43 protein-coding genes and 1 pseudogene (1 of these 44 running past the window's edge) are annotated in these 48,097 nt (G+C 36.5%); 33 read left to right on the forward strand and 11 right to left on the reverse strand.

Annotated features, from left to right (window positions below; translation table 11 throughout):
- Nucleotides 1-405, reverse strand: the 5' portion of a protein-coding gene (locus tag BAMA_RS17500; protein WP_034641761.1) for a cardiolipin synthase. It extends 1,125 nt beyond the left edge of the window; only the first 405 of its 1,530 coding nucleotides appear in the window; its start codon is at nucleotides 403-405; its stop codon lies beyond the left edge, outside the window.
- Nucleotides 406-573: 168 nt separating this feature from the next.
- Here BAMA_RS17500 and BAMA_RS24135 point away from each other — a divergent pair, with 168 nt between their 5' ends.
- The 14 genes from BAMA_RS24135 (at nucleotide 574) to fsa (ending at nucleotide 16,772) form a co-directional block, all read left to right on the forward strand.
- On the forward strand, nucleotides 574-990 hold the full coding sequence (locus BAMA_RS24135; RefSeq protein WP_235184474.1) for a hypothetical protein: 417 nt from the start codon (nucleotides 574-576) through the stop codon (nucleotides 988-990).
- Nucleotides 991-1,714: 724 nt separating this feature from the next.
- Complete coding sequence (locus BAMA_RS17510) at nucleotides 1,715-3,424, forward strand: putative bifunctional diguanylate cyclase/phosphodiesterase (protein ID WP_034641763.1); 1,710 nt, start codon at nucleotides 1,715-1,717, stop codon at nucleotides 3,422-3,424.
- A 144-nt stretch (nucleotides 3,425-3,568) separates the two neighbouring features.
- The gene (locus BAMA_RS17515; RefSeq protein ID WP_084158040.1) at nucleotides 3,569-4,315 is read left to right on the forward strand and encodes a C39 family peptidase; all 747 of its coding nucleotides are present in this window, start codon (nucleotides 3,569-3,571) and stop codon (nucleotides 4,313-4,315) included.
- A gap of 279 nt (nucleotides 4,316-4,594) precedes the next feature.
- Nucleotides 4,595-6,058 carry an alanine/glycine:cation symporter family protein gene (locus BAMA_RS17520; protein ID WP_034641764.1) on the forward strand — a complete coding sequence of 488 codons (1,464 nt, stop codon included), beginning with the start codon at nucleotides 4,595-4,597 and terminating at the stop codon, nucleotides 6,056-6,058.
- 357 nt (nucleotides 6,059-6,415) lie between these two features.
- Nucleotides 6,416-7,825, forward strand: a complete 1,410-nt coding sequence (locus tag BAMA_RS17525; RefSeq protein WP_034641765.1) for an amino acid permease — start codon at nucleotides 6,416-6,418, stop codon at nucleotides 7,823-7,825.
- Nucleotides 7,809-8,183: an OsmC family protein gene (locus BAMA_RS17530; RefSeq protein WP_034641767.1), complete on the forward strand. Its 375-nt coding sequence runs from the start codon at nucleotides 7,809-7,811 to the stop codon at nucleotides 8,181-8,183. Before BAMA_RS17525 ends, BAMA_RS17530 begins: the two co-directional genes overlap by 17 nt.
- Before the next feature lie 311 nt (nucleotides 8,184-8,494).
- Nucleotides 8,495-10,090, forward strand: coding sequence for an MDR family MFS transporter (locus BAMA_RS17535; RefSeq protein ID WP_034641769.1), 1,596 nt, complete (start codon nucleotides 8,495-8,497; stop codon nucleotides 10,088-10,090).
- A 334-nt stretch (nucleotides 10,091-10,424) separates the two neighbouring features.
- Nucleotides 10,425-11,396 (forward strand): LacI family DNA-binding transcriptional regulator, encoded by a 972-nt coding sequence (locus BAMA_RS17540; RefSeq protein ID WP_034641771.1) that lies wholly within the window; start codon nucleotides 10,425-10,427, stop codon nucleotides 11,394-11,396.
- 12 nt (nucleotides 11,397-11,408) lie between these two features.
- Complete coding sequence (gene rbsK / locus BAMA_RS17545) at nucleotides 11,409-12,305, forward strand: ribokinase (protein ID WP_034641772.1); 897 nt, start codon at nucleotides 11,409-11,411, stop codon at nucleotides 12,303-12,305.
- Entirely contained in the window at nucleotides 12,302-12,697 is a 396-nt protein-coding gene (rbsD, locus tag BAMA_RS17550) for a D-ribose pyranase (RefSeq protein WP_034641773.1), read from the forward strand. The genes rbsK and rbsD overlap by 4 nt, the downstream gene beginning before the upstream one ends.
- Nucleotides 12,698-12,715: 18 nt before the next feature.
- On the forward strand, nucleotides 12,716-14,200 hold the full coding sequence (locus BAMA_RS17555; RefSeq protein ID WP_034641855.1) for a sugar ABC transporter ATP-binding protein: 1,485 nt from the start codon (nucleotides 12,716-12,718) through the stop codon (nucleotides 14,198-14,200).
- A 3-nt stretch (nucleotides 14,201-14,203) separates the two neighbouring features.
- Nucleotides 14,204-15,139 carry an ABC transporter permease subunit gene (locus tag BAMA_RS17560; RefSeq protein WP_034641775.1) on the forward strand — a complete coding sequence of 312 codons (936 nt, stop codon included), beginning with the start codon at nucleotides 14,204-14,206 and terminating at the stop codon, nucleotides 15,137-15,139.
- A gap of 14 nt (nucleotides 15,140-15,153) precedes the next feature.
- Nucleotides 15,154-16,074, forward strand: a complete 921-nt coding sequence (gene rbsB, locus BAMA_RS17565) for a ribose ABC transporter substrate-binding protein RbsB (protein WP_034641777.1) — start codon at nucleotides 15,154-15,156, stop codon at nucleotides 16,072-16,074.
- A 56-nt stretch (nucleotides 16,075-16,130) separates the two neighbouring features.
- Complete coding sequence (gene fsa, locus BAMA_RS17570) at nucleotides 16,131-16,772, forward strand: fructose-6-phosphate aldolase (RefSeq protein ID WP_034641778.1); 642 nt, start codon at nucleotides 16,131-16,133, stop codon at nucleotides 16,770-16,772.
- A 269-nt stretch (nucleotides 16,773-17,041) separates the two neighbouring features.
- On the opposite strand, the gene BAMA_RS17575 is transcribed toward fsa, so the two are convergent.
- Complete coding sequence (locus tag BAMA_RS17575) at nucleotides 17,042-18,196, reverse strand: MFS transporter (protein ID WP_034641780.1); 1,155 nt, start codon at nucleotides 18,194-18,196, stop codon at nucleotides 17,042-17,044.
- A 382-nt stretch (nucleotides 18,197-18,578) separates the two neighbouring features.
- Here BAMA_RS17575 and BAMA_RS17580 point away from each other — a divergent pair, with 382 nt between their 5' ends.
- The 5 genes from BAMA_RS17580 to BAMA_RS17600 all read left to right on the forward strand — a co-directional run bounded on the left by BAMA_RS17580 (nucleotide 18,579) and on the right by BAMA_RS17600 (nucleotide 23,455).
- Nucleotides 18,579-19,439 carry a phospholipase C gene (locus BAMA_RS17580; protein ID WP_034641782.1) on the forward strand — a complete coding sequence of 287 codons (861 nt, stop codon included), beginning with the start codon at nucleotides 18,579-18,581 and terminating at the stop codon, nucleotides 19,437-19,439.
- A gap of 79 nt (nucleotides 19,440-19,518) precedes the next feature.
- The gene (sph, locus tag BAMA_RS17585; protein ID WP_034641858.1) at nucleotides 19,519-20,505 is read left to right on the forward strand and encodes a sphingomyelin phosphodiesterase; all 987 of its coding nucleotides are present in this window, start codon (nucleotides 19,519-19,521) and stop codon (nucleotides 20,503-20,505) included.
- A 174-nt stretch (nucleotides 20,506-20,679) separates the two neighbouring features.
- Nucleotides 20,680-21,852 (forward strand): amino acid deaminase/aldolase, encoded by a 1,173-nt coding sequence (locus tag BAMA_RS17590; RefSeq protein ID WP_034641784.1) that lies wholly within the window; start codon nucleotides 20,680-20,682, stop codon nucleotides 21,850-21,852.
- Complete coding sequence (locus BAMA_RS17595; protein WP_034641785.1) at nucleotides 21,840-23,144, forward strand: D-arabinono-1,4-lactone oxidase; 1,305 nt, start codon at nucleotides 21,840-21,842, stop codon at nucleotides 23,142-23,144. Before BAMA_RS17590 ends, BAMA_RS17595 begins: the two co-directional genes overlap by 13 nt.
- Nucleotides 23,145-23,251: 107 nt before the next feature.
- The gene (locus BAMA_RS17600) at nucleotides 23,252-23,455 is read left to right on the forward strand and encodes a hypothetical protein (protein ID WP_034641787.1); all 204 of its coding nucleotides are present in this window, start codon (nucleotides 23,252-23,254) and stop codon (nucleotides 23,453-23,455) included.
- 49 nt (nucleotides 23,456-23,504) lie between these two features.
- Here BAMA_RS17600 and BAMA_RS17605 read toward each other — a convergent pair whose 3' ends face one another.
- Together BAMA_RS17605 and BAMA_RS25655 are read right to left on the reverse strand one after the other, a co-directional pair.
- Entirely contained in the window at nucleotides 23,505-24,326 is an 822-nt protein-coding gene (locus tag BAMA_RS17605) for an undecaprenyl-diphosphate phosphatase (RefSeq protein ID WP_034641789.1), read from the reverse strand.
- A 160-nt stretch (nucleotides 24,327-24,486) separates the two neighbouring features.
- Nucleotides 24,487-25,020: pseudogene (locus tag BAMA_RS25655) on the reverse strand (methyl-accepting chemotaxis protein); the annotation flags it as partial.
- A 780-nt stretch (nucleotides 25,021-25,800) separates the two neighbouring features.
- Here BAMA_RS25655 and BAMA_RS17615 point away from each other — a divergent pair.
- The 3 genes from BAMA_RS17615 (at nucleotide 25,801) to BAMA_RS17625 (ending at nucleotide 29,182) form a co-directional block, all read left to right on the forward strand.
- Complete coding sequence (locus BAMA_RS17615; protein ID WP_034641792.1) at nucleotides 25,801-26,985, forward strand: 3D domain-containing protein; 1,185 nt, start codon at nucleotides 25,801-25,803, stop codon at nucleotides 26,983-26,985.
- Nucleotides 26,986-27,116: 131 nt separating this feature from the next.
- Nucleotides 27,117-27,752, forward strand: a complete 636-nt coding sequence (locus tag BAMA_RS17620) for a class A sortase (protein WP_034641795.1) — start codon at nucleotides 27,117-27,119, stop codon at nucleotides 27,750-27,752.
- Nucleotides 27,753-27,889: 137 nt separating this feature from the next.
- Entirely contained in the window at nucleotides 27,890-29,182 is a 1,293-nt protein-coding gene (locus BAMA_RS17625; protein WP_034641797.1) for an NCS2 family permease, read from the forward strand.
- Nucleotides 29,183-29,373: 191 nt separating this feature from the next.
- Here BAMA_RS17625 and BAMA_RS17630 read toward each other — a convergent pair whose 3' ends face one another.
- The 7 genes from BAMA_RS17630 to qoxA form a co-directional block, all read right to left on the reverse strand.
- Nucleotides 29,374-29,811 (reverse strand): GNAT family N-acetyltransferase, encoded by a 438-nt coding sequence (locus tag BAMA_RS17630; RefSeq protein ID WP_034641799.1) that lies wholly within the window; start codon nucleotides 29,809-29,811, stop codon nucleotides 29,374-29,376.
- Nucleotides 29,812-29,846: 35 nt separating this feature from the next.
- Nucleotides 29,847-30,065, reverse strand: coding sequence for a DUF4022 family protein (locus BAMA_RS24140; RefSeq protein WP_084158041.1), 219 nt, complete (start codon nucleotides 30,063-30,065; stop codon nucleotides 29,847-29,849).
- 89 nt (nucleotides 30,066-30,154) lie between these two features.
- Nucleotides 30,155-31,984 carry a monovalent cation:proton antiporter family protein gene (locus BAMA_RS17635; protein ID WP_034641800.1) on the reverse strand — a complete coding sequence of 610 codons (1,830 nt, stop codon included), beginning with the start codon at nucleotides 31,982-31,984 and terminating at the stop codon, nucleotides 30,155-30,157.
- A gap of 205 nt (nucleotides 31,985-32,189) precedes the next feature.
- Nucleotides 32,190-32,501 (reverse strand): cytochrome aa3 quinol oxidase subunit IV, encoded by a 312-nt coding sequence (gene qoxD / locus BAMA_RS17640; protein ID WP_034641805.1) that lies wholly within the window; start codon nucleotides 32,499-32,501, stop codon nucleotides 32,190-32,192.
- A 1-nt stretch (nucleotide 32,502) separates the two neighbouring features.
- Nucleotides 32,503-33,105: a cytochrome aa3 quinol oxidase subunit III gene (gene qoxC, locus BAMA_RS17645; protein ID WP_034641808.1), complete on the reverse strand. Its 603-nt coding sequence runs from the start codon at nucleotides 33,103-33,105 to the stop codon at nucleotides 32,503-32,505.
- A gap of 13 nt (nucleotides 33,106-33,118) precedes the next feature.
- Nucleotides 33,119-35,053, reverse strand: a complete 1,935-nt coding sequence (qoxB, locus tag BAMA_RS17650; protein WP_034641811.1) for a cytochrome aa3 quinol oxidase subunit I — start codon at nucleotides 35,051-35,053, stop codon at nucleotides 33,119-33,121.
- A 33-nt stretch (nucleotides 35,054-35,086) separates the two neighbouring features.
- On the reverse strand, nucleotides 35,087-35,959 hold the full coding sequence (gene qoxA, locus BAMA_RS17655; protein WP_034641815.1) for a cytochrome aa3 quinol oxidase subunit II: 873 nt from the start codon (nucleotides 35,957-35,959) through the stop codon (nucleotides 35,087-35,089).
- A gap of 552 nt (nucleotides 35,960-36,511) precedes the next feature.
- Here qoxA and BAMA_RS17660 point away from each other — a divergent pair.
- The 11 genes from BAMA_RS17660 to pstA all read left to right on the forward strand — a co-directional run bounded on the left by BAMA_RS17660 (nucleotide 36,512) and on the right by pstA (nucleotide 47,639).
- A complete protein-coding gene (locus tag BAMA_RS17660; RefSeq protein ID WP_034641817.1) occupies nucleotides 36,512-37,258 on the forward strand; it encodes a C39 family peptidase in 747 nt (248 codons plus the stop codon).
- A 178-nt stretch (nucleotides 37,259-37,436) separates the two neighbouring features.
- Nucleotides 37,437-38,612, forward strand: coding sequence for an amidohydrolase (locus BAMA_RS17665; RefSeq protein WP_034641819.1), 1,176 nt, complete (start codon nucleotides 37,437-37,439; stop codon nucleotides 38,610-38,612).
- A 1-nt stretch (nucleotide 38,613) separates the two neighbouring features.
- Nucleotides 38,614-38,808 carry a DUF3311 domain-containing protein gene (locus BAMA_RS17670; protein WP_034641821.1) on the forward strand — a complete coding sequence of 65 codons (195 nt, stop codon included), beginning with the start codon at nucleotides 38,614-38,616 and terminating at the stop codon, nucleotides 38,806-38,808.
- Nucleotides 38,808-40,280 carry a sodium:solute symporter family protein gene (locus tag BAMA_RS17675; protein ID WP_034641824.1) on the forward strand — a complete coding sequence of 491 codons (1,473 nt, stop codon included), beginning with the start codon at nucleotides 38,808-38,810 and terminating at the stop codon, nucleotides 40,278-40,280. Before BAMA_RS17670 ends, BAMA_RS17675 begins: the two co-directional genes overlap by 1 nt.
- A gap of 130 nt (nucleotides 40,281-40,410) precedes the next feature.
- The gene (locus BAMA_RS17680; protein WP_034641826.1) at nucleotides 40,411-41,880 is read left to right on the forward strand and encodes a spore germination protein; all 1,470 of its coding nucleotides are present in this window, start codon (nucleotides 40,411-40,413) and stop codon (nucleotides 41,878-41,880) included.
- Between the two features lies 1 nt (nucleotide 41,881).
- Nucleotides 41,882-43,006, forward strand: a complete 1,125-nt coding sequence (locus tag BAMA_RS17685) for an endospore germination permease (protein ID WP_034641829.1) — start codon at nucleotides 41,882-41,884, stop codon at nucleotides 43,004-43,006.
- Nucleotides 42,990-44,150 carry a Ger(x)C family spore germination protein gene (locus BAMA_RS17690; protein WP_034641832.1) on the forward strand — a complete coding sequence of 387 codons (1,161 nt, stop codon included), beginning with the start codon at nucleotides 42,990-42,992 and terminating at the stop codon, nucleotides 44,148-44,150. Before BAMA_RS17685 ends, BAMA_RS17690 begins: the two co-directional genes overlap by 17 nt.
- Nucleotides 44,151-44,161: 11 nt before the next feature.
- Nucleotides 44,162-44,302 (forward strand): hypothetical protein, encoded by a 141-nt coding sequence (locus BAMA_RS24975; protein ID WP_200874696.1) that lies wholly within the window; start codon nucleotides 44,162-44,164, stop codon nucleotides 44,300-44,302.
- A gap of 552 nt (nucleotides 44,303-44,854) precedes the next feature.
- Nucleotides 44,855-45,757, forward strand: coding sequence for a phosphate ABC transporter substrate-binding protein PstS family protein (locus BAMA_RS17695; RefSeq protein ID WP_034641834.1), 903 nt, complete (start codon nucleotides 44,855-44,857; stop codon nucleotides 45,755-45,757).
- Between the two features lie 71 nt (nucleotides 45,758-45,828).
- Complete coding sequence (pstC, locus tag BAMA_RS17700) at nucleotides 45,829-46,719, forward strand: phosphate ABC transporter permease subunit PstC (RefSeq protein ID WP_034641836.1); 891 nt, start codon at nucleotides 45,829-45,831, stop codon at nucleotides 46,717-46,719.
- Between the two features lie 2 nt (nucleotides 46,720-46,721).
- On the forward strand, nucleotides 46,722-47,639 hold the full coding sequence (gene pstA / locus BAMA_RS17705; RefSeq protein ID WP_034641839.1) for a phosphate ABC transporter permease PstA: 918 nt from the start codon (nucleotides 46,722-46,724) through the stop codon (nucleotides 47,637-47,639).
- The last annotated feature ends 458 nt before the right edge of the window (nucleotides 47,640-48,097 follow it).

A 48,097-nucleotide genomic window follows, 5' to 3' on the forward strand; every position in this document is an offset into this window, starting at 1 on the left:
AGGGCCACCACCAAATTTTTGGACAGCTTGCGTAAGATCAAGCGAACGTGTTTGAAATGAGGTAGGAAGCTCCGGATTTATACTGTTATTTGCTAAAATCTCACGGAATAACCTTCTTTGTTCTTCAGCGCGGTGTAAATGCTTTTTTCTTCTCCAGCGGCTTCTTCCAAAAAGCGCATATAAAAAGACCCCAATAACAGGAAAGAGAGCTAATATTAAAAGCCATGCTAATGTACTTTGTGGTGAACGATTTTCAATAAAAATAATAAAAGAAATCCCTAAAATGCTAATGGACCATACTATGCCTAAAAATGTGTAAAAAGGAACTGCTGAACGATTTAAAATCATAAGTACAACGGCTACAAGTGCACCAACTAGCAATAGCTGAACAACACGATTTTTCATATGTAAAAACTCCACCTATTCTTTCTATATAAAATACAATTTCTTTTGTATTATAAAACGTTTTATGTTATCTACACAAATCTAGGTAAAATGCCCACGCTCTCCGCATTTATCCTGCATATGGTGATAAAGAATGATAAAGGCATATAAAGAAGGGATGAACTTTTCATGTACGGTATAAGAAATCATCACCACCACAATGGCCATGGACACCACAATGGCCACGGACACCACAACAGTCATGAGCAACACCACGGCCACGGACATCACCATGGCCACGGACATCACCATGGTCACGGACATCACCATGGTCACGGACATCACCACGGCCACGGACATCAACATGGTCATGGACATCATCACGGCCACGGACATCACCATGGTCATGATCACCATCATGGCGGCGGTTACTATCCAGTTGGAAGTTTTGCAGGAGGATTACTTGGCGGATTGACTGCGGGAGCATTAACGAGTGGTGGGGGATACTATCCTACTCCATATCCAGTGTATTATCCGGCTCAATATCCAACTCAGTACCCAACTCAATATCCATACTATCCATATTCAGATGGAACATACCAATGAAGTGAATCTCCCATCTTATTGTTTTCGGATGGGAGATTTAACTTTGCTAAAAGAGGTGTATATACTTAAATTAGTTGTAGTGAATATTTATTGTACCCCGTATTAATAACCCGAATTTAGCTTGTGATTCGAGTGTTTTTTTGGATATAAAAGTCTGAAGAAACCCCACTGAATGAAGTTTCACTTTATCCCGCATTAACGGGCTGTAAGACTCCCACCTCAAAACTTAAGAAAAAACGAAGGAGTTTAGGCAGGAGATTAACAGTCCGTAAAAGCCCGATTGGTTCAATTAACACTCAGTGGGGATGAAGAAAACACCGACTGAGTGAAGTTTCACTTTATGATAAGTCTTTTTATTTGAAAAATATTATATTAAGATTTTTTGTGTAAAATATAGATTTTTTGATTATAAATGTTTAAAATCAAATAGGTAATAATACCCATTTATTAGGGTTGCTATTGTAAGGAAAAGATTTTTGGATTCTAGTGTCTATCCTTATTTAGTAAAAAGGTACTTAAATACTACAAAAAATAAATGTACAGCTCGTTTAATTTTGTATGCAGTAATAAGGTTTTAATATGTCGTATGAATTGATTAAAGAATTACCGTGTTATATTTTTGTTATTCCGCATATGTTCCTTATAGCTAGTATGGTTTTCATCTAGTGTTTGGGATAAACTCTACTGTCTTGTTAGAGAGATAGAAAGACAAGGAGATGTATATATGGTAACGAAAGAGGGATATGCTGTATACGATGCGTCGTTACAAGATATAAAATATGCATTAGATGTTTCATCTATCGTCGCAATTACAGATCGACGAGGACGTATTATTTATGCAAATGATAAATTTTGTGAAGTTTCGAAATATGAAAGAGATGAGTTAATAGGGAAAGACCATCGTATTTTAAATTCTGGATATCATCCAAAGGCATTTTTTAAAGAGCTTTGGAGAAATATTGTAAAAGGGAAAGTGTGGAAAGGAGAAGTCTGTAACCGAGCAAAAGACGGCTCTTACTATTGGGTAGATACAACGATTGTTCCTTTCTTTGATCAACATGGTGAGATATATCAATTTGTTTCTATTCGTAATGAAATAACGATACGTAAAGAAATAGAACAGGAGTTAGAGATTAGTAAGAGACATTATCGGGAACTAGCTTATCATGATGCTCTAACTGGTCTACCAAACCGTTTGCACTTATCTTCAGTTATAGAAAAACTTATAAAAGATCAGAAAGAATTTGGTCTTATTTATTTTGATTTAGATCGTTTTAAATTAGTGAATGATACGTTTGGACATGCAGCTGGTGATAAGTTGCTTGAAGAAGTAGCATCACGTATTGATTCTGTAATTGAAAAAAAAGATGTACTTGCACGTTTAGGTGGAGATGAGTTTGTATTATTAACTTATAAAGTTGAGCAGGAGGAGTTATATCAAATTGCGAACTCAATGTTATCTTGTTTTCAAGCTCCTTTTATACTGCAAGGTAACGAGGTATATATATCGGCTAGTTTAGGATTTTGCTCATTTCCTAAAGATGGAGAAGATATCGATTCTTTATTAAAACATGGTGATTTAGCAATGTATAGAGCGAAAGAACAAGGACGAAATACAGTCTGTTGTTTTACAGATGATTTACGTGCAAAAATGAAACGAAGAATAGAAGTGGAATTCACGTTACAAAAAGCTATTCGTGACGAAGAATTAAAGGTTGCTTTGCAACCAATTATTGATTTGAAAACAAAAAAATGCATAGGAGTGGAAGCTTTACTGCGTTGCAAGACTGAAAATGGGTCGATTTCTCCTGAGGAATTTATACCAATCGCTGAAGAAAGTGGATTGATTTTAAAGTTAGGAGAATGGGTATTAGAAAAGTCGTGTAGATTATTTAAAACATTGCCTGTGTATATAGAGGATGACTTACGTTTATCTGTTAATGTATCGATTCAACAGTTAATGCAAAAAAGCTTTATTCCAGCTCTTCGAAGCATATTAAAAAGAACCGGATTTTCGGAAAATCGTTTAACTTTAGAAGTAACTGAAAGTGTTACAGCTAAGCATTTTGAATGTGTTATTGCGGCTCTTCAAGAATTACGTAGTATGGGGATTTTAATCGCGCTAGATGATTTCGGTAAAGGTTATTCGTCTTTGTATCATTTAAAGCACTTGCCATTAGATATCGTGAAAATTGACCGGAACTTTATTCAAGAGATTCATTATTCTCATTCCCAACCTGAGCGAACAATTGTGAAATCTGTTATTGAAATCGCACATAGTTTAAATATGAAGGTTGTTGCAGAAGGCGTGGAACTGGCAGAGCAGGGACAGCTGTTACGTACAATGGGGTGTGACTATGTACAAGGGTACCATTATGCTAAACCGTTAACTGTGCCAAAATTAAAAGAAGCGTTATTACACGGTACTTTTTAGTAAGTGATTAAAAAGAAATAGATGTTTCACATATATAGTGGATAAATGTGGCGATATGTTTCTAAGAAAGATGAGACATATTATAAACGAGCAATCTGTATTATTGCTTACTTATACTATGGCTTATGAATAAGGATCGTACACATGAAAAAATATATTGGGATATACTGGTTATTAATTATGCTTGTTATGTTATGTGGAAGTTGCGCGGTTTATCCACAAGAACAAGTAAGAAGTGGGCCACAAGATGATGTAAAGAGTTATGTTCAAGTGCAGCAGTTATCTGAGACTAATAAAGAAAAAGTAGTATTATCTAATGTCCCATTTATTAAGCAATTACCGGAATTAAGACGGGGTTGTGAAGTGACAAGTTTGGCAATGGTGTTGCAGACTGCAGGTGTACAAACTGATAAAATGAAATTAGCAAGTGAGATTCAAAAAGTGCCTTTTATGATTGGGAATAAGCATGGGAATCCTCATAAGGGATTTGTTGGAAATATGTATACGTATGCCAAGCCAGGATACGGAGCATACCATAAACCAATTTATGAATTAGCAAAGCGATATTTGGGTGAACGAGCTGTAGATTTAACAGGTACAAATATGGAAACGCTTTATGCTGCATTACAGAATGGATCACCAGTGCTTGTTATTACAAATTCAACATTTAAATTATTACCAGAACATAAATTTCAAATATGGGAAACGGAGCAAGGACCCGTTCGAATTACGTATCATGAACATAGCGTAGTTATGACAGGATTTGATAGCGAGAATGTGTATATTCATAATCCGCTTCGAAGTACGCCCCATATGGCTGTTCCAAAACGGGATTTTGAAATAGCGTGGGAACAAATGGGGAAACAAGCTATTAGTTATAAAGTAAAATAAAAAGAGAAAATCTTCAGTTTTGAAGATTTTCTCTTTTCTATTTTATACATAGTTTATAGATTGTATAAAGTGAAATTTCAATGCTTAGAGTGCCTCGTTATCCTTCACTGATTGTCAGAACGTTAACATGAGCGAAAGTAACAAAATAAAGAAATTATGAGTATTGTTTTTTTATACAAAAATATGTTTACTCTATTACAATAATATTGTCATAATCGATAAAGTTCCTGTATAATTTTTTATATATTCTGAAAATTAAAGATAAAAAGGAGGGAGTATATGTTTGAGAATTTTGTTAACTGGTTTAATAGTATTGTATGGAGTCCTGCACTTGTTTATTTATGTTTAGGAACTGGTTTATACTTTTCAATTCGAACGAGGTTTTTACAAGTTCGCCATGTAGGAGAGATGGTGAAGCTAACTTTCAAAGGCGAAAAGTCAGATGCTGGTGTTTCCTCTTTCCAAGCGTTGGCGCTATCACTTTCGGGGCGTGTTGGGACAGGGAATATTGCCGGGGTGGCAACAGCGATTGCTTTTGGTGGTCCGGGTGCGGTATTTTGGATGTGGCTTGTAGCTTTCTTAGGAGCAGGATCTGCTTATGTAGAATCAACGTTAGCGCAAATATATAAAACAAAACATAAAGGACAGTTCCGAGGTGGGCCAGCTTACTATATTGAACGAGGATTAGGGATTAAATGGTATGCAGTATTATTCGCCTTTGCAACAATTCTTGCAACAGGGATGTTACTTCCTGGTGTACAGGCAAATAGTATCGCGTCTAGCTTAAATACTGCTTTTGGAATTAATACAGCAGTAACGGGTTTTGTATTAGTAATTGTACTAGCACTTATCATCTTTGGCGGTGTAAAACGTATCGTTGGTGTAGCGCAAATTGTTGTACCGTTTATGGCGATTGGATATGTTTTAGTAGCACTTATCATTGTAGGGATGAACATCGATAAGTTACCAGACGCATTTATGTTAATTATAAAAAGTGCATTTGCGTTAGAATCAGCTTTTGGGGGGATTATTGGTCTAGCGATATCTTGGGGGGTAAAACGAGGTATTTATTCAAATGAAGCGGGACAGGGAACAGGACCGCATGCAGCGGCAGCAGCAGAAGTATCACACCCGGTAAAACAAGGGCTTGTTCAATCGTTTTCTGTTTATATCGATACATTATTCGTTTGTTCAGCGACAGCATTTATGATGATTATTACAGGGATGTATAACGTATTTGATGCAACAGGAAAAGGGTTTATTGTAAATAATATGAATGGCGCTGAGCCAGGACCGGGATATACGCAAGCTGCGGTGGAATCTGTATTTCCTGGTTTTGGGAACGTTTTCGTAGCTATTTCTCTTTTATTCTTTGCTTTCACAACGATTATGGCTTACTACTATATTGCAGAAACCAATATCGCATATTTAAATCGTGATAAAGATCGACCATGGATGCTACATGTATTGAAAGTTCTTTTCTTAGGAGTTGTATTTTATGGTTGTGTAAAGACGGCAGCAACAGCGTGGGCACTTGGTGATATTGGTGTTGGTATTATGGCTTGGGTGAATATCATTGCGATTTTACTCCTTCAAAAACCTGCATTAATTGCACTTAAAGATTATGAAAAACAGAAAAAAGAAGGAAAAGACCCAGTATTTCAGCCGAAAGATATTGGTATCGAGAATGCAGACTTTTGGGAGCATGAATATGGTAAGACAAAGAAGGAAGATGTTTCATAAATAGGATGAAAGAACCCCCTGTCAAAGAATATATTCTTTGACAGGGGGTTCTTTCTGTATGGCATGACTAAGTTATAAAGTAACATTTCTCTCAGCGGAGGATTTTAAAGGGGAAACAGGAGAGGGGGAGTGATGGTTATAATCACTCAAAAAGAAATTCAAATGGAAGTAGTACTTAGAAATTGTAGATTGTCGTGTCGAATGTTAGGAGAATAAGTTTGAAGAGGTAGAAAAAACCAACAATTTATTTTTTCAGAAAAATTTAAACTTTATATAGAAAATGTAAGCGTTTTATTGTATATTTTTATTATCAGAAAATTTAAATGTGCTTATAAATGTATTTAGGGGAGGGGCAAGATGAAAGCAGCAGAGGGGCAATTACATCGTACAATGCAGAGTCGACATCTATTTATGATTGCACTAGGGGGAGTTATTGGAACAGGGTTCTTCCTTGGATCAGGATATACGATTAGTCAAGCCGGACCTGGTGGGACTATTCTTTCTTATTTAGTTGGTGGATTTATCATGTACTTAACGATGCTTTGTTTAGGGGAGCTTACAGTGGCGATGCCTGTTTCAGGGTCGTTTCAAGAGTATGCAACAAAGTTTATCGGACCAGGTACAGGATTTATGATTGGTTGGTTATACTGGATTGGTTGGGCTGTTACAGTTGGACTAGAATTAACATCGATTGGTTTAATGATGAAACGTTGGTTTCCAACGGTTGATGTATGGGTTTGGTGCCTTGTATTTGGTGGCATTTTATTTTTATCAAATGCGATTTCGGCAAGAAGTTACGCTGAATTAGAATTTTGGTTTTCAAGTATTAAAGTAGTTACAATTCTTGTATTTATCGTTCTTGGTGGAAGTGCACTACTTGGATTTTTACCTTATGCAGGAAGAGAAGCGGAACCATTGTTCTCTAACTTTGTAAGTGATGGAGGATTGTTCCCAAATGGTTTAGTAGCAGTACTACTTACAATGATTACAGTTAACTTCTCGTTCCAAGGAACAGAATTAATTGGGATCGCAGCTGGAGAAAGTAAAAATCCTGAAAAAACAATTCCACGTGCAATCCGTAATACAGTATGGCGTATTCTTATATTCTTTATTTTAACAATGACGATTTTAGTTGGTTTAATCTCTTGGAGAGAAGCTGGTGTAGTTGAAAGTCCATTCGTTGTTGTATTTGATAATATCGGAATTCCATATGCTGCGGATATTATGAACTTTGTTATTATTACAGCGTTATTATCAGTAGCAAATTCAGGATTATATGCAGCAACACGTATTTTATGGTCATTAGCAAACAAAGAAATGGCGCCAGCTTCATTTAAAAAAGTGAATGAACGTGGTATTCCAATTACAGCACTTGTTGTAACGATGGTTGTAGCGATGCTATCTTTATTAACAAGTGTATTTGCAGAAAGTACAGTGTACATTTACTTATTATCTGTAGCAGGTTTATCTGCTGTATCAAGTTGGGTTATTATTGCAATTTCACAGCTTCGATTTAGACAACAATATATAAAAAATGGTGGGAAATTAGAGGATTTAAAGTATAAAACACCTTTATATCCAATTGTCCCAATTGTAGCGCTTGTGTTAAATAGTATTGTTATCATCAGTTTGGCGTTCATTCCAGAGCAGCGTATGGCGCTATATTGCGGAATTCCATTTGTTATTTTCTGTTATGTATACTATTATGTATTTCAGAAAAAAAAGAAGAATATGGGGATGAATGAAGGGCATGAAATTAACAAGTAAGCAAAATGACATACAAGTTAACCTTTCGAATGGGGTACTACATATCGGGAAGGAAAAAGGATATACACCTTTAGAACTACTTGTTGCTTCAATTGCAGGATGCAGTACAATCGTATTTCAAACGATTCTAGAAAAAAAGCGTGTTTCATATGACTCACTCACAATTGATACTAGTGTGAGAAAAAGTGAAACATCACCAAATCCTGTTGAGGCAGTTCATTTACATTATAAGATTCAAACAGATTGCATAACGAAGGAACAGTTAGAAAAAGTGTTAGTATTAGCGGTGAAAAATTGCACAATTGCACAGTCTGTAAAGGATAGTATTGAAATTACAGAAACAATTGAACTGATTTAAGAACGAAAAAGCTTGCGCGATGGCGCGAGCTTTTTTTGCTGTTTGTTAAATAATCTTTTGCGTAAAAATAGGATATATTTATTTGAGAATTTCATTAATTTTGTCTAGTGAATAGTAGTTGACAATTTTAGTTTTTAATATTAATGTTTAATTTACTTAACTATTAACTTTTTGAAAGAAAGGGATGATTCCTTTTAGGTATTAAAAATATTTACAAAACTAGCTAAGAATGATTACTGCACTTATTTGTAAAACTAAAAATGGTTGTGTAGCAATCATTTGAAAATAAATAGAGAGTTGAGGGAGAGTTTATGGAACAACAAGTAAATCAAAATCGAACGTTGTTGCTAACTGGTTTAATTATCGCGATGTTGTTTGCTGCATTAGAGGGAACCATCGTTGGTACTGCAATGCCTCGCATTGTTGGTGAGTTAGGCGGCTTAAGCTTAATGACTTGGTTAACAACAGCTTACATGTTAACATCAACAACTATTGTCCCAATTGCCGGTAAATTAGCTGATTTAGTGGGACGACGCAACATGTATATGGCTGGATTAATTATATTTATGGTTGGTTCAGTATTATGTGGTATGGCAGATAACATGACAGAATTAATTCTTTACCGTGGTTTTCAAGGTATTGGCGGCGGGATTATGATGCCTATGGCGATGATTATCATCGGGGATATGTTCACTGGAAAAGAGCGTGCAAAGTGGCAAGGGATCTTTGGAGCATTATATGGCCTGGCATCTGTTATTGGACCACAAGTAGGCGGTTGGATTGTTGATTCTATGGACTGGAGATGGGTATTCTACATCAATTTACCAGTTGGTATTTTAGCGACAATCTTTATTGCAATGGGCTTAAAGGGACATAAGCAAACTGGTCCAATTAAAATTGATATTGCTGGTATTTTTACGATGATTGTTGGGGTTGTAAGTTTATTACTTGCCTTAACATTTGGTGGGAAAGACTATGCTTGGGATTCGTGGCAAATTATCGGCTTATTTGTATTAGCAGCTGTTGGTCTGATTAGCTTTGTCATTGTTGAAACAAAAGCCGAAGAGCCGATTTTACCGATGCATTTCTTTAAAAACCGCACATTTACATTATTAAATGCAATTGGGTTCTTCATGAGTATCGGAATGTTTGGTGCAATTATGTTCGTACCTTTCTTTATGCAAGGAATTGTTGGCGTAAGTGCTGCTGAATCAGGAACAATTATGACACCGATGATGATTACAATGATTGTAACAAGTATCATTGGTGGACAGCTCGTATTAAAAATTGGTGTAAAGCCACAAATCATGACGGGTATGTTAATTATTGCAGCCGGTTTTGGTTTATTAACAACAATGAACATGGACACGAGCAAATTAAACGCAACACTGTACATGATGGTAATTGGGCTTGGTATGGGGCTTGTTATGCCAACACTTACGTTAGCACTGCAAGAAAGTTTCCCAAAGAAAGATCTTGGGGTTGTTACATCTTCGAGTCAGTTCTTTAGGCAAATTGGAGGAACATTTGGGATTACTATTTTAGGTTCGGTTATGAATAATACGTCGGGTACTGTTTTAACAGAGAAGTTAGTGCCTGTATTAAATACGTTCCCAGCAGAAGCAGGAGCGATGGTAACAAAGTGGAAAGAAATGATTCATACAGATCCACAAGGGCTATACTCGATGTTATTCAGTCCTGAAGCGCTTCAGCAAATACCAAAAGAAGTGGCAGATAGTATTGTCCCGATTTTAAAGGTTTCACTAATGGATTCTCTTCATAGTGTATTTATTATCGGTCTTGTATTTATTGTAGTTGGGGCAGTCTTCCCGCTCTTCTTGAAGCGTATTAAATTATCAGATCGTAAAAAAGAGGTAGAAATGAAGGAAGAGGTAGCTTCTTCTTAAATGGAAAGCATCGCTAATTGGTGATGCTTTTTTTCTATAGGTTTTTATTTCATTATGTAAGAACGATAAGATTTCTATACTTAGGAAAAAGCTTATGAGTCTATATCTAGCTATGACTCGAGTATTAATAATCATTTTGAGATGTAGAAATCCAAATGATTGGAGCTTCACTTTATCCCGCATTAACAGCCCGTAAAAGTCCGATTGATCGGGCTAACAATCAGTGGGGGATGGAGAAAACCCTCATTAATTGAAGTTGCACTTTATAATTGACGTCTTTTGTTGAATAGGTTATATTATTTATGTAAACGGTTACATGAAACGAGGAGAAATGATGAGTACAATTAAAGATGTTGCAAACTTGGCGGGTGTATCCGTTGCTACTGTTTCGAGAGTACTAAATAAAAATGGATATGTTCATGAAGATACGTTAAAGAAGGTAGAACGTGCAATTGAAAAATTAAATTATAAACCAAGCACAGTTGCAAGGTCATTATATAATAAAAAATCACGTTTAATCGGTTTGGTTGTACCGAATATTGTAAATCCATTCTTTCCTGAGGTGGCACGTGCTGTAGAAGATGTTGCTTATAAGCAAGGATATACAGTTGTACTGTGTAATTCTGACGAATGTTTGGATAAAGAGAAACAATATATTGATGCACTTATGCAAAATAATGTGGACGGATTTATTGTTGCTACAGATCAACAAAATAGTAGTAACTACATGAATCTACAAGTGCCAATTGTAGCAATTGACAGGGTGTTTAATGAACGTATTCCAACCGTTTATGCAGATAATTATAAAGGCAGTAAGCAAGCGACAGAGCTTCTTATAAGGAAAGGCTCTAAGTATATTGCTCACATTCGAGGGCCTCGTAACATTAGCACAGCGAATGAACGCTTCGAAGGATTTATTGAAGTTGTTACAAATGAACAAATTTCTTATATTATTGCAGAGAGTGCATTTGATCCCATTGAAAGTGAACGTGTGACAAAGGAATTATTGGAAGCTCATCCATACATTGATGGGATTGTAGCTGGAAATGATTTGATTGCACTTGGTGTTGTCAAAGCTGCTATGCAAAAGGGGATACATATCCCAAATGATTTACAAGTAATTGGTTTCGATGGTATTTCTTTAACGGAAATGATGTATCCATCTATTACAACTGTAGCTCAGCCAATTTATGAAATAGGGGAAGTGGCGACGCAATTGTTAATTAAAAAGATGGAAGGAAAAACGTTAGAAGAAAAGCACTATCGTTTACCGGTTGAAATTATAGAACGTAATACAACAAAGTAAGGAGAGAGATATATGCCAAATATTGCAGTAGTAGGAAGTATTGCGATGGATTTAGTGGCGGTTTCAAATAAGCGTCCAAGCGCCGGTGAAACAGTGATTGGAGAAGCGTTTCATACAGTACCGGGTGGAAAAGGAGCGAATCAAGCTGTAGCAGCAGCAAGGCTTGGTTCAAAAGTTGCGATGATTGGAGCTGTTGGTGAAGATAGCTATGGTAATCTCGTTCGAAAAAATTTAGAGAACGAAGGGGTTTTTGTTAACCATGTGGAACCGGTTACAGGTTCTACAACAGGTATTGCGCACATTGTATTAGCTGAAGAAGACAATAGTATTATCGTTGTACAAGGGGCGAATCGTCTTGTAGATCAACACATTGTAGATAAGGCTGAAGAGTTATTAATCAAAGCTGATATGGTTGTGATGCAATTAGAAATTCCATTAGAGACAGTGGAATATGTATTGAATATTTGTAATGAGAACAATATTCCAGTTATGTTAAATCCGGCACCGGCGCAAATGTTATCCGAGGAAGTATTAAATAAAGCGACGTACATTACACCAAATGAGCATGAATGCCGCATTGTGTTAAATGATTTTACATCGCCTCTTGAAGAATTGTTAGCGAAATATCCAAATAAACTTCTGATGACAGAAGGAGGAAATGGCGTTCGTTTCCATAACGGAGAAGAGATTGTACATGTACCAAGTATTGCCGTAGAAGTTGTTGATACAACAGGTGCAGGAGATACATTTAATGGTGCATTAGCAGTTGCACTTTCAGAAGGAACACCACTTAAGCAAGCGGTTCGATTTGCAAATATTGCAGCTGGGCTTTCAGTAACGAAACTAGGTGCACAAGGTGGAATGCCAACGCGTGAAAGGGTACGAGAGGTACAGGTGATTGTTGGATGAAAAAGCATGGGGTATTAAATAGTGAGATTGCAGCTGTATTAGCGGCGCTTGGACATACAGATACAATTGTCATCGCAGACTGCGGATTGCCAATTCCCGATGATGTCAAGCGGATTGATTTAGCTATAGAGCTTGGAAAACCAGCATTTCTAGAAGTGTTACAAGTAGTAGCTGCTGATATGCAGGTCGAAAAAGCGGTATTGGCTAAAGAAATTAAGCTTCATAATGAACCGGTTCAGCAAGGAGTACAACATATTGTAACTGAAGCGGATTATGAATATGTTTCACACGAGCAATTTAAGCAGTTAACGAAAGAGGCAAAGGTAGTAATCCGAACAGGAGAGGCAACGCCATATGCCAATATCATTTTGCAGGCAGGGGTTATTTTTTAATAAAGGGATGTGATGGGGATGCGCATTGAAATGAAGGGCATTTCAAAAGCGTTCAACGGTAATCCTGTTTTAAAAAACGCACAGTTTTCAATTGAAACAGGAGAAGTTCATGCATTGATGGGAGAAAACGGTGCAGGGAAATCGACGCTTATGAAAATTTTAACTGGTGTGTATACGAAAGATAGTGGACATATCAAGATTGATGGTCAAGAGCGGACGTTCAAAAGTGCAAAAGAAGCAGAAGAATATGGAATTGCTTTTATTCATCAAGAATTAAACATATTACCGAACTTAACAGTTGCAGAGAATATGTTTCTTGGAAAAGAGCTTACGTATGGAAAAACGGGCATTTTACGAACACGTGAAATGAACAAAATTGCAGAAGAACAGCTAGCAGGTTTAGGACTTCATGTAAAAGGTTCTACCCTTGCAGCAGAGCTATCAGTTGGGCAACAGCAAATTATCGAAATTAGTAAAGCGCTTATGACAAATGCGAGCGTCATTATTATGGATGAGCCTACAGCAGCACTGACAGACCGAGAAATTGAAACCTTATTTACGATCATTAACAAATTGAGAAAAGAAGGAGTATCATTCGTTTATATTTCACATCGTATGGAAGAAATTTTCTCAGTTTGTGACGCTATTACAATTTTACGTGATGGGGAATATGTCGGAACAAGAGCGATTCCTGAAACATCTTTTGATGAAGTTGTAAGCATGATGGTAGGTAGGAGTATTGGGGAGCGTTATCCAGTAAGAAATGCTACTATTGGTGACGTCATTTTTGAAATGCGAAATGGGACGAAAAAAGGAAAGTTTGAAAATGTGTCATTTCAAGTTCGAAAAGGAGAAATACTTGGTGTAGCTGGCTTGATGGGAGCTGGGCGAACTGACATTATGAAAGCCATTTTTGGATATGAGCCGTTAGATTCTGGACAAATTTTTATGAATGGGAAAGAGGTTACGATTACAAGTCCAATTGATGCGATAGACGAGCGCATTGCATTTATTACAGAAGACCGTAAATCAGAAGGGCTTGTATTAGATTTCTCTATCCGTGAAAATTTAGCACTGCCGAATTTCAATCGCCTTTCAAAGGGGACTGTAATTGATAGAAAAATAGAACAGCAGTTTACAGATGATATGATGAAATTATTAAATGTAAAAGCAACAGATGGTGAACAAAAAGTAAAGTCGCTGTCAGGTGGGAACCAACAAAAAGTTGTAATTGCAAAATGGCTAGGGATTCAGCCGCAAATTTTAATATTAGATGAGCCGACAAGAGGTGTTGATGTAGGTGCAAAAAAAGAAATTTATGCGGCAATGAATAAATTGGTGGAGCAAGGTGAAGCAGTTATTATGGTGTCTTCGGAGCTTCCAGAAGTGTTAGGAATGAGTGACCGTGTACTTGTTATTCATGAAGGGAAAGTAGGCGGAGTTTTAGAGAAAAATGAAGCAACACAAGAATCTATTATGGCATTAGCAACAGGGGGAGAATAACAGATGACAAAGAAGGGGAATGTATTTCAACAATTTGGTTCACTTATTGGATTAGTACTCATTATTGTCGTTATGACAGCATTAAATCCAGCATTTATTGAAATACCAAATATATTTAATATTTTACGCCAAGTATCGATTAATGCACTGATTGCGTTCGGAATGACTTTTGTAATTTTAACAGGGGGTATTGACTTATCGGTAGGTTCTATTTTAGCATTATCAAGTGCACTTGTTGCCGGAATGATGGCAAGTGGTGTTGATCCATTCCTAGCAATTGGTGTTGGATTGCTTGCTGGTCTTGTAATGGGAATTGTAAACGGTATCATTATTGCAAAAGGGAAAGTTGCGCCGTTTATTGCAACTTTAGCAACGATGACAATTTTTCGTGGCTTGACGCTTGTTTATATGGACGGACGTCCGATCACAGGTCTTAGTGATGAAATTGGATTTCAAATGATTGGTCGCGGCTATATTTTAGGTATCCCCGCACCAGCTGTAACAATGATGATTGCATTCGCTATTTTGTACTTTATCTTAAAGAAAACAACATTTGGGCGTCGTACATTCGCAATTGGTGGGAATGAAGAGGCAGCGGCATTATCAGGAATTAACGTAACACGCATGAAAATTATGATTTATGGTCTTTCCGGTGTTTTGGCAGCGCTTGCAGGAGTTGTGTTAACATCACGTTTAGATTCTGCACAGCCAACAGCTGGTACTTCGTATGAGTTAGATGCAATTGCTGCAGTTGTATTAGGAGGCACAAGCCTTTCTGGGGGAAGAGGTTGGATTGTCGGGACGTTTATTGGTGTACTAATCATTGGTGTATTAAATAACGGCCTGAACTTATTAGGGGTATCATCTTTCTTCCAACAAGTAGTAAAAGGTGTTGTGATTTTAATTGCAGTATTAATTGATCGCCGAAAAGAAGTGTAATAGGGGGATAAATCATGAAAAAGCTATTAAGTGTTCTCGTTGCATTACTGATGATAGTTGTTTCTGGCTGTTCCATGGAGCCGCCAGAATGGGCAAAGGAGTCTAGCGATAAAGGTCGAAATAGTACTGTGAAAGTGGGAATGTCAATCTCCACGTTAAACAATCCGTTTTTCGTTAATTTGAAAAAGGGTGCGGAAAAGAAAGCGAAAGAAATGGGGATGGAATTAATCGTTGTTGATGCGCAAAATGATGCGGCAAAACAAACAAATGATGTTGAAGATTTAATTCAACAGGGCGTAGATGTTATCGTTATCAATCCAACAGATTCAGACGCAGTTGCTTCAGCAGTAAATGCAGCAAATGTAGCCGATGTTCCTGTTATTACAGTAGACCGCATGGCAAAATCAGGAGAAGTTGTTTCGCATATTGCTTCAGACAATGTAGAAGGCGGTAAAATGGCCGGTGAATATATTCGTGAACTTGTTGGTGAAGGAGCAAATGTTGCGGAACTAGAAGGAATTCCTGGATCATCAGCAGCACGTGAAAGAGGGGAAGGATTCCATAAAGCAGCTGAAGGCACATTGCAAGTAGTGGCGAAGCAAGCTGCGGACTTTGACCGTGCAAAAGGGCTATCTGTTATGGAGAATATTTTGCAAGCAAATAGTGATATACAAGCCGTATTTGCCCATAATGATGAAATGGCACTAGGCGCGATAGAAGCGTTAAAATCAGCTGGGAAAACGGATGTAGTAGTTGTTGGATTCGATGCAACAGAAGATGCAGTAAAGGCTGTTTCTGAAGGTAAATTAGCAGCAACTGTCGCACAAAAGCCAGAACGTATTGGTGAGACAGCGATGGAAACAGCAAAAAAAGTAAGTGAGAATAAAGAAGTGGAAAAGTTTATTCCGATTGAATTAGAGTTGATTAAGAAATAATAAAGTGAAATAAAAAACAATTTAAATATAGCCGTATAAAAGAAAGGAAGAGAAAGATGAAATTTTTTATTGATACAGCAAATGTAAGTGAAATTAAAGAGGCAAATGATCTAGGTGTATTAGCTGGTGTAACAACAAATCCATCCCTTGTTGCGAAAGAAGGCGTAGATTTTCATGAGCGTATTCGTGAAATTTGCAGCGTTGTAGAAGGACCTGTTAGTGCAGAAGTAATCAGCTTAGAAGCAGATAAGATGATCGAAGAAGGAAAAGAATTAGCGAAGATTGCACCAAATGTTGTTGTAAAAGTTCCGATGACAACAGATGGTTTAAAAGCAGTAAAAGCATTTTCTGATTTAGGAATTCGTACGAACGTAACATTAGTATTCTCAGCTGTACAAGCTTTACTTGCAGCACGCGCAGGTGCAACTTACGTTTCTCCTTTCTTAGGTCGTTTAGATGATATTGGTCATAACGGAATGGATTTAATTCGCCAAATTGCTGAAATGTTTGCAATCCATGGCATCGAAACAGAAATTATCGCAGCGTCTGTTCGTCATAGTGTACACGTAACAGAAGCAGCATTAAATGGTTCGCATATCGCAACAATCCCAGCAAGTGTAATCCATCAATTAGTGAAACACCCATTAACAGATCAAGGAATTGAGAAATTCTTAGCAGACTGGGAAAACATGAAGTAATATGTAATAAGAAAGCGAGTGTTACCTTTGTGTAGCACTCGCTTTTTTTGTCGGAAATGAAATAAGGATGTCATTTAGGTAAGAAATATTTCCTAGGGAATTGTCGAAGTTAAGAAGTTTTGAGGGGACACAGACAGAATGATGTCACGGCCAAATTTGTTTTGTGATTGTCAGGTTGGAAGCTTCTATTAAAGAATACATGTGAAAGATGAATGATTTTTAATTTAAAGTTACAACATATATACAAAATAAAAAGAACAATAACGGAATTACCCCGCTATTGTTCCTTTTACTTTTTCTCTTACATAAATGAAAGATGCAAATATAAGTAAGAAAGCTGTTCCAATTACGAAACTGATGCTAGGTGATGCACCGATTGCACCGATTGTAAATGATCCCGCTACAACACCGAGTGAGAAGAAGGCATAAAATAATCCAAATGCTTTTCCGCGATTTTCTTCGGTCGTATTTTCAACAAGTATAGCATTGATAGATGGGAATAAAAGAGCGAATCCAATTCCGTAAATCATCATAACAACGAAAAGCATTTCTTTTGTTGTAAAGATACCAAGTAATGATAGAGCAAGTGCCATGATAGCAATACCACTTAGCATTAACTTCGAACGATTAAAGCGATCATATATACGGTTGGTTGGTAATAAGAAGAACAGAATTGCAGTGATACCAAACATACTTAACATCATCCCAGTTGTAGATGATTTAAGAGATAAAGCTTCCACTTTCATTGGCAGCATATACGTAACAATTCCTTGTGAAAACATAAGTGTGAAAGCACCGATATATGTTTTTAATAGTGGCTCAGACTTAATTAATCCAAGCATATCTTCTTTGCTTAATAATTGTGTACGAGATTTGTCCGTTCTTGTTACATAGTTTGGTAGAAGGAAAAGAGCAATCATAGTACTAATAACCATTAAAATAGAGATGGTTATAAATACCCATTCAATTCCTGCTGTTGCTTTCATAATTCCGCTAAAAGCTGGGCCGACAATAGCCGCTGTTCCAACAGCCGCCCCAGATAAAGCCATTGCTTTTCCTTGTTTTTTAATTTTTGTATGATTTGATAAAAACGTAAATGCGGCTGGTATTAAAAATCCGTCACTAAATCCGTGTAGTAAGCGGACAATAAGAAGTTGTTCACTCGTTTGGATAACGGTATATAATAGTACAATTATACTTGTTGTTCCTAAACTTGTATAAAGAACTTTCTTCGCCCCGTATTTATCAATAGATGCACCAGCGATAATATTACCAATCATATTTGAAAATGAGTACATTCCAACGACAAGACCGATAATAAGTGGAGTTCCACCAAGGCTTTGTGCGTAAGTACTCATAATGGGTAATTGCGCAAATGTATCAAAAAATGCCACAATGACAATAAAATAAATAAAATATTTCAATCTACGTTCACCTCTCCAATTGTTATTATGGCATAATGTGAATTTTGTCTGCAATGAAATTGAATTAACAGATGTGGAAAAAAGTACATTTGTAAAATTAATTGTTCACATTTACGTAACTTTTTCAATTCCTTCTTATTCTATTAACATTTCAAACTTATAATTATTGTTGAGAAATATATTTTTACATACAGAAATATAGATGTAATTAATAGAATACTATATGATGAAGTTAGATTTAACAACAGCCATCAAAATATTTATTTTTATGTTCTTATTTGAAATTATTGTCCATGATGGCGAGTTAAATGTGCTCTGTGACAAGGACTTTGTATATGTTCGAAATTACTAGAGTAAATAGATAAAGTGGGAGGAATTGAATATGAAAAAGAAAGTATTGGCTTTAGCGGCTGTTATCGCATTAACAGCACCAGTGCAAGGAGCAGCATATGCGCATGGAAACCATGATGCAAGCAATGATAGTGGTATTAGTATTAGTCCACGTTGGTCTGCAGAGGAAATGCACGCGGAAGGAAAGAACTCACATTTATGGATTGTAAATCGTGCAATTGATATTATGGCGCGTGATACAACTGTTGTAAAAGAAAATGAAGTAGCGTTATTAAATGAATGGCGTACAGATTTAGAAGATGGTATTTACACTGCTGACTATGAAAATCCTTATTATGATAATAGTACATTTGCTTCTCACTTTTATGATCCGGATACAGATGATACGTATATTCCATTTGCGAAAAATGCAAAAGTAACAGGTGCAAAGTATTTCAAACTTGCTGGTGAAGCATATGAGCAGCAAGATATGCAGCAAGCATTCTTCTATTTAGGTTTATCTCTTCACTATTTTGGTGATATTAATCAACCGATGCATGCAAGTAACTTTACAAATATTTCACATCCATTTGGGTTCCATTCCAAATATGAAAACTTTGTAGATACAATTAAAGCTCCATATGCGGTTACAGATAGTAAAGGATATTGGAATTTTGCTGGGGGAACACCAGAAGAGTGGCTTCATACGGCAGCTGTAGCTGCAAAAAAAGATGCACCTGGTATTGTGAATGAAACAACGAAAAGCTGGTTCTTAAAAGCATCTGTTTCACAAGAGTATGCAAATATGTGGCGTGCAGAAGTAACACCAGAAACAGGAGCACGTTTAATGGAAGCGCAGCGTGCAATGGCAGGCTATATTCACCTTTGGTTTGATACATACGTAAATCGTTAATTGGCAACTGAGAAGGCTAAATTTCTATTAATGAAATTTAGCCTTTTTTAAACTATAAAGGTAGGGGGAATTTCGTATGATCAAACAAAGCTGGTTACGAGCTGTATGCAGTCTCGGGATAAGTGCTACTACTTTATTTGGAGCATCGTCTGCTTTGGCTGAAACAACAAACCATCAAGAAGACGCGTTAAAGGTGATGACGCATAATGTATATATGTTATCAACAAATTTGTATCCGAACTGGGGACAACAAAAAAGAGCTGATTTAATTGGAGAGGCGCAGTATATAAAAAATCAAGATGTTGTAATTTTAAATGAAGTATTTGATAATAGTGCTTCTACTTACTTGTTAAATAATTTGGTAGATGACTATCCACATCAAACACCAGTACTTGGTCGTAGTAATGGCAGTGAGTGGGATCAAACGTTAGGTTCTTATTCTAAGGTTGCTATAGAAGATGGTGGGGTCGCTGTCGTGAGTAAATGGCCAATTGTAGAAAAAATGCAATATGTTTTTCAAACAGGCTGTGGTCCAGATGCACAGTCGAATAAAGGGTTTGTATATACAAAGATTAAAAAAGGAAACGAATTTATACATGTCATTGGCACACATTTACAAGCAGAAGATAATATGTGCTTATCTACGTCACCAGAAGCGGTTCGCGCCTTACAAATGAAAGAAATCCAAACATTTATTCATAATAAACAAATTCCAGCTAATGAATATGTGTTAATTGGCGGAGATATTAATGTGGATAAAGGAAATAGTAGTGAATATGCATCGATGTTAAGCACATTACATGCAGTAGAACCAAATTATACAGGGCATACTGCAACTTGGGATACAGCTACAAATAGTATTGCAAAATATAACTATCCAACAGCACAAGCTGAACATTTAGATTATATTGTAGCAAGCAAAAATCATAAACAACCTATTTACATGAATAACGAAGTATTACCCGTAAAATCACCGCAGTGGTCTGTAACAGCTTACTTTAAAACATATACGTATGATGATTACTCAGATCATTATCCAGTGCAGGCAATAATTATTGAAAATTAAAGTGAAACTTTAATGAGTGGCATTTCATTCTTCATTAATTGATAACAGATTCGCTATAAAATATTTGAAATGAAAAGTTTCTTCTTCAGGAAGAAACTTTTTTTATTTCAAACAGGAAAAGTAAACTTTCTTTCCAATATGTATAAGAAGGTTATGTAGAAAGGAGGATTAGAAATGAACAAGGATATATTTAGGAAAGTTTCATTACCATGTGCATTTTTAAATGAAGATGCGTTAGAGAAAAATATTCAAACTGTTATTCGTCTTCATAAAGGAAAGCGTGTGCGAATTGCAAGTAAGTCTTTACGCTCTGTAGCGGTGATGAAGAAAATTTTGCGATCGCATACATGTTTCCAAGGGATTATGTGTTATTCACCAGCAGAAGTACTATTTTTAATTGAACAAGGGTTTGATGATTTATTGCTGGGATACCCTTCTTGGGATGACGAAGCATTAAAGAAAATGAGTAGTTTAACGAAAGAAGGACACGTCATTACATGCATGGTAGATTGTGAAGAACATCTTGTATATTTAGAAAAAATCGCAAGAGAAGTAGAAGGGAAGTTTCGAGTTTGTTTTGATGTGGATATGAGTACGAATTTTTTCGGTTTTCATTTTGGAGTAAGACGCTCTCCTCTTCGGACAGTGGCGCAAGTAGTTGAGCTAGCCGAGAGAACTTTACAATCCTCATTTCTTATACTAGATGGTGTAATGGGGTATGAGGCGCAAATTGCAGGAGTAGGGGATCATGTACCAAAGCAAAATGTACGGAATATGATGATTTCTTACTTGAAAAGAAAATCCGTAAAAGAAGTTACAAAGAGAAGAAGTGAGGTTGTACGGGCATTACAACAACAGGGGATCTCGTTACGATTTGTGAATGGTGGCGGAACAGGCAGTATCATAACGACGGCTGAAGAAGAGATGGTAACAGAGATTACAGTCGGTTCAGCTTTTTATTCGCCAACACTTTTTGACTATTATAAAGACGTTACATTTGAACCTGCAGTTGGTTTTGTACTACCAATTGTGCGTAAACCGAAACCGAATATTTACACGTGCTTAGGTGGGGGCTATATTGCCTCTGGTATGACTGGACAAGATAAGCAGCCACAACCTTATATGCCAGCTGGAGCAAAGCTACTTTCGTTAGAAGGAGCCGGTGAGGTGCAAACACCTGTTTATTATGATGGAACAGAAGAGCTACAAATTGGGGAAGGAATTTTGTTTCGGCACAGTAAAGCAGGTGAGTTATGTGAGCGGTTTTTGAAGCTACATCGCGTTGTAGATAATAAAATTATAGGTACATATGAAACGTATCGGGGGGATGGAGAATGCTTTCTGTGACAGGTCAAAAGTGGAAAAACTGGACAGGAAATGTGCAAGGTGAACCTCAGTATATTATATATCCTAAAAGTATTGATGATGTTGTCGAAGTTGTACGGTTTGCAACAAGTATTGGAAGACGTATTCGGGTAGTTGGTTCGGGTCATTCTTTTACCGCTCTTGTACAAACAGAAGAAATACTCGTTTCTTTAGATGAGTTACAAGGAATTGTAGGTGTTGATTCGAGTGCACCAGTAGTAGAAGTTTGGGCAGGGACAAAGTTACATCAACTAGGTAAGATATTAGCAGCTAACGGATATGCACAAGAGAATTTAGGTGATATTGATGCGCAGTCTATTGCCGGAGCCATTAGTACAGGTACACATGGAACAGGGGTATTGTTTGGGAATTTAGCAACGCAAGTAGTTGAGATGACAGTAGTGCTTGCATCTGGAGAAGTGATAACATGCTCAGAAACTAAACATACACAATATTGGAAAGCTGTTCAGCTCTCACTTGGTATGCTCGGTATTATTGTGAAGGTAAGATTAAGAGTGATTCCAGCGTATTCTCTCGTTTATGAAAGTAAAAAGGAACACCTTTTTACTGTATTGGAGCGTTTAGAAGAGTATAAGAAAAATCGTCACTTTGAATTCTTCCTGTTCCCATATTCTGATGATGTACAAGTGAAAATTACAAATCAAACAGAAGAGATAGGAAGTACAATGAGATGGCATAAGTTACAAACAGAAGTGATTGAGAATATGGCATTCTCTTTGCTTTCAGAGAGCTGTCGATTGTTTCCTTCCTTAAGTGAGAGAGTAAGTCAATTTTCTGCAAAAGTAGTACCAAATACAAAGATAGTTGGTCCAAGCCATAAAGTATTTGCTACAGCACGTAATGTGCGTTTTTATGAGATGGAATATAGTGTTCCGCAAGAGCACATGCGCGTAGTTGTGGAAGAAATTTATCGTGTAATTCACCAAAAAAATTTTCATGTGCATTTTCCAATTGAATGCCGTTACGTGAAAGGGGATGATTTATGGCTCAGTCCTTCATATGAAAGAGATTCAGCTTACATTGCTGTTCATATGTATAAAGGAATGAAATATGCTGCTTATTTCCAAGAGATAGAACGTATTTTTCAAAAGTATGACGGGCGTCCGCATTGGGGAAAGATGCATACGATGAAATACGAACAGTTAGAACAGGTTTATCCTATGTTATATAGCTTCTTACAGGTAAGAGAAACTTTAGATCCAACAGGATTATTTCTCAATCCTTATTTAGCTACCATATTTTCACTAAAGTAAAGCTGACAATCGAATATGTCAGCTTTACTTTAATGGGGACATACGTTAATTTGATGAGTTATAATCTAATTATAATGATTTTATAATATAAGAAAGGAGCAATCTTCATGAACTATGAGTTGTTTTTAGTAGGAGGAGAATATATTACATCTTTCACAAGTCAATGGCAATTTCAACAGGGCGAGCAAATCTTTTTTAACGAGAAGGCAGAAAAGCGTAACTTAATCATTATTCGTGTTACACATGATGTGACAGAAGAAAGAGGACACAGCATACGGTTATACTGTCAGGAAAAGAAAGTTTATAAATAAAAAGAAAGCTTGCACATAGGCATTTGTGCAAGCTTTCTTTTTATCATTATTATGATAAGAATAAAATCGTTAACGTACCTGCAATAAAACAGTAAATTGAGAAGTATTTCAAGTTACCTTTTGCCATGATGTTCATAAACCATTTTAGTGAGATGTAAGTCATAATAAAGGTTGCGATACAGGCGATGATATATGGCACCATCAGTGTATCTAAATTTGGATCGTTTGCAAGGTCAGTAATGCTTAATAAGAAGCCACCGAAGCTAACTGGAATATATAATAGGAAAGAAAAGCGTAATGCAGTTTCTTGTTTCATGCCAAGTAACATTGCAGCAACAATTGTTGCACCTGAGCGACTAATACCAGGAATTAATGCACATGCTTGAGCAAGTCCAATTATAATTGCATCTTTTAACGTTAATTCACCATCATTTTTACGACCGCGTAAGTTGCGAATGATCCATAGACCAACACCAGTAATCAATAATGAAACACCGATGATTTTTACACCTTTAAAATAGGCCGAGATTTGATCTTCAAATAAAACCCCAATAACCCCAGCAGGAATTGTTGCAATTACAAGATAAACGATAAAGAAGAAATCAGATTTTGCTTCTTTATCCTTTGTAAAGATGTAGGAGATTCCGTTTTTCGTAAGTCTAATTAAGTCTTTTCGGTAAATTACAAGTACAGCAAATAATGAAGCTGTATTAACAAGCAATTCAAAACTGAAACCTTCTATTTCTAAATTTAATATATGTTGTGCAAGTACGATATGACCGCTTGAAGAAATCGGAATCGGTTCTGTGAATCCTTGGAATAGACCGAGGAATAAGTATTTTAAAATGTAATAAAGTTGTTCCTGTTCCATGATGTCCTCCTCTTTATACTGGTTACTTCAAAGTACAACGTTCCTATTATAGCAAAAGAATGAAGTAATAGAATGAAAAAAGGAGAAGAAATAAAATTTCACATTAAAATGTAAGAAATGCCCACCTTATGTGAAAAGGATGGACATTTCTTGTGCGATATTATTTATTGTTTACAAGATTCTCGATATTGTGTGAAAAACGTTCTTTTAAGGAATTAGTGTCTGAAATGTGCTGACTTAAAGTACTATCTACTTTTCGGAACATTTCAGATGTCTTTGAGAACTCTGTTAACACATTTTCATTACAATGTTTTTGTTGTTGGATGGCTTCAATAACACTAGCAGCATCTCCTTGCAGCTCTTGAATCATCGTTAAAATTTTCTCAATACGTGCATTTGTATCTGCACTGCCTTCTATTCCTTCATCAACAAGATGAAGGTTATTTTTCGTATTTTCATATGCTTTTTCAATTTCTTCTTGAATTTTCTTTGTTAAATCCCCAATATTCTTTGTACTTTCAGCAGTACTTTCAGCAAGCTTACGAACCTCATTTGCAACGACAGCAAATCCTTTTCCATGTTCCCCTGCACGGGCAGCTTCAATACTTGCATTTAAAGCAAGTAAATTTGTTTGTGCAGCAATATTTTGAATCACTTCAACAATTTGCTCAATTTCTTTTGAGCGCTCACTTAAATGATTCATACTGCTAGATGTTTTTTGGGATTGCTCACCGAGTCTGCTAATAACAGTTAATAGCTGTTGAACAGAATCTTGACCTTCTTTTGAAAACACAACAATACCTTCAATTGTGTGCATTAGCTCTTGTTCTTTTTGAAGCATTTCGTTGTTTAATTGATTGGAACGATTTGTACTTGTTGTGACTTTGTCGAAGCATTCATGTAATTGTTGTGTTAAATTTTGAAGGGTGTAATGTTGTTTGTTTACATTTTCATATTCATTCACAATTGTAAAAATATCTTCACGTAAACTAAGCATAACTTTTTTTTGTTCAGCATCTTTTTCGGCAAGTTGTTCTTCTAAGTATGCAATCTGACTTTGTAAATCATAGATTTCTTTTTCTAATGTTTTTGTTTTTGTAAACATTGGCGTCTCTCCAACTAATTATATTTTATTATTTATCTATACAGAAATTTTATCATTATAATTAAATATATTCATTATATAAATGTTAAAATTTTTGTAAAAAATACATTTTTAATTAAAAAGAGTAGAAATATAGTGAAACTTCATGAATTCCGTTAATCTGAGCTGAATAGAAATTGAAATTATTTTTGAAAAAATGATTGGAAATAAGTTTGAGATGTATAGAACATCAATCAATTTTTCTTAAAATGAGCATAGTTCCATTTAATTATTACCATTATTTGGAGGTAAAAATAAACTGTATTTAATGATTCTGTAAACGAAATGTAAAATAAATCATGTATAACTGTAAGGGAGAGGAGTCGGATTATGAACTATTTTAAGCGTATCAGCACTATAGTATTAGCAGGAATGATGTTTCTGTCTAGTACAGCAGCTGTAAAAGCTGAGTCAAACGACGAGAAATTAAACAACATGCAGCAGCAGTTGCAGCAGAATGATGAAAACATTCAGCAGCAAGAAGAAGAAAAGCAAGCTGTAATGAAAGAGATTCAAGGTATCGAGAAAGAATTACATAACTTAAATAATACGATTGCAAAGAATAAAGAAGAACAAAGTGTGATTCAAGGGAAAATCGACGAAACGAACAAACAGATTGAGCAAAAGAAACAAGAGATTATCGACTTACAAGATAAAGTACTTATGCGTAAAGATATTATGAAGAAGCGTATGATCTCTGTTCAAAACCACTCAAATGTGAATTTCGTAGTTGATGTTCTTGTAGATTCTACAAGTATTGGAGATTTACTGCAGCGAATGAATGCTGTTTCTACGATTATGGAAGCCGATAAGGAGATTTTAAGTTTACAAGAGCAAGACTTAATGCAAATTGAGACAGATAAAAAAGTAATCGATGAAAAAGAAAAAGCTTTAGAAGTTGAAAAGCAAAAATTAGCTACGGCAGAGGCAGCTTTGCAACAAGATTTAAATAAACGTCAAGAGCATTTAGATACTGTACAAACGAAATATAACGCAATTGCAGCGCAGCTTACAATGGCGGAGCAAGAAAAAGCGAAGATTGAAGCAAATATGAAGAGCGTTCAAGAAACAATTGCACGTGAAAAAGCAGAGGCAGAAGCGAGAGCAAAAGCAGAAGCTGAAGCGAAAGCTGCAAGAGAAGCAAATAATAAAGAACGAACTGAGGCTGTAAATAGTAATACACCTGTAGAAGGTAAGCCGGCAGGTGGACGTGAATTTTATGTAACAGCGACAGCATACTCAAATGATCCGTTAGAGAATGGGAAAAAACCTGGAGAACAAGTATATACAAGATATGGTGGATATAATTTAACAGCAAATCCACATTTAAAAATTATTGCGGTTGACCCATCAGTAATTCCACCACTTTCTCGTGTATGGGTAGAAGGATATGGTGTGGCAATTGCGGCAGATACAGGTGGAGCAATTAAAGGCCATAAGATTGATGTATTCATTGCTGACAAAACCGCTGTTTACAATTGGGGCAGAAGAACTGTAAAAGTTGCTATTTTATAAATGAAAAATTCTACTTTGCATGGAGCAAAGTAGAATTTTTTTATGTGTTCATGTTACGCTTAACATATAACAAGTTGTAGCGAATAGAAGTTTCACTTTATACATATTGAAAATTAGAAAGAGTGAAAGACATGAACAAAAGAAAAATCTATCAAATTTTAGCGCTTATATTGTGCATAGGTGGCTTGTTTTTAATTGCTAAGCCATATTATGATGGTTATCAAGCTAAAAAGAAGCAGCAAGCAAATATAGAAGTAGTGAACAAGATGAAATACTCTAAGCAAGAAACAAAATTTGTTGATGCTTCTGAAATTGTACAGCCTAATTTAGCGGATATATCAAATGCGAAGCTCGACAAAAAAAGTGTGATAGGGCGAATGGTAATTCCGAGTATTTCATTAGAACTTCCCATTTTAAATGCTGCAACAGAGAAGAACCTTTTGTCTGGTGCAGGAGCGATAAAGGAAAAGCAGGAAATGGGAAAAGGAAATTATGCGCTAGCGGGTCATAATATGTCTAAAAAAGGTATTTTATTTAGTGATATTTCAACATTAAATAAGAGCGACAAGATTTATTTGTATGATGGTGAATATGAATACGAATATGCTGTGCAGCAGGTGAAAGAAGTAATACCAAGCGAATGGGAAGTTGTAGAGGATCATGGTAAAGAGGAGATTACACTGATTACATGCATAACTATAAAGAATAATGCAAAGAGATATGTTGTATCAGGAGATTTCGTACAAAAGAAAAAGATGGAGAAATAATAAAAGTCCTGTTAGAGAACAACAGGACTTTTATTTAATAATTCCAACTATTCTCAGATATATTGACGCTACTTTTTACAAATTGGTAAGATTAAGTAATATATTTTTATCTACTATGTGGGAAGGAAAAAAAGACTATGTTTCAATTGCAAAAATACAATACTTCTGTGAAGCAAGAGATTTTAGCTGGTATTACAACATTTTTCACATTTGCGTACATTCTTGTTATTAATCCAAAGATTTTATCTGATGCAGGAGTACCATTTGAGCAAGCGTTTACAGCAACAATTATCGCTACTGTAATTGGTACATTATGTATGGCCTTTTTAGCAAATTATCCTATCGTTATTGCACCGGCAATGGGGATGAATGCGTATTTTGCTTATTCTGTCGTACAAGAGGCAGAAGGGATTACATATGCTATCGCATTTTCTGCTGTATTTGTAACGGGTATTATTTTCCTTTTACTTTCTTTTACTTCATTTCGTCAAAAGCTTATCACTGCAATTCCCGATAGCTTAAAGCATGCAATTGCCGCTGGAATCGGTTTGTTTATTGCTTTTATCGGTTTACGCTTATCCGGCATTATTGTCGATCATCCAACAAATTTAGTGACGATTGGTGATTTTCATTCACCTGCTGTTGTACTAACGATTATCGGTTTAGTGTTAGCAGCTGTGCTGATGGCGTTAAATGTAAGCGGCGCCTTGTTTATTAGCATGATTGTTACTGGAATTATTGCCTTTTTCACAGGTCAACTCAAATTTGAAGATCAACTTATGGCAATGCCCCACTTACCAGAAGGCATTATTGTAGCCAATCCTGTTCAAGCTGTATCAGATGTGATTCAATATGGCTTATCCGGCGTTGTCTTCTCATTCTTACTTGTTTTATTATTTGATACGACAGGTGCTTTGCTTGGGCTCATTAAACAAGCGGGATTAAGTGCGGATAATGCAGAAAAGCGCTTTGGGAAAGCTTTTATTTCAGATGCAATTGGTGGCACGGCTGGAGCAATGTTTGGCACGAGTCCTACAGCGGCAACTATTGAGTCTTCAGCAGGTATTGCTGCAGGCGGGAAAACAGGACTTACAGGAATTGTTGCCATTGTATTAACAATTATTACAGCTTTCTTTAGTCCAGTTATTGCTTCGTTATCTAGCGTAGCTGCAATTACTGCACCATCGTTAATTATTGTTGGTAGCTTAATGGCACAAAGTATTCGTGAAGTAAATTGGGGCAAGTTTGAAGATGCGTTTCCAGCGTTCTTTATTTTCATTGGTATCCCACTTACGTCAAGTATTGCAAATGGTATTGCCCTTGGATTTTTAATCTATCCGATTTTAAAGATTGTGAAAGGACAAGCGAAAGAAGTACACCCACTTCTTTACGTATTTGCCATTTTATTTGGATGTCATTTACTTTTATAAAGTGAAACTTCACTCAGTGGGGGGGTTCATTCCCTACTGAGTGTTAGCCCGACCAATCGGGCTTTTACGGGCTGTTTATCTCCCACCTAAACTTCTCTGAATCCCTTAGTTTTTGAGGTGGGAGTCTTACAGCCCACAAATAGCGGGATAAATAGTAAAAAAGAGTGCTTCTTATGAGAAGCGCTCTTTTTTTAGAGTGTTGTATACATAAGCTTATGCGGACCAATGGGAGGAATATCAAAAACACTGCCATGCACTTTAAACCCGATTCGTTTATAGTAGTTTTCAACGTCAGTCCTTGCATTACACCAAAGAAGCTGTGCGGAGCGTTCTATTAAAATGAGTTTGGCATGATGAATTAATGAGCTTCCAGCCTGTTGTTTACGAAAGTTTGGATGCGTAGCCATCCCGCGTAATCGATACTGATTGTCTCCTAGAAAAGAAGGGTGTTGTTCCATGGATAAAGAAGCGATACCAACAAGATTATTTTGTATAAATGCTCCGAGATGGAAACTGCTTTGTTCCTTATCAGAAGGGTATTTGCAGTCTTCTAAGCTTTGATGTGGCCGTAAAATTTCATGTCTTAATTTGTACGTTTCATCAGCATGAATTTGCTTTACTTCTATCATCTACCAAACCTCTTTTCCATTCGTATATAGTTTCATTATACTTTTTCTATGAGTTGAATAAAGAAATAAGCAGGCGCGACGAAAAGTCCCAGTATACTGCTAATACCAATAATGAGGGAGAAGAAGATGCAAGTGTATTTCACTGCGTTTGATTTTTTCCATCCGTAACTCCAAAGTTCTATACTTAAACCGACACATATAATGGCAATAAGTACTTCCCCTAATAATAAAAGTGCTAATGTAGAGATAGACATTGTATCGTTCCTCGCTTTATCTGTCTTATAAGTAATATTTTACCATGGATAAAGAAAAAAAGTCCCTTCCAAATGCGGAAGGGACTCTTTTATTCAACCATGCTCTTCATCGTATCAATATGTTCTTTAGAACCTGTTACAAGAAGTGTGTCACCGTGTTGTAGCTTTGTGTCACCATGAGGTACTAATGCTTGATTACCACGGTAAATTTGAATAATAAGCGCATCACCTAAGAAAGGTAGGCGACGTAGTGCTAAGCCATTATATTTACTGTTATGAAGCTTTATTTCACGTACTGTTTCATTGGCCGTTGTAATTAAGCGAACGAGACTTGGGCGGTCAACAAGAGCTCGTAGTAAAATACGTGTTGAATTAATTGTTGAGAATACAGCAATATGCTCTTGCGTTGCTTTTTCTTGTAGTAGTGGGTCTTCTACACTTGCAATGACATGTTCAACGCCAAGTTCTTTTGCGTGTTCTGCTAATAATAAGTTTTGTTCGTCGTCACTTGTTGCTACAACAATACGATCAGCAGTAAATGCTTCATGTGCATCTAATGCCTCAATTGAAAGAGTGTCTAATTTTACAATAGGGAAGTCATGGGCTGTAGCTTCCTCTGTGTTTAATTTATTTTGTTTTACCATGTAAAGTGTAACGTCATACTCTTCTCGTTTTAAGTCAAGCGATAGTGGTAATGTAATACGACTTGCTCCAATAATTGAGATTTTTGGTTTTGGTACCTCAACTTTTGGGAACATCTTTTTAAATATAATTGGAGCAAAAATACATGTAATAACTGCACTTAAAATAAGTGAAGCGGATAAACTTGGTGTAATGATACCTAACTTCTCACCAATTTGCGCTGCTGCAACGACTAAAGATAACGTAGACGTTAGTAAAATGGCACTTCCTAACACGATGTTACGAGGATACCATTTTTTAAGTAAAAGTACTGGCAACAGTTTTGAGATAAACAGTCCAATAATTAAAAATGGAATCATAAGCATACTAGTAGGATCTTTAAAAATAGACCATACTTCTAAATCTACACCAACCATAACAAAGAAGATTGGAATAAAGAAACCATACCCGATAGAATCAAGCTTTTCGACCATTTCTTTATTCGGAGATAGTAGAGACACAAGTACACCTGCTAAAAAGGCTCCTAAAATATTTTCAGCGCCTACTGTTTCCGATAAACCAACAAGAATTAAAATAAGTGCGAAGACAGCACGTGTGTCGATTTGTACGCTACCTGCTTTTAAATTATCAAGGTAGGGAATGTTTTGGAAACGTCTTGCGATAAAGTAGATAGCAACACCCGCTCCAAACAAGACGAGAAGGAGCCACATGCTTTTACCATCTGGTGAGTTTAATCCAACAAATACAGCTAATAATACCATTGTTACTAAGTCAGCAATAACGGCCACAAGTAAAATGATTTGTCCAATCGCTGTTTTGTTTAAGTTTTTCTCCTTTAATGTCGGTACAACGACACCTAACGAGATGGTCGAAATAATAAGTGTCATAAAGAATGCACTATCTACAAATCCAAGCCATACAAACAGAAGTGATAAGGCATAGGATAAAACAAAAATGAAGAAGAAAATAATAGTTGCGATTTTGAACGTATTTGGTTCATCACTATTTGTTTTAGTACCTTTTTGTTTGAAAATAGAAAAGTCAATCTCTAAACCGCTTAAGAACATTACGAAAATAAATCCGAGTGTTGATAATACTGCAAGCCACATATCTGGTTCAATAATATTAAATCCACTTTTACCCACAATAATACCGGCAATAATCTCTGCTACAACAACAGGAATTGCGTTTAATTTAAAACGTTGTAGTAAAAGGGGAATGAAAAATGCGATTGCAACAACAATCATAAGTGAAGTGACTGAGGAATGATGCTCCATAGGGTTTCTCTCCCTTCAAATAATATAGTACTTATTTAGACATATTATAAATAGAAATGCAATGCATATGAATTCGATTCCATAAAGAAAGACTTTTCATAACATTATTTATAAAAAAATATTGAAAGTCTAGGGTAAGGATTTTTGATAGGGAAGGGGAGTATAAAAGAAAAAGCCTGCTGATCGTAACCAGCAGGCCTTCGCATTACATGGAGAAGAAGATCCATACAGAACCAACAATGATTGTTGCAGCGATAAAGAAACTGTAAACCATTGTTAAAATTTGAATTGCACCTTCACCTTCATTTAAATGCATGAACATAATTAATTGTAGTAACGCTTGTGCAATTGCCATTACGATAATCACTGTGAAAATCGTTGAGAATGGCAAAGTTGTTTCTAGTGCAATAAATACGGCACCAAACGTTAATGCTAGCGATAAAACAAACCCGAAAACGTGAGACCAAGGAAAACCTTTATGAGCGTTATGATTTGCTTGTGTATTGTTTTGTTCCATGTTACGCCACCATCCCGTTCAAGTAAACTAGTGTGTAAATGAAGATCCAAACAACGTCAAGGAAATGCCAGTATAAGCTAATAATGAATACTTTACGAGCTGTAACTGGTGTTAAACCTCGTTTTAAAATTTGAACAATTACACAAATTGCCCAGATGATACCACCTGTTACGTGGGCACCGTGTGTTCCAAGGAGAACGAAGAATGCAGATAAGAATCCGCTTGTTTGCATCGTTGCACCTTGTGAAACGTAAAGGATAAACTCTTCAATTTCAAAGAAAAGGAATCCTGCACCTAAAAGCAATGTTAAAATGAACCAAATTAACATCCCTTTTTGATTTTCTTTGCGCATTTCATGAATTGCAATGCCACAAGTAAAACTACTTGTTAAAAGTAGTACTGTTTGAATGAGTAGAATGTCTAGTTCAAACAGCTGTGCTGGTGTCGGACCATCTGCCGTACGACCAGCTAATAATAGATACGAGGCAAAAAGCGTTGAAAACAGCGCGATTTCAGCCCCAAGGAAAATCCAGAACCCTAAAATATTCAACCGACCTTGTTCGGATTGATATTCTAGCGGTAAGCTTTTATCTAAAGCCGCCATTTCGTTTCACCTCTCATGCTACATGTTCTGTCTTTTTAATTTCATCTACACTAACGTAATATCCGTCATCATAATCGAATGAACGCCAGATCATACAACCTACGATACCGACTAAAGATACAGTTGCAATCCAGAACCAACTGAATACTAATGCAAAACCACCTATACCGAAGAACAGAGACATAATGATTGGAACGCCTGAGTTACTTGGCATATGAATTGGTTTTAATTCATCCGCTTTTGGTACTACTGATTCTCCGCGTTTCTTCATGAACCAGTAAGCATCACTTTCCTTAATCTCAGGAAGCTTTGCAAAGTTGTAATGTTGAACAGGCGAGTGCGTTGCCCACTCAAGTGTACGACCATTCCATGGATCACCTGTTGTATCGCGCTCACCATGACGAGCACTCCAAACTACGTTGTAGCATAATAGGATGAATCCAACAGCCATCATTAATGCACCAACAGATGCGATTTGGTTTAACCAGCCCCAACCAAGATCTGCAGAATACGTGTACATACGACGAGTCATACCGTCTAAACCTAAGAAGTACATTGGGAAGAAACATACGTTAAATCCGATCATGAAGATCCAGAATGTCCACTTACCGATGCGCTCGTTTAGCATATGACCAGTCATCTTTGGATACCAGAATGTAAGACCAGCAAGCATCGCAAATACTGTACCTGCAATTAATACGTAGTGGAAGTGAGCAACTAAGAAGTAACTGTTATGGTACTGATAATCAGCTGCTGCCATTGCAAGCATAACCCCTGTAACTCCACCAACTACGAAGTTTGGAATAAACGCTAATGACCAAAGCATTGGTACTGTAAAGCGAATTCGTCCTTTATACAGTGTAAATAACCAGTTAAAGATTTTTACACCTGTTGGAATCGAAATTGCCATCGTTGAGATCGAGAAGAATGAGTTAACCGCTGGACCAGAGCCCATTGTAAAGAAGTGGTGAACCCATACTAAGAAACTTAGTAACGAAATGGCAATCATTGAGTAAACCATTGCGCTGTATCCGAATAGACGTTTACGAGCGAATGTACTAATGATTTCAGAGAAAATACCGAATGCCGGTAAAATAACGATATACACTTCAGGATGACCCCAAATCCAGAATAAGTTTGCCCAAAGCATTGGCATACCATCTGCTGCAATTGTAAAGAAGTGAGCGCCGAATAGACGGTCAAATGTCATTAAAGCAAGTGCTACTGTTAATACTGGGAATGCAAAAACAATGATGACACATGTGATTAAAACAGACCATGTGAACATTGGCATTTTCATTAATGACATACCTGGTGTACGCATTTTTAAAATCGTAACAATAAAGTTAATACCGGTCATGAGCGTACCGAGACCGGAAATTTGGAGTGCAATTGCATAGTAGTTATTTCCTACGCCTGGACTAAATTCTGTACCTGCCATTGGGAAGTACATCGTCCAACCAGCGTCTGGAGAACCACCAATAACGAACGCGATGTTAAATAACATAGCGCCGACAAAGAATAACCAAAAACTTAATGCGTTTAAGAATGGATAAGCAACGTCACGAGCTCCAATTTGTAGAGGCACAACAACGTTCATTAATCCCATAATAAATGGCATGGCCATGAAGATAATCATAACGACACCATGCGTTGTAAATACACCATTATAGTGTGTTGCGTCTAAATACGTTGTTTCTGGGAATGTTAACTGGGCACGCATCATTAAGCCGTCCATACCACCGCGGAACAACATAACAATAGCCGAGATAATATACATGATCCCGATTTTCTTATGGTCTACAGTTGTTAACCACTCATCCCAAAGCCAGCGCCATTTTTTGTACTTTGTTAGTACGTAAAGGATTGCTAATGTCACAAGAACAATCGATGCATCCGCTGCATAAATAAGAGGATCACCTGTGACAAAAAATTCATCAAGCTTCACTGTGTTCACTCCAATCTGTTGGAATTATAAATGTTACTTACGGTTTTTGTAGTAGTTGTAATCACAATACTCAAGTGTTTCTGGATCTACGTACTCTAAGTGATTCGTTGAGTACGTCATACGCCCTACTACACCTGGTTGAATGATTTCGTTATACTTTTCTTCTGTTAATTTAGGAGCAGTTTCTTTTACTTCTTTTACCCACTCGTCATACTCTTCTTGTGTTTTAGATTCAACTTCAAACTCCATGTGAGTGAATCCTTCACCAGAGAAGTTTGCACTACGTCCTAAATACGTACCAGGCTTATCAGCTTGTAGATAATGATCCATGATCATACCGTCCATTGTATACTTCATACCGCCAAGCTCTGGAATCCAGAACGCGTTCATTGGACCAACAGAAGTTAGTTTAAATTGAATTGGTACACCTGCAGGAATGTTTAAATAGTTAACGGTTTCAATGCCTTCTTCTTCATAACTGAATAACCATTTCCAGTTTGCAGATGTTACATAAATTTCAACTGGTTCTAAATGTGCTGATTCCTTTGGTGGCTTTTCCGCAGCGTAAGTTGCTTTTACCGTTGGAATCGATAATGCGATAACGATAAGTACTGGGATAATTGTCCAAATAATTTCCAGTAATGTGTTACCGTGTTGATCAGGTGGCTCATAGTCCATGTTCTCTGGCTTTTCACGATAACGAATTAAAACAATTGTAAACAATGCAAATACGACAACAATGATTGACGATAATAAGAGTATTGACCAAATAATTAAGTCAGCTTGCTCTTTCGCAACAGGTCCTTTTGGATCTAATACGGCAAGTTGTTCACATCCACCGAGGAACAAAATTAATGATAGTGGAAGAAGTGAAGCCAACCTCCAAAACGTTTTTTTCAGTTGCACGGTTAAAATCTCCTTTCTGCTTGAATTGAAACTATGCCAATAAAACAATATAAACCTATTAATTTATAGATGGCAATAGTTTTTAAGATATTGTTAAAAAATAGACACAAATGCACACTTTTTACGCTGAAAAACATTTGTAACTTGATAATATTGTAAACCATTTTTACCTATCTTGTTTAAATGTTAGAATTTTAAGATAAATAAAGTTATACCAACATATCCAATATATAGGAGTAAATTATTTTGTAATAAGAAGTTATATTTGGATTTTTTTGTTTATTTTATTTTGAAATGTTAAGGAAATTGCTCTGGAAATGTGACAAATTTAGCAAAATTATGTCTTAGACTCGGTTATAATTTTTATAATTTAATATTTGAATGTGAATCTCTGTGTTCTTGTAGTAAGTAAAAAGAACGTCACGTATGTTATAGTGTGTTTGGAAGTTTTGATAGGATAATATTTACATAATCATCCTAGTAAACTTATAAAAACCAAGGTACAATGAGAATGATATGCGTTGAAAATAATTAAGTAATGGAGTTAAGTTTATGTTAAGGAAATTAAAATATATATGTATTTTAGGATTTGGAATCACGATTGGTGTTGCGTGTAGTAACGATGTAATGGATGTAATCGAAAAAGGGAAAAATAAATTTTTTCAAACAACACAGGAATTACGGGTAGATCTTACTTATGAGATGAAAGGGAATGCGATGATAGAGAATGTCCCTTTTATTCAGCAATATCCTGAATTGCCTCGAGGTTGTGAAGTAACAAGCTTAGCGATGATGCTTCAATATGAAGGGGCACAAGTTGATAAGATGCAGCTTGCAAATGAGATTGCACGTGTCCCGTTTTATGAAAATGGCTTACATGGAAACCCTCACGAAGGCTTTGTTGGGAACATGTATGAAAAAGCAGAGCGTGGATACGGTGTGTATAATGAACCGATCTTTCAGTTAGCGGAGAAATATGCTCCTGGCCAAGCTGTTAATCTAACGGGACGGGATATTGAAGATGTATATAAAGTAGTTAGTTCGGGGTCCCCAGTGTGGATTATTTCGAATACAACATTTCAACCTTTAGGGGAAGAAAGTTTTCAAACGTGGCAGACGAATGCAGGAGAACTGCGAATTACATATTATGAGCATAGTGCAGTCGTAATTGGCTATGATGAAAACTTTGTATATGTAAATGATCCACTTGCAGCTAATCCGCGTAAAGGTATTCAAAGAGATAAATTCGAAGCTGCTTGGGAACAAATGGGGAGTCAGGCGATTGCTATTTTAGACTAACAAATTGATAGGTGTAATATACCCTCTGTCATAAAATCGTATACTCTATAGATAGAGGGTATAATTTTTTGAAATAATTATTTGTAAAACTCCCCTCACAAAAGTCAGAATATTATTTATTTTCCGTTTAAATAGATATATAATATTATTTAACTTTGTGAAGAAAGGGTGTTGAATAATGAGTGTTGTCGAAAATGTTGCTGTTTTAAAAGAACAATTAGTTAAGTGGAGAAGACACTTTCATATGTATCCGGAACTTTCATTTCATGAGGAGAAAACATCGCAATTTGTCTATGATACCCTTTGTTCATTCCCTCATTTAGAAGTTTCACGTCCCACAAAATATAGTGTGATGGCAAGGCTAGTTGGAAAGTTACCAGGGAAAACAATTGCTCTTCGTGCTGATATGGATGCATTGCCGATTCAGGAAGAGAATGAATTTGATTTTATTTCGAAGCACCCTGGTGTTATGCATGCTTGTGGTCATGATGGACATACTGCTATGTTACTTGGTACAGCACATGCACTTGCAAGTCAGCAAGAAAAGATTTGCGGAGAAATTCGTTTTTTATTCCAACATGCGGAGGAGAACTTTCCAGGAGGTGCGGAAGAGATGGTTCGTGCTGGTGTAATGGAAGGTGTTGATTATATTATTGGTGCACATCTTTGGGCACAATTAGAGGTTGGAAAAATGGGCGTTATATATGGTCCGGCGATGGCTTCACCGGATGTATTTCAAATTCAGGTGATTGGGAAAGGTGGACATGCAGGGATTCCGCATGAAACAGTTGATAGCATTATGATTGGAACGCAAATTGTATCGCAACTTCAGCAAATCGTATCGCGGCTTACTAACCCTTTAGATTCTCTCGTTTTGTCTGTAACACAATTTCATGCAGGGACGACTCATAACGTAATTCCAGACTCTGCAGAGATTGTGGGTACAGTAAGAAGTTTATCACATGAATTACGAGAGCAAACGGCGGTACGCATTGAAAAGATTGTAAAAAATATAACAGATGTATATGGTGCAGATTATACCTTTACATATGAATATGGTTATAGACCGGTTATAAATGATGAATATGTTACAGAACACATAGAGAAAACAGCGTTACAACTGTTCGGAAGAGAGCGAGTAATTCGAATGCAACCAACGATGGCAGGAGAAGATTTTTCTGCTTTTTTACAAAAAGCACCGGGTACGTTTTTCTTTATTGGAGCTGGAAATCAAGAAAAAGGGATTGTTTATCCTCATCATCACCCGCGCTTTACGATTGATGAAGATGCTTTGCCGATTGGTGTAGAACTTTTTGTTGCAGCTGTTCAGAACTTTATGAAGGAAGGAGAATGATATGAAGAAAATACACATATTGGCACTCATTCCGGTTCTTTGTTTAGTAATTGGTCCGATTTTTACAAATCGAGTTACTCCGTACATACTTGGTATGCCTTTTTTATTATTTTGGATTTTGTTATCTGTTTGTATTACATCTGTATGTATAGGGATTTTATATTGGCTTGATCCAATGAATAAGGGGGGCGAGTAATGGAAGCGCTTCTTATCATTATTTTATTTTTAGGTATTTCTTTATTTTTAGGTATTCGAGCTCAGCGAGGGAAAGATATGAACTTAGAGCAATGGTCTGTAGGAGGAAGAGGATTTGGGACTATCTTTATTTTCCTACTCATGGCAGGTGAGATTTATACAACGTTTACTTTTCTAGGTGGAAGTGGATGGGCGTATAGTAAGGGGGCTCCGACCTTTTACATTTTAGGATACGGTGCTTTAGCGTATGTACTTTCTTACTTCTTGCTTCCTCCTGTTTGGAAATATGCGAAAGAACATAAGCTTGTCTCACAGCCGGATTTTTTTGCGAAAAAGTATGATAGTAAGACGTTAGGTATTATTGTTTCGGTTATTGGAGTTATTTCTATTATTCCGTATTTAGTTTTACAGCTAAAAGGATTGGGGATTATCGTATCTGAAGCATCGTACGGGAGGGTTTCACCTGGTGTGGCAGTTTGGCTCGGAGCTATTACAATTACGATATATGTCATGATTTCTGGGATACATGGATCGGCGTGGACGGCAGCTTTAAAAGATATCATGATTTTAGTAATTGTTGTGTTTCTTGGAGTGTATTTGCCATTCCATTACTATGGGGGCTTTCAACCAATGTTTGAAGCGGTTGAAGCTGCTAATCCAGGATTTCTTTCTTTGCCAGATGAAGGGATGAGTATTTCTTGGTTTGTTTCTACTATTGTATTAACCGCATTAGGTTTTTATATGTGGCCGCATACATTTGCATCTGCTTTTTCAGCGAAAAGTGAAAAAGTGTTTCGGAAAAATGCTGCGATTATGCCGCTATATTCTTTAGTTCTGTTGTTTGTCTTTTTTGCGGGATTTGCAGCAATTTTACAAGTTCCTGGGTTACAAGGGGCTGATGTAGATCTTTCGTTATTCCGTTTAGCGATTCAGACGTTTGACCCGTGGTTTATTGGGATTATTGGAAGTGCAGGGTTACTAACGGCACTTGTACCAGGGTCTATGTTAGTGATGGCTGCGTCGACGTTACTTGCTAAAAATATTTATCAAGCATTGGCACCTTCTGTTTCAGATGAGCAAGTGACACGGGCAGCTAAGTTGTTCGTTCCTATTGTTGCGCTTGTGGCGGTGTTCTTTACTTTTACAGGGGGAGAGACAATTGGTGCACTCCTTTTAATGGGATATAGTATCGTTACACAGCTGTTCCCACCTCTTGTGTTTAGTTTGTTCAAAAAGCAGTTTGTTACAAAACAAGGGGCAATAGCTGGTATGGGGGTAGGGCTAATTGTTGTTGCGTACATTACTTTAACAGGTTCTACAATTGCTAGCTTGTTTCCGATGTTCCCTCAATTTATTAAAGATTTAAATGTTGGGATTATAGCATTATTTTTAAATGTTACAGTTATGGTAGTCGTTAGTATTGTAACGAGAGGAATGGCAGTTAAATCAGATTATGTAGCAGCAGATAAATAATGTCTATTTATACAAGTGAAAGAGGTTATCCGAAAAAAGGTTTGTTTTCGGGCAACCTCTTTTTGTATATATTTCTCTTTCATGGCGAAATATAACATTAACTTATGGAAGAGAAAGTTAGGTGTAAAAATTGTTAGGATCCAATGCTAGCTTATCTAAAGTATTACAAGAGATTCAAGAGAAGTTAGGTTCACCTAAGGACCTAACGATTAAAGAGTTCACACTTGCTGGTTGTCAAACACGTTGTGCGGTAGTCTTTTTATGTGGATTGGCGCATAAAGAGTTAATTTATCAGTTTGTTATTTACCCATTGCAGTATGAGGGTTTACCAGAAGGGAATGTGAACGTTCAAACATTATTGAATTCGCGTTTCTCCATTGCTGATGTAACTACTGAAGAGAAACTTCCTCAAATTATTAATGCAATTTTAGCGGGGGATACAGCAGTCTTTATTGAGACTATACCCTCGGTTCTTATAGTTAATAGCCGGGATTGGGAGATGAGAAGTCTAGAGGCTCCAGCGACAGAAGCGCTAATTCGTGGTCCCCAAATTGGTTTTATTGAAGATATTAATACAAATAAAATGTTGATTCGGCGTCATATACGAGACCCACAACTTCGATTTAAGTCATATATTATGGGGAAACGATCACAAAAAGAAGTAACACTAGTATACATAGAGGATATTATTAATCCTTATATAGTTGAAGAATTAGAGCGGAGACTTCAATCGATTGATACAGATGTTGTATTTGAAACAGGGACAATCGAACAATTGATACAAGATAATATTTTATCGCCATTTCCACAATTTTTAAATACAGAAAGACCAGACAATGTAGTTGGTTCATTAATGAAAGGAAAAGCTGCGATTTTAGTAGATGGAACAGCTTTTGCATTAGTAGCACCAATGGTTTTTATTGATGTGCTCCAATCTACAGAAGATTACTATGAACGGTGGGTTATTGGGACGTTACTTCGCTTTTTACGAATGATGTCTGCAACGATTGCAGTTTTATTACCAGCTGTGTACGTGGCACTCGTTTCTTACCATCAAGGTCTTATTCCATCAAAATTAGCTTATTCAATTGCAGGAGCGCGAGAGGGTGTGCCGTTTCCGGCATACATTGAAACGCTTATTATGGCTGTTACGATGGAGTTAATAAGAGAAGCTGGTATTCGACTGCCGAAACCGATGGGGCAAACAATTGGTATTGTTGGGGGACTTGTAATTGGAGAAGCAGCAGTAAGTGCTGGGGTTGTGAATCCGTTTTTAGTAATTGTTATTGCGGTAACAGCTGTAGCGACTTTTACACTTCCGGTATACAGCATCACAATTACGTTTCGTATTTTACTGTTTTTATTTGTTTTAGCGGCTACCGTTTTTGGGTTATATGGGATTATTCTTGCGCTAATAGCATTGGCAGTTCATCTTATGAACTTAACGAGTGTTGGTGTTCCGTATTTGACGCCGATTGTGCCGGCATTTTATCCGGATTGGAAAGATGAAATTCTTAGGTTGCCAAAATCGATGATTGCGAAACGTCCAGAATATTTACAAACGAAAGATGATACATTGCGTCCAAAGGAGGGGGAATGAATTGAAACCCTTTGAATATGGAGACCAAGAAATTAGACCTAGAGAGCTTGCTTTTGCAGTATCTTCAACAATTATTGGTACAGGTGCTTTATCTATGCCAAGATTTGTTGCGACAAAGACTTTGTTTTCCGATGGATGGATTATTTTGTTAGGGGGTGGAATCATATGTGCTTTTCTAGCTTGGTTTGTAACAAAAGTTGCGATTTTGTTCCCAAAGCAAAATTTCTTTCAATATACAAGTGCGTATTTAACAAAGCCAGTAGCATATGTAGTGAGTGGTATTTTAATATTAACATTTGCAGCATTAACATCGTATGAGACAAGAACAATTTCGATTATTTCACAAACATATTTGTTTGGTGACACGTCCATTCAATGGTTAGCGTTGTTCTTTTTACTTGTTGTCATATATGGGGTATGTGGATCTAGAGTGGCATTGTTGCGGCTTAATATGATGTTTTTACCAATTGTAATTAGTGCAATTTTATTATTGTCATTACTGAATATAAATTTAATGAAGGTAGACAACCTTTTACCTGTTTTTCAAACGGACTGGAAAAATTACACTAACGGTGTTAAAGATTCTATTTTTACATTTATTGGATTTGAAGTGGCGCTCTTTTATACGGTTATGTTGAATGGGAATATAAAAAAAGCTCCTTTTGCAGTAGCGAAAGGGGTTATGGTGACGGTTACATCATATATCTTAATTTACATAACCTGTATTAGTGTATTTACGTATATAACGACAAAAGGTTTAACATATCCAACAATTGAGTTAGGGAAGGAGATTGAAGTTGGTGGTGGCTTTTTAGAAAGATTTGATGCTATTTTTTTTACGACTTGGATTATTACAATTTATAATACGACAGTTATGTATTTTGACCTCGCGGTGCTACTGTTTTGTTCCATGTTCCCGAAAGTGCCAAAGCATAGGTTCATCTTTATTAGTGCACCAATTATTTTTTTCGTAAACATGGTTCCAGGCGAAGTAGAAACTTTAATAGGGTATGGAACATACTTAGCTTGGGTGGATTTAGGGTTTGTAGTTATTTCAACATTATTTGTTTTTATTATTTATACATTAAAGAAGAGAAGGGATAAGAGAAATGAAGCACCTTCTTAAGATAGTTTGTTGTGTTGTTTGTTTCGTCTATGTGAGTGGGTGTGCTGAGCAAGTTGAGATTGAAGAGCGTGGTTTTGTTGTAGGAGTTGCTTTTGACCTTGCGAAAGAAAAGGACAGTAATCCCGTCATGAAGGGAACATATCAAATGGTGTTACCTCGGAAGTTAACACCAGAAGGAGCGCAAGCAGGAGGAGAAAACTATATTAATGTTAGTGCTAAAGCTGATGGTGTATTTGCGCAGCTTCGAATTATTGCAAAAAAAGTAAGTCGTATCCTCTTTTTTCCTCATATACAAGTGCTAATGTTTTCAGAAGACTTGTTACGAAAGCCGTATGTTCTAGAAAATACGCTAGATGTCTTTTTCCGGGATCATGAAATGCGAAGGAATATCCTTATTTTTGTCACGAAAGATAAAGCGGAGAAAGTTTTGGGGCAAAATGCAGAGCCTGAAAATTTACCGTCAAAGTATATTGATATGATTGCTGAACATGCTAAAAAAAATGCGCAAATGATAGAAGCTATAAGGATTGGAGAATTGCAAGAGAAAATTAATGCCCGTAGAAGTTTTGTTTTACCTATACTAAGTTTAACGAAGCAAAGCATAAACATGGAAGGTGCGGCATTGTTTCGGGGGAAGGACGGCAAAATGGTTGGGAAGTTAAGTGGAGATAAGACCTTAGGATTAAACTATATAATAGGAGAAGAAATCGGTGGCTTTTTCACGATTCGAAAAGATAATAAGCTTGTTACATATGAAGTGCAAAAAATACGAAGAAAAATAGATGTAGTTGTTGAAGAGCCGAAAAAGCCTAAGTTCATTGTTGATATTACATTAGACGGGACATTAGCAGAGCTTCATTTCAGTGGTCACGGTAAAGTAATGGAAGGGGAGGCCTTAAAGAAATATATTGCAAATGAAATGGAAAAGAAAATAAAGAGTACAATTAAAATTGTACAGAAAAAGTATAAAGTAGATGTGTTAGAGTTAGGGCGAGAGTACACGAGGAAAGACTATAAGAAATGGAAGAAAGTTGAGAAAGACTGGGATCAAGGTGCAAATTACTTTAGTCAATGTGATATTGATGTTCATGTGCATCCTAATATTGAACATTCTGGTTCATCGTTATCAGAAAGAGTAAGATAGGAGGGAGTGCATTGCTGACAAAGTTAAATATTATATGTACGATATTAATGGCCGTTCTTCCATATTCTATATACCGTATTCATAAAAAAATTATAGAGTATGGAATGCAGCCTTGGAAACGGAATACTCCAAAAGGGAACCAAAATGAGTGATTTGGTTCTTTTTTTATGGAAAAAAAGACGTGTAGAGTTTACCCCGCTATTTGCGAGCTGTAAGACTCCCACCTCAAAATTTGAGAAAAAACGAAGAAGTTTAGGTGGAAGATTAACAGCCCAAATCTAGCTACGACTCCTAAGCACTCGAGCCACAAGCTAATCCTTTCTGTCCAAGGCTGATCTTGTGCTTTTCATGCTTGAACAGTCGTCTTCGTTTTTGAATGTAAAAGCCCGATTAGTCGGTCTAACAATCAGTGGGGAATGGAGAAAACCCCCACTGATTGAAGTTTCACTTTATTGAAATGATGGTTTGTGTATTTACAAAGAATTTACATTATTAAAATAAGCTTAACATTTCAATAGGCTTTCTATATGTTTTATATGACGTTTCACTCGAAAAAGCAGTTAAATATAGGGTTTCTGTGGAATTTTTCGTATTTACTTAAAATTAAAAATCGCTTAACACTAGCACAATATTCATGTTTTACAATGAATTTGTGTTAAGACAAGCGCTTTGAAAAGCGATAACAAAACTGGGGGTACAAGGATATGGTTATGAAGAAAGGGTTTAAATTTTCATTAGCGGCATTATTACTTGCAGGTTCTTTAGTTGGTTGTGGGAAGTCAGAAAGTACAGGTAGTGAAGAATCTGCTAAAGGTGGCGGAGATGCAAAACAAGAATTATCCGGTACGATTACAGCGGCGGGTTCGACAGCGCTTCAACCACTTGCAGAAGAAGCGGCTAAAGAATTCATGGGCGAAAATGCAAATGTATCTATTACAGTTCAAGGTGGAGGTAGTGGAACTGGTATTAACCAAGTAGCTTCTGGAGCTGTTCAAATTGGTAATTCAGATGTTCCTTCTGCTGATAAAATAGAAGATGAAAAACAAGCGAAAGAATTAGTTGATAATAAAGTAGCGGGTATTGCATTCGCTTTAGTTGTAAATAAAGACGTAGGAGTAGAAGATTTAAAATTAGCAGACGTACAAAAAATCTTCTCTGGTGAAATTACAAACTGGAAAGATGTTGGTGGAAAAGACGAAAAAATTAACGTAATTAATCGTCCAGCATCTTCTGGTACGCGTGCTACATTTGAAAAAACAGTCATGAAAGATGTGAAAATTAACGATGCAACAGGTACAACACAAGATTCTAACGGTGCGGTAGAGCAAGCAATTAACTCGACACCAGGTTCTGTTAGTTACCTTGCAATGTCTTATATGGTAGGCGATAAAAAAGATTCTTTAAAAACATTGAAAATTGATGGTGTAGAACCAACAATTGAAAATATTTCTGCTGAAAAGTATCCGTTCTGGTCTTATGAATATATGGTAACAAAAGGTGAAGCGAAAGATGCAACAAAAGGTTTCATCGATTATGTAAAAGGTAAAGAGTTCGAAAAGCAAGTAGAAGAAATGGGTTATATCCCAATGTCTAAATTGGAGCAATAATATAAAACAGGCTGGCTACATAAGCCAGTCTTGTTCAATTCAATCTAGAAAGAGTAAGGTGTGATCTTGTGATGAAGGGGAAAAAACAAATTAATTATGTGAAAAGCGAGTATATTGGAAGAACGCTTGTTACATTTTGTGGGATTTTCATTGTTGCTATTACATTAGCAATCATTGCATTTATTTGCGGGAAGGGCATTCAATCATTCACACAAAGCGGAATTTCTATTACTGAGGTGTTAACGTCAACGAAATGGAATCCAAACGGTGAAGAAGGAACGTATGGTGCGGTTATCTTTATTTTAGGTTCTACACTTGTTTCCCTTGGAGCCGTTATAATTAGTGCGCCACTGGCACTTGCATTAGCAGTGTTTATGAATTTAATTTCACCGAAGTTTGGTAAAAAAGTACTACAGCCAGTTTTAGAATTATTAGTAGGTATCCCTTCTGTTGTATACGGACTATTAGGGGTAACAATTTTAGTTCCATTTTTACGTGATTCGTTTGGTGGAGTAGGTTTTAGTTTAGTTGCAGGTATCATTGTATTAAGTATTATGATTTTACCAACAATCGCAAGTATTGCTTCAGATGCAATTCGCTCTGTTCCTTTTGAATATTTAGAAGCCTCTTATGGTTTAGGGTCAACGAAATGGCAAGCGATTAGTCGTGTTATTGTTCCGGCAGCGAAGAAGGGAATTTTAACTGGTGTTGTTCTTGGATTAGCACGTGCTTTCGGAGAAGCATTAGCTGTTCAAATGGTAATTGGTAATACAATCAAACTACCAGAGAGTTTATATAGCCCAACTGCAACGTTAACAGGTATTTTGACGATGGATATGACAAATACGTTAAACGGAACAGCTTGGAACAATGCACTATGGACATTAGCGATGATATTGCTTCTTATTTCATTCTTATTTATTTTAGTAATTCGAGCGATCGGCCAAAGAGGTGAAAGATAAACATGAACGCAAGAACGGTTAATAATATTTGGACAGGTGTTTTATATGCAGCAGCAACTTTTGTTGTAGCTTTACTTCTGTTTTTGGTGTATGAAATTCTTCAAAAAGGATGGGGTTTTTGGGATCCTGCTTTTTTATTTGGAGAGCCAAGTAATACAACAGCAGGAGGAGGGATTGGTCCGCAGTTATTTAATTCCTTCTATATGTTAGTGCTTACGTTAATTATTTCAGTTCCTCTCGGATTAGGAGCAGGGATTTATCTTGCGGAGTATGCCAAACAAGGCCGGTTTTTAAATTTTGTACGTCTTTGTATTGAAACGATGGCATCACTTCCTTCTATTGTTGTAGGTTTATTTGGTTTATTAGTATTCGTTACAATGACAGGATGGGGCTATACTGTCATGGGTGGTGCACTTGCGTTAACGATTTTAAATTTACCAGGTTTAACACGTGTTTGTGAAACTGCGATTACAGAAATTCCTTCTAATGTAAAAGAAGCAAGTCTTGGGCTTGGAGCGACGAAGTGGCAAACAATCGTTAGAATTATGCTTCCGTCTGCATTGCCTCAAATTATTACAGGTGTTATTTTAGCAGCTGGCCGTATTTTTGGTGAAGCAGCAGCGTTAATTTATACTGCAGGACTAGTGTCACCAATTTTAAACCCAGCAGCTGACTTTTCGAGCCCTGCTCATCCATTAAATCCGTTTAGACCGGCTGAAACTTTAGCGGTACACATATGGAAGTTAAATTCAGAAGGCATTGTTCCTGATGCACAACTAATTGCAACAAAATCAGCTGCTGTATTAATAATTATGGTATTACTATTCAATGTGATTGCGCGCTTTATGGCATCTGTACTTCATAAACGCTTTACAGGAGCGAAAAGATCTCGTAAGTCTAAAAATATAAAAGCGGCATAATCTCTATGCTGAGATGAAAAATAGTGAAGCCCTCTACTTCAAAAAGTAGAGGGCTTTTTAGTTATGGTCATGTGATAGCTAATAAAATAGTATGAAAGATTACTTGTCGTTTAATCCCGCTATTTGCAGGCTGTAAGACTCTCACCTCAAAGCTTGAGAGAAGCGAAGAAGTTTAGGTGGGAGATTAACAGCCCGTAAAAGCCCGATTGGTCGTGCTGACATTCAGTGGGGGATGGAGAAAACCCTACTGAGTGAAGTTTCACTTTATGTAGATTTTTTGTGATATGAAAAAAATATAAAAAAGTACTTGCAGTTTAAAAAAGCAAATGATATATTAATAAACGTCGCTGATGCACAACAGCAGAAACGACAAAAAAGAAATTAAAAAACATTGTTGACATCGAAACAACGAGGTGTTAACATGAAAAAGTCGCCAAATGAGGCGGCGGACAAGTTCT

Source organism: Bacillus manliponensis, assembly GCF_000712595.1.
Taxonomy (GTDB): Bacteria; Bacillota; Bacilli; order Bacillales; family Bacillaceae_G; genus Bacillus_A; species Bacillus_A manliponensis.

What these genes read in the sequence shown, in the direction of transcription:
- BAMA_RS17595 (WP_034641785.1), top strand. Translation starts at nt 21,840, where the DNA reads ATGCTTTCTGTGACAGGTCAAAAGTGGAAAAACTGGACAGGAAATGTG.
- rbsK (WP_034641772.1), top strand. Translation starts at nt 11,409, where the DNA reads ATGCCAAATATTGCAGTAGTAGGAAGTATTGCGATGGATTTAGTGGCG.
- BAMA_RS24135 (WP_235184474.1), top strand. Translation starts at nt 574, where the DNA reads ATGTACGGTATAAGAAATCATCACCACCACAATGGCCATGGACACCAC.
- BAMA_RS17535 (WP_034641769.1), top strand. Translation starts at nt 8,495, where the DNA reads ATGGAACAACAAGTAAATCAAAATCGAACGTTGTTGCTAACTGGTTTA.
- BAMA_RS17660 (WP_034641817.1), top strand. Translation starts at nt 36,512, where the DNA reads ATGTTAAGGAAATTAAAATATATATGTATTTTAGGATTTGGAATCACG.
- BAMA_RS17635 (WP_034641800.1), bottom strand. Translation starts at nt 31,984, where the DNA reads ATGGAGCATCATTCCTCAGTCACTTCACTTATGATTGTTGTTGCAATC.
- BAMA_RS17630 (WP_034641799.1), bottom strand. Translation starts at nt 29,811, where the DNA reads ATGATAGAAGTAAAGCAAATTCATGCTGATGAAACGTACAAATTAAGA.
- BAMA_RS17605 (WP_034641789.1), bottom strand. Translation starts at nt 24,326, where the DNA reads ATGGAACAGGAACAACTTTATTACATTTTAAAATACTTATTCCTCGGT.
- fsa (WP_034641778.1), top strand. Translation starts at nt 16,131, where the DNA reads ATGAAATTTTTTATTGATACAGCAAATGTAAGTGAAATTAAAGAGGCA.
- rbsB (WP_034641777.1), top strand. Translation starts at nt 15,154, where the DNA reads ATGAAAAAGCTATTAAGTGTTCTCGTTGCATTACTGATGATAGTTGTT.
- BAMA_RS17510 (WP_034641763.1), top strand. Translation starts at nt 1,715, where the DNA reads ATGGTAACGAAAGAGGGATATGCTGTATACGATGCGTCGTTACAAGAT.
- BAMA_RS17540 (WP_034641771.1), top strand. Translation starts at nt 10,425, where the DNA reads ATGAGTACAATTAAAGATGTTGCAAACTTGGCGGGTGTATCCGTTGCT.
- BAMA_RS17515 (WP_084158040.1), top strand. Translation starts at nt 3,569, where the DNA reads ATGAAAAAATATATTGGGATATACTGGTTATTAATTATGCTTGTTATG.
- qoxD (WP_034641805.1), bottom strand. Translation starts at nt 32,501, where the DNA reads ATGGAACAAAACAATACACAAGCAAATCATAACGCTCATAAAGGTTTT.
- pstC (WP_034641836.1), top strand. Translation starts at nt 45,829, where the DNA reads ATGAAGGGGAAAAAACAAATTAATTATGTGAAAAGCGAGTATATTGGA.
- BAMA_RS17690 (WP_034641832.1), top strand. Translation starts at nt 42,990, where the DNA reads ATGAAGCACCTTCTTAAGATAGTTTGTTGTGTTGTTTGTTTCGTCTAT.
- BAMA_RS17580 (WP_034641782.1), top strand. Translation starts at nt 18,579, where the DNA reads ATGAAAAAGAAAGTATTGGCTTTAGCGGCTGTTATCGCATTAACAGCA.
- BAMA_RS17520 (WP_034641764.1), top strand. Translation starts at nt 4,595, where the DNA reads ATGTTTGAGAATTTTGTTAACTGGTTTAATAGTATTGTATGGAGTCCT.
- BAMA_RS17695 (WP_034641834.1), top strand. Translation starts at nt 44,855, where the DNA reads ATGGTTATGAAGAAAGGGTTTAAATTTTCATTAGCGGCATTATTACTT.
- BAMA_RS24140 (WP_084158041.1), bottom strand. Translation starts at nt 30,065, where the DNA reads ATGTCTATCTCTACATTAGCACTTTTATTATTAGGGGAAGTACTTATT.
- qoxC (WP_034641808.1), bottom strand. Translation starts at nt 33,105, where the DNA reads ATGGCGGCTTTAGATAAAAGCTTACCGCTAGAATATCAATCCGAACAA.
- BAMA_RS17615 (WP_034641792.1), top strand. Translation starts at nt 25,801, where the DNA reads ATGAACTATTTTAAGCGTATCAGCACTATAGTATTAGCAGGAATGATG.
- BAMA_RS17675 (WP_034641824.1), top strand. Translation starts at nt 38,808, where the DNA reads ATGGAAGCGCTTCTTATCATTATTTTATTTTTAGGTATTTCTTTATTT.
- rbsD (WP_034641773.1), top strand. Translation starts at nt 12,302, where the DNA reads ATGAAAAAGCATGGGGTATTAAATAGTGAGATTGCAGCTGTATTAGCG.
- BAMA_RS17625 (WP_034641797.1), top strand. Translation starts at nt 27,890, where the DNA reads ATGTTTCAATTGCAAAAATACAATACTTCTGTGAAGCAAGAGATTTTA.
- BAMA_RS17670 (WP_034641821.1), top strand. Translation starts at nt 38,614, where the DNA reads ATGAAGAAAATACACATATTGGCACTCATTCCGGTTCTTTGTTTAGTA.
- BAMA_RS17620 (WP_034641795.1), top strand. Translation starts at nt 27,117, where the DNA reads ATGAACAAAAGAAAAATCTATCAAATTTTAGCGCTTATATTGTGCATA.
- BAMA_RS17600 (WP_034641787.1), top strand. Translation starts at nt 23,252, where the DNA reads ATGAACTATGAGTTGTTTTTAGTAGGAGGAGAATATATTACATCTTTC.
- pstA (WP_034641839.1), top strand. Translation starts at nt 46,722, where the DNA reads ATGAACGCAAGAACGGTTAATAATATTTGGACAGGTGTTTTATATGCA.
- BAMA_RS17590 (WP_034641784.1), top strand. Translation starts at nt 20,680, where the DNA reads ATGAACAAGGATATATTTAGGAAAGTTTCATTACCATGTGCATTTTTA.
- BAMA_RS17555 (WP_034641855.1), top strand. Translation starts at nt 12,716, where the DNA reads ATGCGCATTGAAATGAAGGGCATTTCAAAAGCGTTCAACGGTAATCCT.
- BAMA_RS17525 (WP_034641765.1), top strand. Translation starts at nt 6,416, where the DNA reads ATGAAAGCAGCAGAGGGGCAATTACATCGTACAATGCAGAGTCGACAT.
- BAMA_RS17530 (WP_034641767.1), top strand. Translation starts at nt 7,809, where the DNA reads ATGAAATTAACAAGTAAGCAAAATGACATACAAGTTAACCTTTCGAAT.
- BAMA_RS17665 (WP_034641819.1), top strand. Translation starts at nt 37,437, where the DNA reads ATGAGTGTTGTCGAAAATGTTGCTGTTTTAAAAGAACAATTAGTTAAG.
- BAMA_RS17560 (WP_034641775.1), top strand. Translation starts at nt 14,204, where the DNA reads ATGACAAAGAAGGGGAATGTATTTCAACAATTTGGTTCACTTATTGGA.